This is a genomic window from Salifodinibacter halophilus (assembly GCA_012999515.1).
Taxonomy (GTDB): Bacteria; Pseudomonadota; Gammaproteobacteria; order Nevskiales; family Salinisphaeraceae; genus Salifodinibacter; species Salifodinibacter halophilus.
Map to the genome: position 1 here is coordinate 1,901,157 of JABEEB010000001.1, position 56,350 is coordinate 1,957,506.

The following is a 56,350-nucleotide window of genomic DNA, read 5'->3' on the forward strand; positions in this document are numbered from 1 at the left end:
TCAGGGGAAACGCTCACAGGGCGTCACAGACGCCGCGCAGGCCAACGTCGCCGTTCGAAGACCACGGATTAGGAGTCGAATCCAAACAGCGGGCGCCACAGCGCACGCCGTCATCGAAACGGCCACCGCCGCCGAACGAGCGCCAGCCGCTTTGACCCTCGTTGCCCTCTACCCTGCCGCTGTTGCCGGCATCGTTAAAAGTATGCGTCTTGCCGCGGCTTTTGTCTGAATCCTTGCCGACATCGACAACGTCATCGCGAAAACCGCGCGAATTCGATGTCGTTCGGGCGGCGTCATAATGCGCGTCGAGCCAATCCCATAAATTGCCGGCCGCATCGACGATATTGTATTGACTGAGCGCCTTGGCGACCGTCCCGGTGCTGGTTGGTCCGCTATTGCTGTCATCGGACCAGGCTGTGTCGTTGTTGCTGTCAGCGCCCTGTGGGCATCCCTCAGCATACCGCAGAAACTCGGGCACGCTCGGCACGCGCTTGCCGGCGTTAGCGATCAGTTGGTGAAAATCCGCGCGCGCGTAGCTGTCATCTTTGATCGGCGTCGCGTCGTAGCGACTCACCGGCACATTTTCCGGCCACGTGCCGGCGCCTTCGCTATTGAGGTAAATATCCGCCCAGAGCACGCTGGGGATGATTTCGACCATGCCGGACGGGTCGCATTTCGGCCGGTGCTGCAGATCCCAGCAGCTGTTGGGCACGATATGTACGGCCGGCTCGAATGATGCGTCGTAGCGCTTTTCCATAGGCCGCACACGGCCGATGTGGAAGCCGCCGATTTTGCGGCTATCGTTGGTGTCGTGGCCCATCGGCACGGTGCTGTTTTTGCTCGCAATCCAGTCAGCGTAGCCGCCGCTGGTGGGCGTGACAGCGTAGATATAGACGTCTGTGCCGAGCATGGCGCCGACGTCGGCCTCGGTGATAGTGCCGTCGTTGTCGGCCAGCGGGTCGAACCCAGTTTGCTTGCTAAGCAAAAAACCGTGGCCGTTGCCGCCGATGTTGGCCATGCCTTCGGGGAGGGTCAACGTATCGCCCGCCTCTTTTTGAATGCGACCGAACAAACTGGAAAATCCGGCCGCGTAGCCGGGCTGCATTGCGATCGCCATTATTGGGCCTCCTGGATCTGGGTGATCATGTCCTGCGCGTCGGCCTCGGTCAGGCCGATCTGATGAATCAGTGCGCCGGAGTCAGACTGAAGCTTGAGCTGCCGGCGTTGCCCGCTGTCGTCGTCGGTCAGCACGATATACGCAGGGGCGCTGCCGTCCGGGCTCTCGTTATCCGCCAGGACACGGTCGAAAAAATACGCCTGCTGGCTGTCGATCAGCCCCTGCAGCATATTCACGCCGCGCGCTTTGTGGTCGGATGTTGCCCAATCGGTGTTGAGATAGTTCATCAGCAGATCCACGTCATTGCGTGTCGCGATGTGCTTGGGGAATCCGTACATTAGGTCACCTCCTCGAGTCCGATCGCCCCGTCTACGATGACGACGCGATATTGCTGATTCGTGGCGCGGTCGACAGGGTCGATGCGCTGGTCGGTATAGGTCTCCGCATGCGTTTTGGCGTCGGCGACTTCAGTGTCGACGTAGCTGCGCGGCGCCAGCACAACACCGGGGTCGATGTCGAGCGTGACGGCGCCGGCATTACCCCACTCGGTAATCGATCGGATGACCAGGTCCTGGGCAGCGCCGTCGGATAGATCGGGTTTGTAGGTCGGGGGGAATCGCCCGACGGCGATGAGATCGCCGGCGCTATCCTTGATGCCGACCTCGCGGATCATCCAGCCACCGTCGCTGGTCGGGATCACACCCTCCGCGATCAGCCAGTTGGGGTTTTGCGGGTCGGTGGATAATGTGTTGATACCGCTCGACCAGACTTCGGCGACCAGATCGGTCAGCCCTTCCAGACTGGCGCGGTCATAGTCGTCGTAGTATGTCGCGCCGCCGCCAGTGCCGACGTGGACGGTGGCCAGCTCGATCTTGGGCGCCTCGCCGGCGAGATACGCAGCCTGTTTGTTCAGGCCCATGTTCGTCAGCACGGTATAGTATTCATTGGCCATGGGGTGACTCCTACGCGGGTCGGACGGTGGTCCGGCAAATGGATTGCAAGCCGCGCGCGATCGGCGCGGGGTGTGACTGCGCGGCCCGGCGCTGCAGCAGCGGGCGCACCGTCATAGCGACCACTGCATGGGCGGCGCGCGCGATGCGGGCGGCGTGGATCTGGACAGCGCGGGTGTTGACCGCGGGCTGAACGGTCGTCGTGTCCGCGCTCTGCACGGTAGCGGCGGTCAATGCCGGGCCATGCTGGTCGCGCCGTGTTTCCAGATATGGGCGGATTTCTGTTTGCTGGCCGGCTAATGTGGCGCTGGCGGGTGACGGCGTGCCGCGGCCCTGCAGCGTAAATCCCACCGGGTCCATATGGGCCGACAAGCGCTTGGCGCGCTCGATGACGCGGATCAGCTGGTTGTATTCGGCCTGCGACATGCCGCGGTTTTCCAACGTCGCCGTGAGGCGATAGGTGCCGGGCTCGCCGCCGTATTCGTGCCATTCGCGGTAGCTAATGCCCTCGATAGACTGCGCCTCGACCGCTCGACGTACGGCCGCGACCGTGCCGGCGTGGTGACGGATCTCGAGGATCGACGCCACGGCCTCGCGCCGTCGCTTCACGGGCCAGTCCGCCGACCACTCGGTCACGCCCAGCGCCCAGGCGAGCCACGGCAAGATCTCGGCCGGGCAGGTCCACGGATCCCAGAGCGTGCCGAACGACGCGTCGATGGACGTGGCGCGCTCAGTGACCGCCTCGAGATCGCGCTCCAGTGACGTGCTATTGGGCGGCAGCAGGGACTGATCGCCACTCATGCCACTGTCACCTCGATTGACGTGCAGTACGGCGCTTCGGTTTCGTCGCACACGATGTCGGTCGACAAATCCAGGTGCACGCGCGTGACGCCATCGACGTACAGCTCGGCCAGAGCGGCATCGCGCACCACGCTGACGCCCAGCATGTGATGCGTCTCAGCGAATTGGCGCACCTGATGCTCGGCGGTATCGCGCACCACCTGCGGGCTCGGCCCATGGGCTATTTCGAGCGAGGCTACAATCTGATAGGTCTGGATCGCCGCGCTTTGCACGGTGACCAGATCGGTCTGCGGGCGCGTTTTTTCGGCGCTCAGCGCCGCTTCCACTGTGTCGAGCAATGCCTGATTGGCGGTGCCGTCACCATGGCGCGATAGCACCGGCACGGTGACCTCGGTCGGCGCTGGCGATATCGGGTAGGCGTCTTTCACGTCGCCGTCGGCACTCAGCGCGTAGTATCGATACGCCGCGCGCGGGCCGGCGGTACTCCAGCTATCGTGGGCGAGCAGGAGGCGGCGCAGATAGTCCTCATCCGATTCTTTCGTCGGCGCGACGGGCGGGCTCGCATCCGGGTCACCGGGGTTAATGACCTGCCGCTGGGTGCTGTAGTACGTCACACCAATGTGGTCCAGATCCGAGCCGGATGCGTAGGCCGTCAGCAGACTGCGGATGCGCTCGTTCGCCCGCTGGCGCCGGATCATTTCACGGTAGGCAGCTACCTCTAGAATTTTTGACGCCGGGCTAGACTCATACAGCGACAGATCCGGATCGCGGCTCAGCAAGTCGCTCCGCATCTCCGCAAGGATCGACTCGTAATCGAATTCGTCGATGACGGCCGGCGGGGGGAATTTCGATAGATCGATGACGCTGGCCATCACAGCTCCGCCGTCAATTCGACGTCGTCCCCCGTATCGGCGACTGCGTCCATTTTTAGCGCCAGCCGACCAGGGGACTCGGTTGCCACGGTCTGCGTGATCGAGCGGATGTTTTGGATGCGTGGCTCCCACGTCGTGAGCGCGATGACGGTGGCGTTATACGCCCGCAACACGGTGGCGTTGTCGAGCGGCTGATCGACCAGCAGCGGTAGCACGGAGCCGTAATCACGGCGCATGACACGCGACCCCACCGGTGTGGTCAGGATGTCGGCCACCGATTGGCGAATATGGTCGAAATCGGCTAGAGGCGCGCCGGTGGTGCGATTCATGCCGGCCATCAGACGACCTCGTCGGTGGTGCTGCCGCCGGATTCGACGCCGCTGTGACGGTGACTCGACGAAATGTCGTGGCCGTTCGATTCGACGCCGGCCGCAAACTGGATGTCGGCGTCGACTGTGGCTGTATAGCCGCCGGCGATGCCGAAATTGCCATTGACCTGCACGTCGCCGTTGAAAATGCTCTGCGGGGCGGTGACCACAACCTGGGTCGGCGTGTCGACAGTGACATCATCGCCGGCATCGACGGCGGCTGATGCGTCGGTATGGATCTGGGCGCTGCCCGGGATGGTCGCGCGTAGATGATGCGCGGCGTGGTCGTATTCGATGACCGCGCCGTCGGGGTAGACACGGCGGTGCGTGGCCGGATCATCGTCGGGCGCTGGGTGCGCGTCGCGGTAGATGCCGGTCACGAGGATGCCCAGCCGAGTTTCGCCGCTGGGGGCCAATAGCAGCGCCTGCTCGCCGGTTGTCGGTGGATCCCAGTCGCGCGTGGTGCCGGCGCGCGGACTCAGCCACGGCAGCCAGTCGGTCAGCAGATCGCCATCAGCGAACCGCGCACGTGCGGCGGCATGATCCACCTCGGCGATCGTGCCGATGCGGATGAGATTGGCGAGTTGGCGACGTATTTCAGCAGTGGCGTCCATGGCGCTATGTTCGCGCGGGCAAGCGCGGGGTGGGTATGCGTCGCGGTGTCGCGTCGGCGCGCGACACGTTAGCCATCGATGTGGTCCAGGTGACGGATGACGTCGGCGCGAATGGCTTCGACGTCGGTCGGTGCGAAGCCGATCAGTACGCGGGTCGGGTAGTCGTGGCGTGGGCCGTTTTTTTCGACTTTGGCGGTTTGGCCGTATTCGTGCGTGCGCGCGATGCGAGCGACGCGGCCCGTGAAGCCAACCGTGGCTGTGTGGCCATCGCCCTTGGCCTTGAGATAGCGCGCGGTGCGGATTTTGTTGAACATCGCCTTGCGTTGGCGCGCGCCGGATTGGGTGCGGTGGCGCGACTTGCGCGGTTTGAACGGCGTGCCGTCAGGGTTGCGCTGGGATTTGATGCGCTCGCGCTGGCGGCGGCGCAAATCCTGGGCGACTTTTCGGGTCAGGTGTCGGCGCTGGGCGGGTGCGAGGCGGTCGAGAATGGGCTGCACCCAGTCCTCGAGCGCCTGTAGGTCGTCACTAGCCATCGGTATCGGGCCATTGGCTGCCGGCGTCGGCCCGTGGCCAGTGGCCCAGCTCGCGCGGGCCAGCGTCCTCCCGAGTGTCATCGGCGTACAGGGTCCAGTGACCGGCATTGGCGTCGATATCGTGGCCCGGGTACGCGGGCATGCGGTGGTCGATGGTGATAGCACCGGTCTCGGCATCGACGCGTGTGACCACGCGCTCGGCCAGTGACACGGTCAGCGCGATATCCAGGCGATCGTTGGCCAGAATTTCGGCCTCGATGCGCACCGCTTGGGCCGGGTCGATATCCGGATTATAGGTCGTTAGCCACTCCAGCAGCGGCACGGTGATCGCGTCCAGGTCGCCGGCGTAGTCGGTGATCACGACATTGGCGGTTAGCTGGTAGCCGTGGGTCAGATTCGGCCCCGAGTAAAACTCAATGGTGCCGTCGTTGACATAGGTCAGCAAGTGCTCGGGATTGGCTGCCAGCCCTGGCACTGCCGCGAGCATGTGTGCCCGGAGTGCGGCGAGTTTTTTCATCGTTTTTTGGCGCGCTGGCGTTCGACATGGTCGACGCGGTTTTTCAGCACGCTGATCGATTGGCTGTTTTGCTCGGCCCGCTGACGATTGGCGTCGATGTGGTCGCCCTGGGTTTGCTGATCGCGCTCGAGGCGCTTGAGCTTGCTGTCGACCACCTGGGCACGCACTTTGATGGCCTGGGTGGTGGCCGACTGGCGTGCCGCGAATGCGTGCATTTGGCCGTTTAAGTTCCAGAGCATGCCCACGGCGCCGGTTGTCCCGGCCAGGACCAATGCAATCGCCAGCTTTTCGACCTTACTACCGTGGCGCTCGCCGAGCGCGCGGGCTTTTTCGACCATGCTCATCGGGACAACTCGGTGAATGGGTCAGTCAGCGCGCCTTGATGACGCGCTCGAGCTGCTGGATATAGACGCCGAGCTGGGTGGCGTCTTGCTGGCTGAAACACACCATGCCGTCATGCGTCGTCGCGTCGAGCGTCGGTTTTGTTGGCTTGGCCGGACGCGTCGTCGTCGCGCACGCCGTCAAAATGATGATCGAACCAATCAGCAGGATCATCGTCGACGTGATCGCGCTCGGCCTGCGCCTGGCGATTCGCGCGGCGGCGGGCCAGCCGCCGAAGACAGGCGACGGCCAGCCGAACGATGGCAGCGATGGCACGTGCCACATTCAAGTCTGCTTGGCAGCCTGGCGGCTGGTGTCGCCGCTGATTTTGGACAGCACGGTCTGCAGCGTCTTGATGACCGACTGCGCCCGGCTGACGATGCGGTCGTCGGTTGTGGTCGGCGTGATGTCAGTGATTGTCGCGATGCTCTTGACGATAGCAGCGGCCGCGCCGATGACAGTCAATGCAATCTGTCCGTAATCGCCGAGGTTGCTAACAAAATCCATAGGTCCTCCAGTGCTTTCGGTTGCTAGGCGACGTTGCCCGCTGTCTGGCCGCCGTGGCGACGCCAGGCGGCGGCAAGATTGTGGTCGTAGTCGTTTTGCGCGTAGTTCGGTCCGTTGTAGGTGGCGGCGAACGTGGCCCAGTCGTGGCTGGCCAATGCCTGGGCCAGAGTGTCGTCCGTCTGGATGAATGCGACGAAGGCGGAGAGTTGGGCGGCTTCGCTGTCGCGCATGTGCGCGGCGTAGTCGTCAGCAGAGTCGTAGCCCAGCCGTTGCCAGTGTTGGCCGAGGATCTGGAAAAGACCCCAGCTCGTGGCCTCGATCGCGCTGGCGCGGTCGATGGCCGCGGCGCGGTTGAAGCGCATCCATTCGGCTGCGCCGCCGGCGTAGCCGCCGGGTTGTTTGTTGACCAGCTTCGGGTGGTCGGTGGCGGCGCCCCGGGCGTCGAGGCTGTGGGCGGCCAGCCGCCGGCGCATAATATGGCGCTCGTACAGGATAACCGGCCGGTGGCCATCGAAACCGGCGCCCCGCGATTCGACCTCATTGACGGCCAGCACGGCGGGCACGTCGACGTCGAGTTTTTTGGCCGCGGCGCGGATGTCGGCGTGGGTCAGCGTGGCGGGAGCCGGGGCGTCGTTAAACGCGGCCTCGGTTTTGGGGCCGAAAATGCCGTCGGCGACCAGGTCGTGCTGGCGCTGATAGCGACGCAGGGCTTTGTCAGTTTTGGGGCCGAAAACGCCGTCGTCGGCGAGTGTGGCGCCCGCACTTTTCAGCCGGCGCTGCAGCGTGGCCACGGCGGGGCCCTTGGCGCCGATACTCAGTCCCATAGCGATACCGTTCGGTGGACAGGCTGGGACGCTGGCGCGGGCGGCAGTTCGACCGGGGTGCCATGGGCCAGCACCGGGCCCTGGGCGGCCAGGCCGGGGTTGCGTTCGAGCGTATCCTCAACGACACCGGCGGTGGCCCCCAATGCGCGGAAGCACAGGGCGTCGACGGTTTCGCGTTGTTGCGCGCGGACGATGCGGCTCATTAAATCAGCTCCACGGTGCTGTGGGTGCGGTCCGTTATCTCGGCGATCGCCCAGCGTGCGGCGCGGCGGTAGTCGTCGGCCGCATCGGTCTTGGCCTGGCCCATATCATCACCGGCCTGTGTGGCGCTGATCTCGCGGTAGCGCTCGAGCAGGTCGGCATGGGCCGCGGCTGCGACCGCGCGGCGGTAGAGCGTGGTGTGGTGGCCGGTGGTCTGCCAGGGGGCGACCGGCACGCTGTCGATGGTGGCGTGGCCGGCAGCGACTTGGTCTGCCTGCCAGTCGGCGAGCTGGCGGTTGGTATCGGCGATCGCGGCCGTTAGTGCGGCGACTAGCCGTGCGCCCGTGACGGCTTCGCTCAGCCGCTCGGTGGCGCGCACGTCGGCCGGGTCGATCGACGGCCAAAAGCCGTTGTTGTCGATCGGGCTGGCGGTGCCGGCTGTGTTGTCGGCGGCGACCAGGCTCATGCTGTGCACCGAGGAACGGGGGTGGGCGCTCGGCCGGACGGGCAGGAGATGGACCCGATGGCCGTGCGCGCCCCCGTGGTGTCGCGGTGCGACTCGGTTGCGGCGGCGCGCTGGATCGTCCGATCAGTCACGGTCGCCGTCGCTTTTGTTGATCCGGCGCGTGAGCTGCTCGATGGCTTTCTTCACGCCGGCGTGTTCGTTGAGCTCGCGGGCGCGTTCGAGATGCTCGAGCGCGGCGTCGTCTTCGCCGAGCGCGCGGCGCGCGGTGCCGCGGGCTTTTTCTAGCTTGGCGCGGATGGGGTCGTGGATGTCGGCACCCGCGGTTAGCGTGTGGGCCGTGTCGGCGTTGTGGGCCAGGGTGGCCGTCGCCTGTTGGTCGTCGCCGTCGGGGTCAATGCGCTGCAGTACTTCATCGGCCGTTTGTTCGGCGATGATGGCGGGCGCGTCGCGCTGGTACTGGTCCGGCGCTTCGATACCGTGGCGGATGATGTAGGCCGCGATGGCCAGGGCGTAGTCGAGTTGGCCGACGTCGAATGCCCAGACCATGATGTTGGCGATGACGTCGTCCTGCCCGCCGGCGTCAGCCTCCAGCACGCCCGCCACGTAGGTGGTGAATTCGGGCAGGATTTCGTCGCGCTTGGCCGCCACTTTGGATTCGACCGATTTGATCCGTTTCAGCCGTTGGCGGGCTTGCCAGAGGGCGTGTTGCATCAGCTGGTATTGGTCCGAGGCGGCACTCGCCGCCGGACCGGTGTCGGCCGACTGGGCGGCGAGGGCGCGTTGTTTGTGACGTCGGGCCGGGGTGCTCATGGCTTCATGCGCTGCTGGACGAGCCGCTGGCATCGATGTTTTCGATCAGGCAACCGAACCCATAGTCCTCGACCACGTAGGCGTCGTTGGACGATTCGTAATTCTCGATGCGGCTGCGCTTCGGCTCGTCGACCACGCGCCGGCGGCGCGAGCCGAGCTGGTAGTACAGCGACAGGTTCTCCATCGAGGTGATCATGATGCTGTTCGCCGGGAAGTACGGCACGCCCATGGCCGGGTAGCCACCGAGCCGCTTGGTGGACATGATGATGTCCAGGGCGTTGCGCTCGGTCGGTTGATTCGTGCTGTCGATGAGCTGGAAATATTTGTCATCGAGCAATGTGCGGCTGCACATCACGACCAGGTCCGGCGATTCACGGAACCAGGGGTCGATCAAGTTGTGGGCTGCATCAAATACCAGGGCGTCGAGGTTGGCGTAGTCGGCGTCACTGTCCCCGACGGTGATCGTGCCGGCCGTGGCGCCGCCGGTCATGACGTTATCGGGCCGGTTGCTGCGGTATTGCTGCAACCAGCCGATGTTGACGTCCTCCAATAGCGGGCTTGAAACACGATCGGTCTCGGTGGCGGCCGAAGTGCCGTTCAACCCGATCATGATGCGGTCCAGCGCCTGTTGGCGAACAATGGCGTCGCGGATCATTGTCTGAAAATTGGGGAATTTGGCCCAGGCGTCGAGCTTGGCCCACGGGATGAAGGTGTCGAACTCGGTGGGCCGAGCTTCGTATTCGCTGCCGTCCATCGACGTCATATCGCGCGGTGTGCGGTCGTTGGCGGTGACGTCGGTTCGACCGGCGATGGGCCCGGTCGACGACAGCATCAACTTTTGCCCCTTGAGCTCATCGACGCCCATGACGTTGACCATCTGCAGCAGCGCCGAGGATTCCTGGATTTTTTGTTCGAGCGTCTGCTGCACGCTCGGCGTGACGCTAAATTGGTCGGCGGCGTTGGTCACGTCCGACAGGCGGGCGATCTGGTGGAGGTAGCGATTGAAGGCGGTGCGGGTGTCGTTACGCATGATTCTCTCGGTCTGTCGGGCGTGGGCGGTCGCGTGGCGGCTATTGGGCTAGCAGTCGGTCTCGGCGGCGCCGTTAGCGCTGCCCGTGCCGATGCGGTTGGGTTGGTCCGGGGCGTTGTCGAGCACGGCGTAGACCTCGTCGAGCTTGGTCTCGACCTGCGTGAGGCGGTCGGCATCGGGCATTTGCGCGACGCGGTCGGCGAGTTGGCGGTGTTCCTGCGCGAGTAGCGTGACGGTGGCCTCGACGTCGTCGCGAAGCTTCGATTGACCGGCCGCTTGGTCTTCGCCGCGCTTGAATAGACTGCGGACCTTCTCGGTCAGTGATGTTTTACTCTCGGCGGCGGCTGTGCCGGCCGTGTCGCCGAAATCAGCATCGGGTGTTTCGAAATCGCCGTCGGTTTCGGCGGCTGCGCTAAAGCTGTTGTCGGCTTTCTGCTTGCGGCCAGATAGTGGCGAGGAATCGCATTGGCCGGCCGAGAATTTGAGCATTTCGGTGCCGAGGCTGGCCGGCGTGTCGGTCACGCCGACGCCTACTAGGTATGCCCGGCCGCTGCCGGCGAAGTCGTGGTCGAGCTCCATCGACGTGAAAATTTTCTGGCGATTTTTGTTCATCGCCTTGAGTTGGTCGGTGGGATCGAGGTCGGCGTAGAGCTCGAGTTTGCCGTCGGCGTTGTCGCGCGTTTTTAGCGCGTTGACGTCGCCGAGTGCGGGGAACGGGCCGTCGGCGAACATACCGCGCATGTGCTCCATCCAGATCCGTGCGCTGTAAACGCTCGGGTCATAGTCCTCGGCGGCCTGGGTCAGCCAGTCGCGGGTGATGGTGCGGCCGTCGGTGGTGTTGCCTTCGGTGGCGATGCGCTTGTAGGCCATGGCGGTTCCGTGTCGATGTGCGAGCGTATGTCGGGCGCTTGTTGCCAGATTCGGCTGTCGCGCGCGGTGTCTCAATGGGTGCGTGGTGTCGCGTCGGGGTGCGACACGCCGGGCGTGAATGCACGCACGCGCCGGGGCTGGATCATGGCCGCATGAAGATGCCGGACCATGTCAGCTCGCCGCGCGTATTTGCTCGCCATTTGTATTGGCAGGGCTGGCGCGTGGCGCGTATTGCTGAGGTGGTCGAGACGAATTACCAGACGATCAATAGCTGGAAAAAGCGCGATAAATGGGACGACGCGAACCCGCTCGAGCGCGTCGAGGGCGCGCTCGAGGCACGCTATGTGCAATTGATCGTCAAAGAGGCCAAAGAGGGCCGTGACTTCAAAGAGCTCGATCTGCTGGGCCGCCAACTCGAACGCGTAGCGCGGATCGAGAAATATCAGGCCAGTGGCCGCGAGGCGGATTTAAACCCGGCGCAGGCCAATGGCGCCCAGGCGTCGGCGCGATCCAAATCGAAAAAGGTCAAAAACGCGCTGACCGACGAGCAGATCCGTGCGGTGTCGGAGGCGTTCTGGCACTCGCTATTCGAGTACCAGCGGACGTGGTATCGCGCCGGGATCGAGCAGCGCATCCGCAATATTCTGAAATCACGCCAAATCGGGGCGACCTGGTATTTCGCGCGTGAGGCGATCGTCGATGCGCTGGAGACTGGGCGCAATAAGATTTTCGTGTCGGCCTCCAAAGCACAGGCGCATATTTTTCGCGCGTATATCGTGGCGTTTGTGCACGAGGTGACCGGCGTGGAGCTGACCGGCGAGCCGATGATCCTGGCTAATGGGGCCGAGCTGCATTTCCTGGGCACGAACTCGAAGACCGCACAGGGGTATCACGGCGACGTCTATGTCGATGAGTATTTTTGGATCGGCCGGTTTCAAGAGTTTCGCAAGGTCGTGTCCGGCATGGCGATGCACAAGCAATGGCGCCAGACCTATTTTTCGACGCCATCGTCGATCGCGCACGAGGCCTATCCATTCTGGTCCGGCGAGCTTTTTAACCGCCGGCGGCCGGCTGATGAGCGCACCACGATAGACACGTCGCACGAGGCATTAGCCGGCGGCCAATTGTGTGCGGACGGCCATTGGCGCCAAATCGTCAACGTTTACGACGCGGTGGCTGGTGGCTGCGACCTTTTCGATATCGAGCAGCTCAAGCTCGAGTATTCGGCCGACGAATTCGACAACTTATTGATGTGCCAGTTTGTCGACGATTCGCAGAGCGCGTTCCCGCTGTCCGAGATGGAACGCTGTCTGGTCGATAGCTGGGTGGCCTGGGACGATTTCAAGCCGTTCGCACCGCGGCCGCTGGGCGATGAACCGGTCTGGTTCGGCTACGACCCGGGCGGCGAATCCGAAGACGGCGACGGCGCGGGCCTGGCGATCGTCGCACCGGCGGCCGAGGCCGGGGGCGTCCACCGAGTAGTCGAGCGCCATCGGCTCAAGGGCCGCGACTACGAGAGCCAGGCTGAATTCATCCGCGAATGCACACGCCGCTATGACGTTACGCATATCGGTATCGACAACAACGGTATGGGCGAAGGCGTGGCACAGATCGTCGAGAAATGGTTCCCGACGTTGACACGCTATCGCTACACGCCGGAGACGAAATCGCAGATGGTGATGCAGGCGCAGCAAATGATGCGCCGTGGCCGGCTCGCCTTCGATGCGGGCTGGTCGGATCTAGCTGGGTCGTTTATGGCGATCAAACGAGTGCCGACGGCCAGCGGTCGGCAATTGACCTATCAAGCCTCCCGCGCGGGCGATACCGGCCATGCCGAGTTGGCGTGGGCGGTGATGCACGCACTACATAACGAACCGATCGACGGCTCGCCGGCACATACCGGCAGCGTAATGGAGATTACCGAATGACCGAATTAGCCGACACGTCCACGTCGCAGAGCATGGACGCATTCTCGTTTGGCGACCCAGAGCCCGTGACCAGCCTGCGTGACATTGTCTACGAGGGCGTCTGGATGACCGGCAGCGAGTGGTATGAGCCGCCGGTGCCGTTTTCGGTGCTGGCTCAGAGCTATCGCGCGACTGCCCATCATGGCTCGGCGATCCAGGTAAAGCGCAACATCCTATCCTCGACATTCCGGCCGCACCCGAAGCTCTCGCGCCAGACATTCCGCGGGCTCGCGCTGGACTATCTGATGTTCGGGAACGCCTACCTGGAGAACATCGTCAGCCGCACCGGCCGAAATCTCGGCTATCGGCGTCTGATGGCTAAATATGTCCGCCGCGGCGGTCTGTATGCCGATCGCTACTGGTGGCTGCCGACCTACTGGGACCGCAGCGAATTGCCGTATGGACGTGTCGTGCATTTCCTCGAGCCAGATGTCGACCAAGATATCTACGGGGTGCCCGATTACCTCGGCTCGCTGCAGTCGGTCTGGCTGAACGAATCAGCGACGCTGTTCCGGCGCCGCTATTACCTCAATGGCTCACACGCCGGCTTCATTCTCTATGTCAACGATCCCTCGCAGGACAGCAAGGACATTGACGCGATGCGGGATGCGCTGAAAAACAGCAAAGGGCCGGGGAATTTCCGCAACCTGTTTTTGTACAGCCCCAATGGCAAAAAAGACGGGGTGCAGGTGATTCCGATCAGCGAAGTCGCCGCCAAAGACGAGTTCTACAACATCAAAAACATCACCCGTGACGACCAGCTCGCTGGCCATCGCGTGCCCCCGGCCCTAATGGGCATCGTGCCCCAGAATACCGCCGGATTCGGCGACGTCGAAAAAGCCGCGCGCGCATTCGTGGTCAACGAGCTTCAGCCACTGCAAGAAGTCTTTTACCAGCTCAACGACATCGCCGGCGAGCAAATCGTCGAGTTCGACCCCTACGAGCTCGGGCGCCTGGCCGACCAGGCTGGCTAGGCCGCCGACAACCACCCCGCAACACGCACCCCAAAGGCTAACGCGCGCGACACAAGCCCCGTCGCGCCAGCCAACAGGCGGCTACCAACCCCAGAGCAGCGCAGTCGACACCTCGCCCCGCCTGCGACACACAGAAGGTTATTTTTTTGCAGCGCCACTCCTAGCCGCAGTCAGCCGTGCCAACAAACAGCTACGGCGATTAATTCGCTGTTTTTTATTCGAGTTGGCTATATAAGCTGAACGGGGGATCGGCTCAGCGCCAGCTATGACAAAGGCAGCTAGCCAGAATTCGCTTTAGTCGCGGAAACAAGTAACAAAAGTGATGGATTGGCCAAATGGTAGACAACTTGTTGTTTTTGAATTGATTATAGGTTTTTTAAAAAGGTAACAAAAAAGTGACAAAGAGTGATGCGAAAAGTAACAATCGTGTAACTATCTGATTATAGGAAATAATATGTTTCTTATAAAAAAAGTAATGTTGTTACTTCCATGTTACTTTTTTGTCACTTTTGAATCATCATTAAAATGACATCCAAATCAGGGGCTTATGATTGAATATAGATAGTCATCACTTTTGTTACTGATTAGCCGTGGGTGAAGATATTCTGAACTTCGCGTGCGCTCTCCCGAGCGCGTGCGCCGATCAGTCTCGACTCTTGGCCAGACTCAGAAGGCCAAATGATGCCGCGTATGAGTCCCAATCGAGTCCCAGATGCAGTGGCTCAGCTGTTGGCGCTGCGTAAGTTATTGATTTTGGTGGGCGGTGCTGGGCTCGAACCAGCGACTCCTGCCGTGTGAAGGCAGTGCTCTACCGCTGAGCTAACCGCCCGCGCCGCATCAAGTTTAGGGCCGGCCCCGAGCTGGGTCAATTATGTAGCGAACGTGTTTGCCGGAACTGCTAAGCTCCCTGACACTAAAAAATAAGCGTTTAACAATGCAGTTTATCGACTTGACGGCGCAGAAAGCGCGTATCCAGGACGAGCTTAATGAGCGGCTAGCGCAGGTGTTCGACCACCAGCGGTTCATTATGGGCCCGGAGGTTGCTGAGCTGGAAACGCGGTTGGCGGCGTATGTCGGGGTCGATCACTGTGTTAGTGCATCGAGTGGTACCGACGCATTGCAGCTGGCGTTGATGGCTCTCGAACTCGGGCCGGGTGATGAAGTCATAACAACGCCTTTTACGTTCGTAGCGACGGCCGAGGCGATCCGGTTGACGGGCGCAACGCCTGTGTTTGTCGACGTTGATGTCGAGACATTCAATATCGATCCGGCGCAAGTCGAAGCACATATCACCGAGCGAACGCGCGCGGTTTTGCCGGTTGGCCTGTTCGGTCAGACGCCGGCGATGGACGCGATCAACGAGATCGCGGCGCGCTTTCGGTTGTCGGTGATCGAGGATGCGGCGCAAAGTTTCGGTGCACGCCATGGCGGTAACGCGTCCTGTGGTCTATCGTCCCTCGGGGTAACGTCATTCTTCCCGGCCAAGCCACTCGGATGCTACGGCGACGGTGGCGCAGTGTTTACGCAGGATCCCGATCTGGCACAGCGACTTCAGGCGCTGCGCAATCATGGCCAGGAGCGCCCCTATCATTATGATCGAGTCGGTATGAATGCGCGACTCGATACTGTGCAGGCCGCCGTGCTGCTGGCCAAGCTATCGGTGTTCGATGACGAAGTTGCAGCGCGACAGCGTGTTGCTCGTCGCTACGACGAGCGCCTGGGCGATATCGTGTCGGTACCAACGCTTGCCACGCGCTGTGAGTCGGTCTTTGCGCAGTACACCGTCAAACTTGCCGAGCGCGACAGGGTCGCGCATGAATTAAAGCAAGCGGATATTCCCACCGCTGTCTATTATCCGGTTCCGCTCAATCGTCAGCTGCCTTATCTGTCTGATGATGCGACGCCGAATTCCGATTATCTCGCGGCGCGGGTGCTGTCGTTACCGATGCATCCCTATCTGACCGAGTCCGAGCAGGATCGTGTTTGCAGCGCATTACGTGCGACTGTTGTTTGAATCGATGGTTTTAAATCTGATGTAAAACCGCTATAATAGACGTTTATCGGGGCCATAGCTCAGTCGGGAGAGCGCAACACTGGCAGTGTTGAGGTCGGCGGTTCGAGTCCGCCTGGCTCCACCAGACAACGTCCCCATCGTCTAGAGGCCTAGGACACTGCCCTTTCACGGCAGCGACAGGGGTTCGAATCCCCTTGGGGACGCCATCTTACGCAACGGCTTAGCCGAAACGCCGCAAAACGCCTTGCGTTCAAGGGTTTCGGGGTCAGTTGCATCTGTCTGCACGGATGCCCGCAGTTTTCGTTGGGGAGTTTTCCTGTGCGCCTAACCGTTTTTGGCACTGGTTACGTCGGTTTAGTGACGGGTGGTTGTCTCGCCGAGAATGGCAACGACGTCCTGTGTGTGGATGTCGACGCGGATAAGATCGCTAGACTGAACGAGGGCGAGCTGCCCATCTACGAGCCCGGGTTGGAGAGCATCGTCGCTGATAATACGGCGGCCGGGCGGTTGTCGTTTACCACCGATGTGGACAGGGCCGTCGAGCACGGCAAGCTGCAGTTTGTTGCTGTTGGCACGCCGCCGGACGATGATGGGTCGGCAGACCTGGGCAATGTGCGGGCAGTCGCACGTTCGATCGCCGAAAAAATGACCGACTATCGGCTGATCGTAACCAAATCCACCGTGCCAGTAGGCACAGCGGCGATGATTCGTGCCGACGTTGAGGCCGTGTTGGCCGAACGTGGTGCGGATGTGGATTTCGACGTGGCGGCCAATCCGGAGTTTTTGAAGGAAGGCGCAGCGGTCGAGGACTTCATGAAGCCGGATCGGGTCATCGTTGGTGCCGAAACCGAGCGCGCCGCCGATCACCTCCGCATGCTCTACGCGCCGTTCAACCGGCAGCGCGATCGCACCATGATCATGGATTGCAGCTCGGCGGAGCTGACCAAATATGCGGCCAACGTTTTTTTGGCCACCAAGATCAGCTTGATGAATGAGTTGTCTCAGGTTGCCGAACGGCTGGGCGCCGATATCGAGCCGGTGCGGCAAGCGATCGGTGCCGATCATCGGATCGGCTATGAGTTCATCTATCCGGGCTGTGGTTTTGGTGGCTCATGCTTTCCCAAGGATATCCGCGCGCTGGCGCAAACCGCCGCGGCGAGTGGCTACGAAACCGAGCTCGTCAATGCCGTCGAGCATGTTAATGATCGGCAGAAGTTCGCGCTTTTCGACAAACTAGCGGCACATTTCGGTGACCTATCGGGCCGCGTCATTGCGCTTTGGGGGCTGGCATTCAAGCCGGAAACTGATGACATGCGTGAGGCCCCGTCGCGGCGGCTCATGGAAGCGCTGTGGTCGGCCGGTGCGACGGTGCGTGCCTTCGACCCCGAGGCCGCCGACGAAGCGCGTCGAATCTATGGGGAACGTTCAGATCTCATCTTGTGTGACGGGGGTGAGTCCGCAGTTGACGGCGCGGAAGCGCTGGTGCTGCTGACTGAGTGGCACGTTTTCCGTACGCCTGATTTTGAAAGTTTGGCTGCCCATATGAAAACACCGGTGCTGGTCGATGGGCGTAATCTATATACACCGAGTGTTGTCCGGCGTGCGGGCTTTACCTATTACGGCATAGGGCGGCCGGACGCGAACTAATTTTAAGTTGGTGCTGCTTCGCGTTCGCGCGGATACACAACTAGCACATAGCTGTTTATAATTCGCAGCTTAATTCTCGTTTTGTCGTTTCCGGAATAGCCATGCCGATTCGCGAGTACGTTTGCCAAGCCTGCGGCGAAAGACTCGAGCGACTTCAGCGATTGTCCGAAGACCCGCTGACCGACTGTCCGCACTGCGGCGAAGCCGGGCTCGAGAAAAAAATTTCCGCAGTCGGTTTCCGGCTAGCCGGCGGTGGCTGGTATGAAACCGATTTCAAGTCGGATAATCGCCGCAACGTCAGCAGTGACAATGATCAGTCGAATGGCGCCACATCTGATCAGTCAGATTCTGGTGGCGGAGATAACGGTGGTGCTAAAACTGGCAGCGATGATAAATCGGCCAGTGGCGGGTCGGGCAAATCGAATGACTCGAGCGGTTCGAGCAGTAGTCCGTCGCCTGAGAAAGGCAGTGCCAGCAAGTCTGAGCAGTCTACATCGCAGTCCAGCTCGACCGCCGATTCGAACTAAGCAGTCCGGGATAGCCGTCGCGTGCTTTGGCGCTGACCGACATCCTTTATTAAAAACCGGCGACTGATCCGCAGTCGCACCCAGCAAAAGTAAGCGAGTGGCCATGATGCGCTCCCACTACAACAGCGACGTCGACCGCGGCGCGCTCGATCAGACTATAACTGCCTGCGGCTGGGTGCATCGCCGCCGCGACCACGGTGGCGTCATCTTTATCGATCTGCGGGACCGAAGCGGGCTGTTACAGGTCGTTTTCGATCCAGATCAGCCAGAGATGTTCGCGACCGCCGAGCGTCTCCGGAGCGAATATGTGCTGCGGATTACCGGCAATGTGCGGAGTCGCCCCGAAGGCACCGTTAACTCCGATCTTGCGTCGGGTGCGATCGAAGTGGCCGCGACCGAGCTTGAGGTGTTAAACACGGCCCAAACACCGCCGATCCAGCTTGATGACACCGATGGCGTGGGGGATGCGGCACGGCTTCGTTATCGCTATATCGAGCTGCGCAAGCCGCATATGCAGGCCAACCTCCAGCTACGAGCACAGGTGACGCGAGCCGTGCGCGATGCGCTCGAATCGCGCGGTTTCATGGATCTGGAAACGCCGATCCTGACGCGCGCCACGCCTGAAGGTGCGCGCGATTATCTGGTGCCGAGTCGTACCCAGCCTGGCCATTTTTTCGCACTGCCGCAGTCGCCGCAGCTTTTTAAACAACTTCTGATGACCGCGGGCGTGGACCGTTACTATCAAGTCGCGCGTTGTTTTCGTGATGAGGATCTCCGCGCCGATCGCCAGCCCGAATTTACGCAGATCGACATCGAGGCTTCGTTCGTCGATAGCGAAGACATCATGGCCATCAATGAGGCCATGGTCCGTGAAGTTTTCGAAGCCGTGCGCAGTGGGTCATTGCCCGAGCCATTCCCGCGCATGACCTATGCCGAAGCGATGCGGCGTTTTGGCTCGGATAAGCCAGACCTGCGTATCGATTTAGAGCTGGTCGACGTTGCCGATCTGGTCGCAGATGCGGAATTCAAGGTTTTTGCCGGCCCGGCCAACCGGAGCGATGGCCGTGTCGCCGCCCTGAATGTGCCGGGTGGCGCTGAGCTGACGCGCAAACAGATCGACGACTACACGGCCTTTGTGGGTAACTTTGGTGCCAAAGGGCTGGCTTATATTCGCGTCGACGACGTCGACGCCGGTCGTGATGGCCTGGTTTCACCGATTCTTAAATTTATCTCCGATGCCGCCGTCGACGGTATCCTGTCGCGAACCGGCGCCGGTAACGGTGATCTGATCTTTTTCGGCGCCGACCGAGCCGATGTGGTCAATGATGCCCTCGGCGCACTTCGGGTGCGGCTTGGTCATGATCTGGGGCGTGTGGCTGACGGCTGGGCACCGCTGTGGGTGGTCGATTGGCCGATGTTCGAACGCGATCCCGACAGCGGGCGGTTCGAGCCACTCCATCATCCGTTCACGGCACCGGCGGTTGATGACCTGGAAGCGCTGAAAGCTGCACCGGAACAGGCGCTGTCCAAGGCTTACGACATGGTCCTGAACGGCAACGAGATTGGCGGTGGTTCCATCCGTATCCACGACCCAGCGTTGCAACAGGCTGCGTTCGAAGTGCTGGGCGTGGGCAAGGACGAAGCCGAAGAAAAGTTCGGCTTCCTGCTTGAAGCATTGGCTTGCGGCGCACCACCGCACGGCGGTATTGCATTTGGCTTGGACCGGATTGTGATGTTGCTGGCTGGCGCTGATTCGATCCGCGATGTCATTCCGTTCCCCAAAACACAGACCGCGACCGACCCGTTGACTGGCGCGCCGAGTCTGGCGGAGCCAGCGCATCTGCGCGAATTGGGGCTGCGAGCGCGGGGTTCTGGTACGGGAGCGACGGGCGATACTGGCGGCGGTAGCTGAGCTCGGTTGTCGCGGGTCACTGGATGGGCAGTGGCATGGGGCGTGCCCGCCGATGACGCGTCGGTAGGAGTGGGTGACGCATTTAGGCTATACTGACCCGCTTGGCTTCCATACGCTCATGGTTGATTCGCGTGCCTAACGCTGAGCGCCAGGGGTGTAGAAAACCAGAAGGAGTTCCGCCATGTTCAATCAATCGGATTCTATCCGTGAATTCGACCCGGACCTGCAGGTGGCGATTGACGACGAAAATCGCCGCCAAGAAGATCACGTCGAACTGATTGCGTCGGAGAATTATGTGAGTCCGCGCGTTCTCGAAGCGCAGGGCTCAGTGCTGACGAATAAATACGCCGAAGGCTACCCGGGGAAACGGTTCTACGGTGGCTGTGAGCATGTCGACGTGGCCGAGCAACTGGCCATCGATCGCGCCTGCGAACTATTCGATTGCGACTTTGCCAACGTGCAGCCGCATTCGGGGGCGCAGGCCAACGCCGCCGTATTCCTCGCGCTCGTGAATCCGGGAGACACCGTCCTCGGTATGAGCCTGGACGCCGGTGGACATCTGACCCATGGCGCGGCGCCCAACTTCTCGGGCCGGCAATACAACGCTGTCCAGTACGGCATTGATGAACAAACCGGCCAGCTCGATTACGACGAGATTCAGCGTCTGGCCGACGAGCACCAGCCGAAAATGCTGATCGGCGGTTTCTCGGCATATTCCCGGCAGATCGACTGGGCGCGCATGCGCCGGATCGCGGATTCGGTCGGCGCCTGGTTCCTGGTCGATATGGCGCACGTCGCGGGATTGGTCGCCGCGGGCGAGTATCCGAGCCCACTACAACACGCCCACGTCGTGACGACCACTACGCACAAGACCTTGGGCGGCCCGCGTGCTGGACTGATTTTGTCGGCAGCTGGCGATAACAAGCTCTACAAGAAACTGAATAGCGCGGTTTTCCCGGGCATTCAGGGCGGTCCGTTGATGCACGTGATTGCCGGTAAGGCGGTCGCCTTCAAGGAAGCGCTGGCACCCGAGTTCAAAACCTACGCCAAGCAAGTCGTGACCAACGCCCGTGCCATGGCCGAGGTGTTCGTCGAGCGTGGCTTGCATGTGGTCTCTGGTGGTACCGACAACCACTTGATGTTGGTCAGCCTAATTCCCAAGGCCGAAGTTACCGGCAAAGACGCCGAAGCGTTGCTTGGTCAGGCGCACATTACCGCCAACAAGAACGCCGTGCCCGGCGACCCACGTTCGCCGTTTGTTACTTCGGGGCTGCGGATCGGCACGTCGGCGGCGACCACGCGCGGCTTCGACGAAGACGACGTGCGCCAGGTTGCGACTTGGATCTGTGACATCCTGGACGCGCTGGCCGAAGGTGGCGACACCGAGTCGGTGGTCAGCCGCGTCCGCAGTGGTGTTAGCGAGCTATGCCAGCGCAAGCCGGTCTATCAGGCACCGGCGGCCCGAGGCGCGGCCTGATGTAAGGGCCGTCGGCGGCGAGGCTCGGCGTTATGCAGTGCCCGCAGTGTGCTCGGCGTACCACGCGTGTGGTGGATTCGCGGTTAGCTGCGGATGGCACGCAGGTGCGTCGGCGCCGGGCCTGCGGTGGCTGTGGTGCGCGTTTCACGACGTTTGAGACGGCCGAACTGGTGTTGCCGCGGATCGTGAAACGCGACGGCACGCCGGAGCCATTCGACGAAACGAAACTCCGCCGCGGCATGACTCAGGCGCTGTACAAACGCCCGGTGGCGACCGAGGCCGTCGACGCGGCTATCGGTCGTCTCCAACAGCGACTGCAAGGCGATGTCGACCGTGATGTGCCGGCTGATCGGCTTGGCGAGTGGGTCATGGCCGAGCTGCGTGATTTGGATCAAGTCGCCTACGTACGCTTTGCCTCGATCTATCGGCGTTTCCAGGACGTCAACGCGTTCCGTGAAGAGATCGCGCAACTGGAGGCCACGTCGACACCGACGCCGGGGCAGTTGTCGCTGATCGATAATCCTGCTACCGATGATGACGATACCGAAACCGATGGCGATGCCAACACGCAATCGTGACCGATAAACCGCACCGGCAAGCATCGGATGCGTACTGGATGGGGTATGCCGTCGAGCTAGCCAACCAAGGCTGGTATTCGTCGCCGCCCAATCCACGCGTTGGTTGCGTGTTGGTCAGGAAAAACCGCGTGATCGGTGAAGGCTGGCATGCGGTGACTGGCCATGATCACGCCGAACGCGCCGCACTTGCCGATGCCCGAAATCGGGGCGCATCAACCCAAGGTGCGACCGCGTATGTCACGCTCGAACCGTGCTCAATCCAGGGGCGCACGCCGGCATGTACCGACGCTTTGATCGAGGCCAGGGTGTCCCGGGTGGTCGTCGGTGCGCTCGACCCAAATCCAGCGGTCCACGGTGGTGGCCTCCAAGCGCTTGAGGATGCCGGTGTCGAGACCGTGGCCGGCGTCGACGACGTCGCCTGCAGGGCGTTGAATCCCGGCTTCGAGCAGCGGATGCGAACCGGCCGTCCGCGGGTGCGGATCAAGCTAGCCTTGACCTTGGATGGCCGTACTGCGGCGGTCAATGGCGAGAGTCAGTGGTTGACCGGTCGCACGGCTCGAGCCGATGGCCATCGGCTGCGCGCCGAGTCCGGCGCTGTGCTGGTCGGGCGAGGTACTCAGGTCGCCGATGACCCGACGCTGTCGGTGCGTCTGCCCGGCGATGGATGGCGTCAGCCGCACCCGGTGGTTGTTGATCGTGATCTGTTGGTCAAATCCGATGCGCGGCTGCTCGACCCCGAGCGCATACCGATTATTTTCACTGCCACCGACGATGTGGCGCGTGTCGCCGAACTCGAGCGCGCGGGTGCACACGTGCATCGTGTCGCACATCAGGCTGATGGTGTGGATCTTGATGCTATGTTGCGTGCGTTGGCGACCGATTACGCGATCAATGACGTGCTGGTCGAAGCAGGGCCGACGCTGTCCGGCGCGCTGGCCGAAGCCGGGCTGGTGGATGGTTATGTCTTTTACATGGCGCCGAAGTTACTCGGCAGCGCAGCACGCGGTGCGCTCGACCTGCCCGGTGTCGGAGGCTTGGCCGCGGCTCACGACTTGGTAATCGAACGCGTCGATCCCGTCGGGTCGGATTGGCGTATCACTGCATCCCCTCAATAACGGCAACGATTTATGTTCACAGGCATTATCACCGCTGTCGGCCGAATCGCCGAGATCGAGAAGCATGCCGCCGAGCGTCGATTATGGATAGAGACCGGCGATCTGCCGTTAGATGATGCCGTGATCGGCCAGAGCATTGCTGTCGACGGCGTTTGTTTGACCGTGATCGAATTTGGCGAGGCCGCATTTGCGGCGGATGTGTCGAACGAGACTGCATCGTTAACGACGCTGGGCGACCGAGACGTCGGCGCGCGCGTCAACCTCGAACATGCGCTGGCTGTAGGTGACACGCTCGGTGGCCATCTAGTCGCCGGCCACGTCGACGGATTGGGCCGTGTCCACTCGTGGTCGCGTGATGGCGACTCGTGGCGCTTGGTTATCACCGGCGACCCATCGCTGGCGGCCTACTGGGCGCCGAAAGGATCGGTCTGTGTCGATGGCATCAGTCTGACCGTCAACGAAATCGGCGACGATTGGTTCGGTGTCAACATCGTGCCGCATACGCTGGCCGAGACGGCGTTGGGCGATCGTGAGGCCGGCGCCGACGTGAATCTGGAGGTTGATCTGATCGCGCGTTATGTCGCGCGGCAGCTTGCGTACCGCCGATAATGTCGCCGGAGTGCTAACATTTACGGGTTAGCACAATGAATTGATTCCTGGCGGCGGTAGAAAATCATGGCAATTAGCCCAATCGAAGATGTGATTGCCGACATGCGCGACGGGCGCATGGTCGTAATGCTTGATGATGCCAATCGCGAGAACGAAGGCGATCTGATCCTGCCGGCCGACTGCGTCGACGCCAACGATATCAACTTCATGGCGCACTACGGGCGCGGACTGATTTGCCTGACGCTGACGCGCGAACGCTGCCGCCAATTAAACCTTCCGTTGATGGTCGCGGAGAGCGAGTCGGGGGATAGCACCAATTTCACGCTATCGATCGAAGCCGCCGAGGGTGTGACCACGGGTATTTCCGCGCATGATCGGGCGCAAACTGTGCGCGCGGCGGTCGCGCCCGGCGCCCAACCATCTGATCTCGTGCAGCCGGGGCATATTTTTCCGCTGATGTCAGAACCCGGTGGCGTGCTGTCCCGAGCCGGCCACACCGAAGCTGGTTGTGATATGGCGCGGCTTGCCGGCCACGACCATTCGTCGGTGATCGTCGAGATCCTGAATGAAGACGGCAGCATGGCACGGCGCGCCGACCTCGAGCAGTTTGCCGAAGACCACGACATCAAACTCGGCACGATCGCCGATTTGATCCGCTATCGCGTCGAAAATGAGGGCACTGTCGAGCGGATCGTCGAAACCGACGTAGAAACTGAATTCGGACCGTTCACACTTTATTCGTTCGAAGACGAAGTCGACCAGGTTGTGCATTTCGCCATGGTGCGCGGCACGATCGATGCTGAGACACCGACGCTTGTGCGCGTGCATGTCCGCAACACGCTTGCCGATATGCTCGGTGTTCGCCACGGCGATTTTGGATGGCCGCTGCGCGATACGCTGGCGCGAGTCGCGGACGAAGGCACGGGTGTGGTCGTGATCCTTAGAAAGCCTGAGACCGAGCGCGAATTGATAGCTGGCATTCAGTCGTTGAATAATGAAGACGGCCAGCAGGCGGGTAATGACGAGGCCGTTGACGCCGGTGATTCGAGTATCCTGCGAACCTATGGAGCAGGCGCCCAGATTCTGATCGATCTCGGCGTACGCCGGATGCGTGTTTTGTCCGCGCCCAAGCGTCTGCAAGCGATTTCAGGGTTCGGGCTCGAAGTGGTCGAGTATATCCAGGGCGACTCGCGGGCGTAGCGGATCGGTTACGATACCCCCGATAGCAGTACGAGACTGAATATGCGCGAGCTTCAAGGTGATTTCGATGCGACGGGCCAACGCTATGCCATTGTGGCTACGCGTTGGAACGAGGCCCTGGTCGATCGACTGGTCAGCGGTGCCGCCTCGGTTCTTGCCGACTGCGGCGTCGCCGATGGCGATATAACCGTGGTACGTGTGCCGGGTGCGTTCGAGATTCCGCTGGCGGCAGATCGATTGGCCGATGGTGGCGGGCTCGATGGCATTGTCGCCGTCGGCACGGTCATCCGCGGCGAAACGCCGCACTTCGATTACGTTGCTGGTGAGTGCGCGCGGGGTTTGTCGACCACCACGCTGGAATACGGTATCCCGGTTGGTTTCGGCGTCATCACCGCGGAAAATCCAGCTCAGGCCGAGGCGCGCGCGGGTGATGATGAAGACAGTAACAAGGGTGCCGAAGGCGCAAGTGCAGCTGTGGAAATGGCAACGCTATTGGCTCGAATCGACGCGCGCTGACTGTGACTATACGTGACCAACCGCTAACTGTGCCGGGCGGCGAAAAGCGGCCCGACGAAGATGAAATCGACCAGTCTGTGCCGGCCGGCGGCGCACGCAGTGCCGCGCGGCGAGTGGCTGTTCAGGCACTCTATCAATGGCGAGTGGGCGGCGGAGAGGCCGACGCTATTATTCGCGAATTTGCCGCCGCTGGGCGATTGGTCGACATCGAGAAGGCCTATTTCGACGTGCTCGTGCGCGGCGTAAGCGACCAAGCACCTGAGCTGGTGCGGATTTTTGATCAATTTCTCGATCGTCCGGCGACACAACTCGACCCAATCGAGTACACCATCTTGCTGGTGGCGGCGTTCGAATTGAAACATCGCGTCGAAATTCCCTATCCGGCGATTATCGATCAGGCGACGCAGTTGGCGCGGATCTTCGGTGCGACCGATGGCCATCGTTTCGTCAATGCGGTCGCTGACCGGCTGGTGCGCGAACTGCGCCCGCACGATCCGGCGGCGCGGGGACGACGTGCGTGAACTGGCATTTGTCCGGCACCTGACAGGACAACTCACTCCTACACGCGCCGACACCCGCCTTGCACTGGGCGATGACGCCGCTATTATCCAACCCGGTAATCAAGCGCTGGCGGTCACCACCGACACATTGATCGAAGGTCGCCATTTCCCGCATGGCACCGCAGCCTTTGATGTCGGCTACAAAGCATTGGCCGTCAACTGTTCGGATTTGGCCGCGATGGCCGCGGAACCGGCCTGGGTGACTGTTGCACTGACTGTGCCGACACTCGACTCGCATTGGTGCGATGAATTCGTTGCGGGTGCGCGAGCCGCTGGTGGAGGTGCCGCAGTCGATTTAATCGGCGGCGATACCACGCGTGGTGCGCTTAGCGTCACGGTAACGGCTGTCGGTACGGTCGATGCCGGCTGTGCGACTTATCGCCACGCCGCATGTGCCGGCGATATGGTCGCGGTGACGGGGACGCTCGGCGATGCCGCGGCTGGATTGTCCTGTCTCGACGCCGACACTCGGGCGTTGACGCGTGACCAAGCCGAACTCGTGTCGCGCCTGAATCGGCCGAGCTGGCGTCGCGGCGCCGCGTTGGCCGGTGTGGCGAACGCCGCGGTCGATGTATCCGATGGCTTGCTCGCCGACCTTGGGCATATCCTGGCTGCGAGCGATGTTGGTGCCCGCATCGATCTGGACGCGTTGCCACTTTCGATGGCACTGGCCAACTGGGTTGGTGGTGATATCGATGCCCGTCGCCGCTTGCAGGCAACTGGCGGCGACGATTACGAGCTGTGTTTGACATTGCCGCCCGCGTGTTTCGAACAGGCACAGGCGGCACTCGGCTGTGCCTTGACACCAATCGGTGAAATCGTCGCAGATACCGGCTTGCAGCTATGCGCTGGCGATGGCACTCCGTTCGATCCGGCTGCGCTTGGTAGCGTCGGCTGGGATCATTTCGCAGCGGCGGATGCTGCCGACAAATCCAGTTGAACGAACTTACACGCAGAAACAAACAACCGGCACGCCATGGACGCTACAGCGCCGACTCTCTATCTACACAATAGCCTGACTGGCTCACGTCAGCCGCTGACGCCGCGTACGCCCGGACACGTCGGACTCTACGTATGTGGCGTGACCGTCTATGATTATTGCCATATCGGGCATGCGCGGGCCATGATCGTGTTCGATGCACTGACACGATTTCTGCAGGCGTGCGGACTCAGTGTTCGCTACGTTCGAAATGTCACTGATATCGACGACAAGATTATCGCCCGCGCCAGCGAATCGGGTGAGTCGGCCGAAGCGATTGCAACTTATTTCACGGCTGCCATGCGTGCCGATGAGGCCGCGCTTGGACTCGGATCACCGGATGTCGAGCCGGCGGCGACGGGTTTTTTAGCTGAGATAATCGCGCTCATCGAACGATTGATCGAAACGGGTAATGCCTACGTCGGCGACAACGGCGATGTTTACTACGACGTCAGCCAGTTCGAAGCCTATGGCCAGCTCTCGGGGCGTGACCCCGCCGAGCTGCGCGCTGGCGCGCGAGTCGAAGTCAACGAATCCAAGGCCGATCCACTGGATTTCACGCTTTGGAAAGCCGCCAAGGCTGGCGAGCCGGCGTGGGCGTCGCCCTGGGGCGAGGGGCGACCGGGGTGGCATATCGAATGCTCGGCGATGTCGACGTCATGCCTGGGTACACAATTCGATATCCATGGCGGTGGATTGGATCTGAAGTTCCCACATCACGAAAACGAAATTGCCCAAAGCGAGGGTGCATTCGGGCCCGGCTATGCCGGCATCTGGATGCACAATGGTTTTGTCACGGTCGATGACGAGAAGATGTCGAAATCGCTTGGCAACTTCTGGACCATCCGCGATGTTTTGGCTGAGTTCGACGCTGAGACGATCCGTTACTTCGTGCTCGCCACCCATTATCGCTCGCCGCTGGCCTATAGCCGGGAGGCGCTCTCCGCAGCCAGCGAAGCTCTCGGTCGGCTTTATACCGCGCTGCGCGACGCGCCATCCGGCGGTGATGACAACAGTAACAACGCCATGTCATTCGTTAGCGCGTTCGACCGTGCGCTTGCTGACGACTTCAATACGCCGGCTGCGCTCAGTGTGTGTTTCGAATTGGCGCGCGCCTGCAACCGCGCTGGTGCCGACGCCGAAACTGGAAACGCAGCCGATTATGCGGCGGCACTTGCGGCGTGTGGCGCCCGGATCGGGCTATTGCAGCACCCGCCGACGGCCTTTTTCCAAGATGAGCGTCATATCGGCGCTGACGGCCCGAGTGCTGCTGAAGTCGAGTCGAAGCTCGCCGACCGTGAAGCCGCACGGGCCGCGCGTGATTTCCAGACCGCCGACGCGATCCGTGATGAACTGGCTGCGGCTGGTATCGCCATCGAAGACAGCGCCGATGGCCCGCGCTGGCGACGGCGCTAACCAGTCGGATCCGATTTACGAGGCGTCAGCCGCGGCGGGATCCTGTTGTTCGCGTAATTCGGTTGCGCGTAACGTGTTGTCCAACAACATGGCGACGGTCATTGGCCCGACACCGCCTGGTACCGGCGTGATCCAGGCGGCGCGCTCGGCTGCGGTTTCGAATTCGACATCGCCGACCAGGCGGCCGTCGTCCAGTCGGTTCATGCCGACGTCGATCACCGTCGCCCCTGGCTGGATCCAGTCGCCGCGAATCAGATTCGGTTTGCCGACACCGACGACCAGGATTTCGGCGCGCGCGACTTCGTCAGCGAGATCGCGGGTAAACCGGTGACACACCGTGATGGTCGCGCCTTTTAGCAACAGCTCCATCGCCATGGGGCGGCCGATGATGTTGGAAGCGCCGATCATAACCGCGCGTCGGCCGTAAAACGGCTCGTCGACGGCTTCCAGCAGCCGGGTTATACCCAGCGGTGTGCAAGCGCTAAGCGTGGGTGTGCGCTGGGCGAGTCGGCCGGCGTTGTAAGGATGAAAACCATCGACGTCCTTGTCCGGCCGGATACGCTCTAGCACCGTGTTGCTATCGATGTCGTCCGGCAGTGGCAGTTGAACGAGAATGCCGTCGATGGTTGGGTCGTCGTTGAGAGCGTCGATTTCCGCGAGTAACTGGGGCTGGGAAGTGGCTGCGTCTAGATAGCGTTCGCGCGAGACCACGTCGGCTTTCCGGCAAGCTTCAAGCTTTTTGCCGACGTAGATTTCCGAGGCCGGATCGCTACCAACCAGGATGACGGCCAATCCCGGCCGGCGTTTGCCCGCAGCGACACGTGCTCGAACCTGGTCGCGAACGCGTCGCCGATAGTCACGGGCGATTGCCTTGCCGTCGATGATTTGCGCAGCCATGGGGCGCAGAGCTTTAGGTTCTGGATGAGGGAATTTTCGCACGCCCCTTGCCAGCCCACAATTCAAAGCGCGACACCGCATAGCTTGTAAGGGACCGCGTGCGGGGCGCTGCCCAGTGCCATTGCTTTGTTATCATTACGCTACTATCGGTTCGGGTATGACATAATTTAATGGCGCGTCTGCTTTAGGGCAGCGCATGGCAACGGATACCCGATGCGATGCGTACAATCGCATTCGTTCGTGCGGTTGCGTCTGAGCTTACCAATAGGCGGGCGGTTAGTGGTTCGCCGACTTGGCGATAGCGACGAGATAGAACGGGGTATAGCGCAGTTTGGTAGCGCGTCTGCTTTGGGAGCAGAAGGTCGCAGGTTCAAATCCTGCTACCCCGACCACAAAATCAGGGACTCACGGAACACCGCCGCGGTCCTGCAGCAAAAATTAGCAAAACTACGCGGTTCCGGCCGGCGTCCACGGCGCTTCATGGCCTTCCGCTATGCTGATGTCATCCTGCGCCACCGGTGATCAGTGCTCCGGGCCTGTACTGGCTAAATCTCGGTTTCGATCCACAAACGCTCAAACCCAATAAGAGACCGCAAATCCCATGAGCTCAGTGGTTTGGGCGCCGCGTGGATGATAGGGCCATCAGTGGCACTGTCCACATGGTGGGTAAAGCTCGTACGAGTGAGTAGACCTCAAGACATAGAGTGCTGTGATGCGGCATGTTGTGCTGCCGCGCACCAAGGCTGGCGGGCGCCAGCCTTGTGATTGTTAAACCGAGAACGCCTACTTGTTCTTTTTCGGCATATAGAGATCCGTCAATGTGCCGGCGTCTGCTTCGGCCGCCATACCGACGGTCTCGGCCAGTGTCGGGTGCGGATGAACGGTCAGGCCGATGTCGTGGGCGTCACAGCCCATTTCGATAGCCAGGCCCAGCTCGGCGATGAGATCGCCGGCGCCGGTGCCGACCGCGCCAGCACCGATGGCGATGCCGGTTTCGGCGTCGAACAGGATTTTGGTGTTGCCGTCGGTGGCGTCCAAGCCGATGGCGCGGCCGTTGGCGGCCCACGGGAAGGCACCTTTGGTGTATTCGATGCCTTGTTCCTTGGCCTGGGTTTCGGTTATGCCGGTCCAGGCGACTTCCGGGTCGGTGTAGATCACCGATGGAATCACTTTGGCGTCGAACGCCGCTTTTTCACCCGCGCAGCATTCCGCAGCGACCTTGCCTTGATGGCTGGCGCGGTGGGCGAGTTGGGGTTCGCCGGACACGTCGCCGATGGCGAAGATGTTGTCGATATTGGTACGACACTGTTTATCGACGGGCACAAAGCCTTTATCGCTGATTTCAACGCCCGCGGCTTCGGCGCCGATTTTGGCTCCGTTGGGCTTGCGGCCGGCCGCGACCAGCACGCGGTCGTAATCCTTGGTTGCCGGCGCGTCCTGGCCGTCGAAACTGACTTTGAGCGCGTTCTTGTTGGCCTTGACGCCGCTAACGCTGGTCGATAGCCAGATGTTGTCACAGCGGTCTTGCATGCGGTTGTGCAACGGTTTGACCAGGTCGCGGTCGGCGCCGGGCAGCAGGCCGTCTGTCATTTCGACGATGTCGACGGTGGTGCCATGGGCGGCATAGACGTTGGCGATTTCTACGCCGATGATGCCGCCGCCGATCAGCAGCATCGAGTCCGGGATTTCGTCCGGTGACAGGGCGGCTTCGGAATCCCAGATGCGAGCATCGTCGGGCAGATTCGGCAGCATGACCGGCTCCGAACCCGCGGCGATGATCGCGTTATTAAAGCTCAGCTCGCTGGTTTGGTCGCCACCCTCGATCGCCAGTGTGTGCGCGTCGGTGAATGTCGCCGTGCCGGTGACGACGTTGACCTTGCGCTTGGAGGCCATGGATTTCAGGCCGCCGGTGAGTTGATCGATCACCGATTGCTTGTATTCCATCAGTTTGGTGAGATCGATGCTCGGGGCGCCAAAGGTTACGCCGTGGTTGGCCATATTGGCGGCATCTTCGATGACTTTCGCCGAATGCAGCAAGGCTTTCGACGGAATGCAGCCGACATTTAAGCAGACGCCGCCGAGCGTGCTGTGGCGTTCGACCAGCGTGACATTGAGGCCGAGATCGGCCGCCCGGAACGCTGCCGAGTAGCCGCCCGGGCCAGAGCCGATGACAACCACGTCGCAGTCGTACGTATGGGCGCCGGCTTGCGCGGGCTGTGCTGGTTCGGGTGTTGATTCTTTCTCGCCGCCTTGAGTTGTACTTGCTCCGCTACTTGGTGTCTCTTCCGAGCCGTCGGAATCCGTGGATCCCGAGTCGCCGTCGGCTGCCTCCAGCGTCGCGATCACGTCGCCTTCAGAGACCGTGTCGCCCTCGCTGATTTTTATCTCGGTAAGTTTGCCGGCGGCGGTGGACGGGACTTCCAGCGTGGCCTTGTCCGACTCCAGCGTGATCAGCGGCTGTTCAGCCTCGATCGTGTCGCCGGCGCTGACCAGGACTTCGATGACTTCGACCGACTCGGCATCGCCGATGTCGGGGACTTTGATTGTGTCTGCCATAGTTATGTCTCGATCGGCCGCGGGGCGCTTATAGCAGTAATGTGCGCAGATCGCCCAGTGCGCGGCTGAGGAAGTTGGTGATGCGCGCCGCCTCGGCGCCGTCGATCACGCGATGGTCGTAGGAAAACGATAACGGCAGCATGAGCCGCGGGACGAATTCACCGTTTTGCCAAACTGGTTGCCAGCTATGCTTGGACACGCCGAGGATGCCGACTTCCGGGCTGTTCACGATTGGTGTGAACGCCTGGCCACCGACGCCGCCGAGGCTGGAGATCGAAAAGCACGCGCCTTTCATATCGTCACCACGGATTTTGCCGTCGCGGGCTCGGGTGGAGACATCATCCAGATCGCGGGCGATGTCGTAGATGCCTTTCTTATCGACATCTTTGATGACCGGCATCAGCAGGCCGTTTGGTGTGTCCACGGCCACGGCGATGTTCACGTATTTTTTGTGGACTAGATGCTCGCCGTCGGCGGTTAGCGAGCTGTTCAGGTCCGGGAAAGCTTTCAGCGCAGCGGCTGCAGCTTTCAGCAGGAAAGTCAGCGGGGTAAGTTTGACGCCTTCAGCCTTGGCGGCGTCCTTATTAGCCTGCCGGAACGCTTCCATATCGGTGATGTCGGCCGACTCGAACTGCGTGACGTGCGGGATCATCAGCCAGTTGTCGTGGACGGCTTTCGCCGAAATCTTGCGAATGCGCGACAGCTCGGTGGTTTCGGTTTCGCCGAATTGATTGAAATCGATGTCCGGCTGTGTGGGCAGGCCTGCACCGGCCGCAACACCCGTGCTGCCACCGCTTTGTACTTTTTCGAGGGTCTGCTTGACGAAGCTTTCGACGTCTTCCTGCAGGATTCGCCCTTTGCGGCCGCTTCCCGCAATTTGGCCAAGGTCGGCGCCTAGCTGACGTGCGAAGCGACGCACACTCGGCGAGGCGTGGGCTGCCAAAAAGCCGTTTTCGTCGACGGCTTTCACTTTGCCCGAATCCATATCGCGCGATGCCCCGGCTTGTTGGGCACTGTTGGCGTCGGATTTGTCGGTAGTGGCCTGGTTTTCTGTCGGCTGGCTTGGTGTCGCTTCTTGTTTTGTTTGCGCTGTGCTGCCGCTCTGACTCGAACTGGCCGAATTGCTGCTCGATTGCTCGAGGGTGCCGATCGCGTCGCCTGCCGAAACCGTATCGCCTTCGGCGACCGTCATCGCCACAATTGAGCCCGCGGTCGGCGCCGGGACTTCCAATGTGGCCTTGTCCGACTCGAGTGTGATCAGCGGTTGTTCAGCTGCGACCGTATCCCCGGTCGCAACCAGCACCTCAATGACTTCGACCGACTCGGCGTCGCCGATATCGGGCACTTGGATCGGAGCTTGGCCGCCGCTGGCATCGCCGCCACCGCCTGCGCCGTTATCGCGATCAGCGCCGTCCGTGGTGTTATCGGTCGATGCTTGTGGGCCTGACTTACTGTCGTCGGCCGGCTGGGCGTTTTCGCTGTCGGTATTTGGAGCGTCATGGTCGCCGGCACTGTCACTTTCGGCCGGTGTCATTTCGGCGATGACGTCTCCCTCGGAAACGGTGCTACCCTCGCTGACTTTTAGTTCAGCAATGGTGCCGGCTTCAGGCGCCGGAACTTCCAGCGTAGCCTTGTCAGACTCGAGCGTGATCAGTGATTGTTCGGCTGCGACGGTATCGCCGACTGAGACCAGTACTTCGATGATCTCGACTGAGTCGGACTCACCAATGTCCGGTACCTTGACGGGTTTGGTTGCCATAACGGCGTATCCTTGCTCGCGGCGCCACCGGCTCGGTGGCGCGTGCATGGCTGTAGGTTAGTGCGTGACCGGTTCGGGTTTTTCCGGATCGATCTTATATTCCTTGATGGCTCTGGCCACGTAACTGCGGTCGAGTTGGCCTTCATCGGCGAGCGATTTGAGGGCGGTGACCGTGATCCAGCGCCGATCGACTTCGAAAAACTCTCTAAGCGCTGCGCGCGTATCCGAACGGCCGAAGCCGTCGGTACCGAGCGTGTGATAAGGCACCGGCATGAACGGCCGGATCAGATCCGAGTAGGCGCGGATGTAATCCGTCGCCGCGACTGCGGGGGCGTCGGAGTCGGCTAGTTTGCGGTGGACGAAACTCTGACGTGGCTCGGATTCCGGATGCAATCTGTTCCAGCGTTCCACTTCGAGGCCCTCACGCCGGAGCTGCGGGAAGCTGGGTACGCTCCAGATCGTGGCGCCCACGTTGTGTTCGGATGCCAGCATTTCGGCGGCTGCGATGACTTCGTTCAGGATGGTGCCTGAGCCGAGCAGGTTGACCTGCTTCTTGTAGCGCTTGTCGCTTTCGGCGTAGCAGTACATGCCGGCCACGATGTCGTCTTCTACGCCTTCCGGCATCGGCGGGTGGGCATAGTTTTCGTTCATCATCGTGAGATAGTAGTAGACGTCGTTATGTTCGACGTACATCTCCTGCAGACCACGGTGGATGATGACCGCCATCTCGTACGAAAACGTCGGGTCATAGACACGGCAGTTCGGCACGCAATCGTACATCAGCGGGTTATGGCCGTCTTCATGCTGTAAGCCTTCGCCGTTAATCGTGGTGCGGCCGGCGGTGCCGCCCATCAGAAAGCCGCGCGCACGCATATCGCCAGCGGCCCAGCATAAATCGCCGGCTCGCTGGAAGCCGAACATAGCGTAGTAGCTGTAGAACGGAATCATCGTCGTGGCGTGATTCGTATAGCTGGTCGCGGCAGCGATAAACGACGCCATCGAACCGGATTCGGTAATGCCTTCTTCCAGAATCTGGCCATCGATGGCTTCTTTGTAAAAAGCGAGCTTGTCTGAGTCTTCGGGCGAGAAGACCTGGCCGACCGAAGAATAAATGCCCAACGATCGGAATAGGCCTTCCATGCCGAATGTCCGCGCTTCGTCGGGCACGATCGGCACGACCCGCTGGCCGATGTTCTTGTCGCGCGCCAGAATCTGAAGCAGGCGGACGTAGACCATGGTCGTGGACATTGTCCGGTCGCCCGAGCCCTGTAGCAGTTTATCGAAGGCCGACAGATCGGGAATGGTCAGCGTCTCGTAGTCTCGACGCCGCTGTGGCAGATAGCCACCCAGCTCTTGTCGCCGGGCGTGCATATACTGCATTTCTGCCGAGTCTTCCGGCGGCTTATAGAACGGCGCCTCGGCGATTTTGTCGTCGCCGATCGGGATATCGAAGCGGTCTCGGAATGTTTTGAGCGCTTCTTCGCGCATCTCGGTCTGCTGATGCGTGATGTTTTGCGCTTCGCCGGCTTCGCCCATGCCGTAGCCTTTTACGGTCTGGGTCAGGATGACCGTCGGCCGGCCGTTTTTGTGGTTTACAGCTTGATGGTAAGCGGCGTATACCTTGTGCGGATCGTGTCCACCACGATTCAGGCGAGAAATATCCTCATCGGATAGCGAAGCCACCATTTCTTTTAGTTCGGGGTATTTGCCGAAGAAATGTTCGCGTGTGTACTCGCCGCCGTTGGCCTTGAACGCCTGATATTCGCCGTCGACTGTTTCATTCATCAGTTCCACGAGCTTGCCGTCGTGATCCTGGGCGAACAGGCCATCCCAGAGTGAGCCCCAGAGCACCTTGATGACGTTCCAGCCAGAGCCGCGGAAGGTGCCTTCCAATTCGTTGACGATTTTGTCGTTGCCGCGCACCGGGCCATCGAGGCGCTGCAAGTTGCAGTTGACGACGAATATCAGGTTGTCCAGAGATTCGCGTGCCGCAATGCCGATCGCACCAGTGGACTCGGGTTCGTCTGTCTCGCCGTCGCCGAGGAAACACCAGACATTGCGATCGTCGTTGTTCTGGATGCCGCGATTATGCAGATAGCGCATGAACCGCGCTTGATAGATTGCGTTCATCGGGCCAAGGCCCATCGACACCGTGGCGAATTGCCAGTAATCCGGCATCAGCCACGGGTGCGGATAGCTCGACAGGCCTTTGCCGGTGGATTCAGTGCGGAAGTAATAAAGCTGATCGTCGGTCAGCCGGCCCTCGAGATAGGAGCGCGCGTAGAAGCCTTCGGCTGAGTGGCCCTGGAAGAAGACCAGGTCGCCTGCATGGTCCTCGGTCGGCGCACGAAAGAAATGGTTGAAGCCGACCTCGTAGAGCGTAGCCGCCGAGGCGAAGCTGGCGATATGGCCTTCGACGCCGGGGTGGCGTTGGCCGGCCTGAACCACCATTGCCATCGCATTCCAGCGAATGATCGAGCGGATACGCCATTCCAGATGCTGGTCACCCGGCGAGCGCGCTTCCATATGGCGCGGAATCGTGTTGACGTAGGCTGTGTTGGCGGAATAAGGGATGAACGCGCCTGAGCGGCGTGCCCGGTCGATTAACGTTTCCATCACGAAACGCGCACGCTCCGATCCTTCACGCTCCAGAATAGAATCCAGCGAGGCGCGCCATTCGGCGGTCTCTTGCGGATCGACGTCTCCTCCGACCGTGTTAGCGTGCTGCGGATGGGCACTGGCTGATGCCATGCTCGGCTCCTGATCGTTAACTTGAATCGATCCAGATAATACGCCTGTGGTTCAAGGTGCGGCAACGGTTCTCGAGTCGCCTCCGGGTGACACGATGCTTGGCAAGCCTGAAACCGCCGATAAAACAAGGTGCTAGCAATGTGTGGTCGATTTGGGCGTACGACGACTGCCGATTGGTTCGCCGGTACGATTGGCGCGGCTGTTTCCGCTTGGCTTGGTTCGGATGGTGCGGGTTACAACCGAGCCCCGGGCACGTGGCAGGCTATTGCAATCCGCGCGTCGGCTGGGGCGGAACGCGTCACGCGGCTGGGTCCGGCGAAGTGGGGATTCATATCCCCCCGCGCGCCCGATGCAACATTTGCTCCCATCAATGCACGCCTGGAAACGGCTGACACTAAACCGCTATTTGCCCAAGCGTTTGCCAACAAACGCTGTGTTATTCCCGCCGATTGGTGGTACGAGTGGCAGACAACCGAAGCTGGTACCAAGCAACCCTGGCTGATCCGGCCTGCGGACGGTGAGCCATTCTTTTTAGCAGGGCTCTGGAGTTCAGCTAAACAGCTCGACCACGGCCAAACGGCGGCCAGTCAGGCAACATTCGCTGTCGTTACCACCCAGGCGCAGGCCGATATCGCCACTATTCATCCGCGCCAGCCGGTCGTCCTCGATACCAAAGGTGCCTGCAAGTGGCTCGATGGGCAGCATGGTCCCAGCGAGCTGAAGCAACTAGCTAGCACCAGCTCGAATCGAGCCTACCGTAGTCAACCGATCTCGACCGCCGTTAACAACGTGCGCAATGACGAGTCCAGCCTCGTCGAACCGCTTAGCGAGAATAGGTGAATGGATCTCGATGTGCGCTACGCGCTGACTTTTGGTCACGGCGATGTCGGCGTATGAGCGCATCAGTAGAACTTACGCGGGACGCTTGATAAGCAGCGCCAGCGGGATCAATACAACGACTAGCATGCCCAACAGCCAGTAATCGTCCAGGTACGACAGGATTGCCGCTTGTTGCTGGACCTGTTGATAAATGGCGGCATAGGCTTGCTCGGTCGCGTGGTGTGTAGATGATCCCAGTTGTTGGAAGTGGCGGCTCAGGCCGTCTACTGTTTGCTGTGTCGCGTGGTCGTAGGGCGTTACGTGTGCGCTTAGTACTTCCTGATGGGATTGCTGGTGCCGGGCGAGCCAGGTGGTGACTAGCGAGATACCAACACTGCCGCCGATATTTCGCGATAGGTTGATCATCGCCGAGACTTCGTCGGTCTTGTTGGATGGCACGCCGATATAGGCGCCATCGGTAATGGGGATGAATAAAAACGCGAGGCCGAGCGTCTGATAAATCCGCGCCAGCATGATCTGGTTAAAGGTTACGTCCAGAGTAAAGCCGGCCAAGTGAAAAAGGGACACGGACGTGGTTGCCAGGCCGATCATGATCAGCCAGCGAGCCTGTATTTTGCCGGTCAGATAGCCAACCAGCGGCATGAACAGGACAATGGCTATGCCGCCGGGGGACAGGACCAGGCCGGCCAGCGTGGCCGTATAACCGAAAAGTTGCTGGACGAACTGCGGTATCAAAAGGGTCGAACCGAACAGCACGAAGCCCAACATGAACATGAGTATGTTGGCGAGCGCGAAGTTCTTGTAGCGAAACAGTGTCAGATCGACCATGGGGTTTCGCTGAAACGGCTCCCATAGCACCAGCGCGGTCAAGCTCGAGGCCGTGATTACGCCCATCGAGACAATAAAGCTGGATGCGAACCAATTGTCCTGTTGGCCCTGGTCGAGCATGATCTGCAGACAGCCGAGCCCCGCAGCGAGCAGAAAAAGCCCGACAAAATCCACCCGGAAACCTTGCCCAATTTTGGCTTTGCGCGCTTTCTGGTAAGTGGCCGAATCGTGGATAAGCGGCACCGCCAACGCCAGTAGCATGATGCCGACCGGCACGTTCAGCAAAAAGATCCAATGCCAACTGGCATTGTCGGTGATGTAACCACCGAGCGTCGGGCCTATCGCGGGTGCGAACACCACTGCAATGCCGTAGATCGCGAAGGCCATGCCACGCTGACGCGGCGGGAAAGAGTCGGCCAGAATCGCCTGTGAAACTGGTTGCAGGCCGCCGCCGCCAATGCCTTGCAAGACGCGGAAAAAGATCAGCCAGCCCAGCGACGGTGCGAGTCCACAGGCCAGCGAAGCGATCGAAAACACCACGATCGACAATAGGAAGAAGCGTCGCCGACCGAGCACCTGCGAAAACCAGCCGGAAATCGGCAGGACGACGGCGTTAGAAACCAGATACGATGTCAGCACCCATGTTGCTTCGTCCTGGCTCGCCGACAGGCTGCCGGCGATGTGGGTCAGCGAGACGTTGGCGATGGAAATGTCGAGCACTTCCATGAACGCCGCCAAACCGACGACGAACGCGATGACCCAGCGATTGGCCGGGTAGTTCGCCTCGGCCGCCGCTGTACTCATTGCTTATTGTCGGTCGTCGGTCTGCTTTGGTGCGAGTGGTTGTTATCGCGATCCGACGGTAGATGCACGGTTGGCACCACGGACATGCCCGGCGCCAGATTTGCCTTAATCTGTTGCGGCTGGTCGAACACGATTTTGACCGGCACGCGTTTGACCACTTTAACGTAGTTACCGGTCGCGTTTTCCGGTGGCAGCAAGCTAAAGGTCGGCCCCGTGCCGGCTTGGATCGACTGGATGTGCGCGTCGTATTCACGCTCCGGGAAGGCATCGATGTGCACTGACACGGGTTGGCCGACGCGCATCTGCGTGAGCTGGGTTTCCTTGAAGTTGGCGATCACCCAGCGCCCGGTCTGGACCAGCGCCATTGCCGACTGGCCACCGCCTAATTGACTGCCTGGCTGGATGGATTTTTTGGCGATCTGGCCGGCGTGCGGGGCTTTAACGGTCGTATAGGACAGATTCAGTTTGGCTTGGCGTATCGTTGATTTGGCTTTTTGTATCCGGGCCTTGGCGCTGGCGATCTTGGCCTTTTTAAGCGCGATTTGTTTGGGCGCGGCCTTGGCTTTAGCAAGCTTGGCCTGGGCCTGATCGACCTCGTGACGAGCAACTTTGGCGGCCGTTGTCGCTTTATCTCGACGTTGGGCCGAGGCCTGATTCGATTGATAGAGCGAGCGATAGCGATGCGCGTTTTTCTGGGCGCGCTTGGCCTTGGCTCGGGCGGCAGCAAGTCTGGCCTTGGCAGCGTCGATATCGGTTTGGCTCGTCGCCTGGATCAGGGCCAGATCGCGCTGGGCCGCTGTGCGGTCGACTTTGGCCGCGGCGAGCGCTGATTTCGCTTTGTCCAGCCGGGTTTGGAAGGGCTCGCGGTCGAGCTTGAAAAGCGGCTGGCCTTTTTCGACGTGTTCGTTGTCTTGGACTAGGACTTGGGTGACGTGGCCGTTGATGCGGGGCGCAATCTGAACGATGTGGGCTTTGATGAAGGCGTTATCGGTGGATATCTCATTGCGCGTCAGATACCAGTAAGCGGCTGCGACAAGCATGGTGCCCACGGCCAGCACGACCGCAAATAAGGCGGCTCGCTTGCCTTTGCCATTCGACTGTGCCGTGGTCGCTGGCTCGTCATCCGGGGCGTGGTTGTTGTCGGCCTGATTACTGGCCATGGGTGAGTGCCTCGTCGAGTCGGAAACGTTGTGCGAGGCCGAGCGCGGCGGTGCGCTTGATGCGCGCGCGCGTGTAATCGGCAAGTGCGCTTATGCGTTGCTGTCGGGCGCTAGCCAAAGCGCTCTGGGCATCGACCACGGCGATATTATTGCGCGTGCCGTTTTTGAAACGGCGGCGCGCTTGTCCCAGCTCAGCATTAGCCTGGCTGAGATTGGCACGCGCGGCGCGCACTTCGGTGGCCAGGGTTTGTAGTGTACGGCGTGCGACGCGCACGTTTTGCGCCACGGCGCGCTGTTTGTCGTGCAGCTCAACCCGATCTTGGCTTAGCTGGCCGGCTGCACTGTCGATGTGTCCCGAGATTGCGCCGCCATTGAACAGTGGCACGCTGATTTGGGCGCCGATACGATAGGTTGTGTCTTCATTGCGTGTCGGTGTGTTGCCAGCCGTGCCAAAGGCGCCCTTGACCGATAACGTCGGCAGCCGGCGGGCGCGTGCCGCGCTCAAATTTTTCTTGCCTTTGGCGACTTGGTCTTTGGCCACTGTGATGTCGCTACGGTTGGCGAGTGCACGTTGCACGGCGCCGTCCGCAGTTGCCAGCGGCACGGGCAAAAATGTTAGCTGGTTGGCCAGGGCGAGGGGCTGGCTGAGATCCATGCCAATTGTCCGTTTCAGCTTGATGGCCGCGCGCGTTCGGTTCGTGCGCGCCCGAGCTAGACGTGTCTCGGCTCGAGCCTTGCGGGTTTTAGCGCGTGCGACGTCGACCGCCGTTGCCACGCCCACGCGTTTTTGCCCTTGGGCCAGCGAGAGCAGTTTTTGGGCTAGTTTGGCATCCGCCTGCGCTGCCGTGATTTTCTGCTTCGCGGCCAGCACATCGACATACTGGCGTGCGGTTTGGGCCGCGACTTTCGTGCGCGCGGCACGCAGACGGGCGGAGGCGGCGTGTGCGCCTTTTTGGGCGGCGTGATAGCGCTGCCAGGCGCTATAGTCGAAGATTTTCTGTTCCAACGACAGATTGGCCTGAAAGCGGTCATAGGTGATAGTCGAAGGAAACGAGGGTTGTTGTCCGGGCGGCAGTGGCAATGACGAAAAAGCCGAGCCGAAATCAAGGCCGCGCGCCTTGAGATTGTTGCGCTGGCGACTCTGTGTGATGTGTCCGGATAGATGCGGCAAAAGCGCCGAGCGCGCCTGCGTGCGCTGACCCGCAGCCGCCTGGCGTCCGGCTGCAGCCGATCGGGTGCGGGGGTTGGTCGCCAGAGCGTCGTTTATGGCTGACTGTAGACTAAGTTCTGGCTGTTTGCCGGTATGCGTCTGCTTGGGTGGCGTTTGACCCGATGACGCGGCGAGAACGCTGCTGCTCGCCGCGAGTAATCCGGCGCCGGCACAGGCCGCCATAAGCGTGTTTTTACGCCGAACGCGGATGTTGTCCGCGCGGCTCGCGAACCGAGAGTGGCCGGATCGGTGTAGACGGAGAGCAGACACGGCGCGGAGCCTAGCATTTGGCTAACGTACGGTCGAGTATGGAGGTGTGTCGCTGGTTGCGCTAGATGCGCCTCGAACGCCGGCGCAAGGAGCCGGCTGGCTGGCGATGTCGTGGGGCGCGCGGGCGGCGCGGCATCGTGGCGATCGGTGCGGCTTTCGTGCTTAGGTATGCGCCCCGAGGGTTAGCGGGCGTTGACCGCGTTTGGGTCGATCCGTTTGACCGGCGCGAATGAGCCGACCAGGCTTATTTCGGGCTCCAGCCAGTATCCGGTGTGGCTATATACAGTCTGTTGGATGTGCATGATCAATGCGCAGACGTCGGCGGCCGTGGCGCCGTCGTGGTTAATGAGAATGTTGGCATGGCGTTCGGAGATTGCGGCGCCGCCGTGGGTGAAGCCTTTCAGGTTGCATTCGTCGATCAGGCGGCCGGCGCCGATGCCTTCGATCTTTTGGAAAATTGAGCCGGCCGACGGCTGGCTGTCCAGTGGTGGATGGCGCGCTGCGCGCCAGGCCAGGTTTTGCTCCATGATGCGCGTCAGCGAATGGGCGGGCGCGGGTTCTAGTTCGAAGCAGGCGCTCAGGACGATGTCGTCGCGGCGGTGCAGAATTGAGTGGTCGTAGCCGAACTCGAAGTAATCCGGGCCCACGATGAGGCGTTGGTTATCGGCGGTTAGCAGCGCGGCTGACTGTAGAATTTCGCCGATGTACAAAGTTCGGTCGCGTTCGGGCGCGGGCGAGAGAAAGTGAAGGTTTTGCCAGAGTGCGCCACCGATAGTCGACGGGATGCCCACATAATGCTCGAGGCCTGAAAGCCCGCGTTCAACGGCGGCTTCGATCACGTCGGGATAGACTGCTGCGCCCGAAGCGGCGCTTAGCGTCGTACCACGCACTGAGATTTCGTTGGCTCTGTTGGCGATAACTAGCCCGTCGAAACCGCGGTCACCGATCAGAATATTGGCGCCTTTGCCGAGTACGAAATAATCGACACCGAGCTCGCGCGCAACACGCACGCACTGGGCCAGTGCCTCGGGCGTCTGGGGTTCGGCGAAAAAGTTCGCTGGACCGCCGATGCCGAAACTCGTATGCGGCGCAAGCGGTACGTTGCGAGTCAGTATGTCACCGAGACGCTTGGTGAGGGCGCGCTGTTGGATCGGGGTGGGCTGGTTGGGGTCGCGCATCAGCTTTTGGTTAGTGGAACGTCGACAGCATGTCGGCGGATTATAATTGGCACGATGGTTTCAGCGGGCGAAGCATGATTGAAAGTAGCAATAACCGGTGGTCGGTCGCGGTGTTTGATCTCGACGCCACGTTGACCCGGTTCGACACGCTTTTGCCGTTTGTGGTCGGTTATCTGCGCCATGTCAGAAAGCGTCGGGTTCTGGCTCTTTTGCGGCTGCTGCCGTGTTTATTCTGCGTCTGGCGCTGGCGGGATTTGACGTGGTGGAAACATCAAACGCTTGCTGTGTTGCTAGGCGGTGAGCCGCGCACACGGATCGAGGCGTGGGCCGAGACGTTCGCCCAGCGTGTCGTGGCGAATGGCCTGCGTGCCGAAGGTTTGGCAACGCTGCGCCGCCATCAGGCCGCTGGTGCGCGCGTGGTGCTGGCTTCGGCCAGTGTGGATATTTATGTCGAACCGATCGCGCGCGCGCTCGGTATCCACGAAGTGCTCGCAACGCGCTCGTGTTGGGATGCACACGGGCGGCTGCATGGCCTGGCCGGCGCCAATTGTCGTGATGCCGAAAAACTCGAACGCGTGCGTGTGTTATCGGGTATGCCGGCCGACGGCTCCGGTGTGATTGCTTACTCAGATTCCCACGCCGATTTGCCGCTTCTTGGCTGGGCGGAGCGCGGTGTCGCTGTTTGCCCGTCCCGGCGCCTTTTACGTCGAGTCGCCGGGCTCGAACTCGAGATCGCGCGGTGGTAATGCGTTTCCGGCGAGCGGCGGGGACTGGGCGTATGAGCAGGTTTTAACCGCCGAAGCCGAGCCGAAGTGCCCAGAAATAGGCCGCGCTGAAAAGCGCAGCCCCTGGTAGCGTTAACACCCAACCCAGCGCGACCGTGCCGAGCACACTGAGGTCCAGCGCCCGCATACCGCGCGCCAGGCCGACACCGAGCACAGCGCCGACTAGCGTCTGGGTCGTGGAGATCGGGATGCCGAACCAGGTCGCCAGAATAATGGTGATGGCCGTGGCCAGCTCGGCGCAGAAGCCGCGCGTGGGCGTCAGTTGGGTGATGCGGCGCCCGATGGTGTGCATGACGCGGTAGCCATAGGTCGCCAAGCCGAAAACGATGCCGAGGCCGCCGAGCACCAACACCCAGCCGGCCAGATCGGTTTGCGCGGTGAGCGCGCCCGGATGCGCTATGACGCTGGCAACAGCGGCGACGGGGCCGATGGCGTTTGCGACGTCATTGGAACCGTGGGCGAAAGCCATGACCGTGGCCGTAAAGATCTGCGCATAGCCGAATATGCGCTCGACGTTGCGAAAGCGATCGGTGGCTGAGGTTTTGGCGCTGAGCAGGAACCGCCGTAGACCGATTTTGCTGAGGGCGGCAAAAATGAAGGCGATGCCGGCGGCGCTCGCGATTCCAACGGGAAGCGATGGTGCGACGGCGACGTGGGCAAGGCCTTTGACCAATGTCACCAGCGCGACGACGAATGCCGCCAGAAATAGATAATAGGGAGCAAACCGTCGCGCGCCCTCGGACGGGTCTCGATGGTTGAGCACCAGAGTGCGCAGCGACTCGAAAAGGACGAATGCGACACTGCCGGCGATTATGGGGGAAGCGACCCAACTGAGCGCGATCTTGCCGACCGTGGACCAATCGACGTGGCTTGATCCCACTGCCGCCAGTGCGAACCCGAGGATACCGCCGACGATGGATTGGCCCGTGGATACCGGCAGGCCGCGCAGTGAAGTGACAAGCAGTAGCGTGCCGGCGCCCAGCAGCGAGGCGAGCATACCGAGGACCAGCACCCCGGGCTGCTCGGTGAATACCGACGACTTGACCAGCCCGCTGCTAATGGTCTGGGTGACTTGCCCTCCGGCCAGCCAAGCGCCGAGAAATTCGAATATGCCGGCAATGAGCACGGCTTGCCAGATCCGGATCGCACCGGAACCGACGGAGGTGCCCATGGCATTGGCAACGTCGTTGGCGCCAATGCCCCAAGCCATGAAAAAACCGAAGATGCACGCCAGGATCAGCAGTAGATCGGCGTGCTGGGCGATTAGATTCACGCGGTACGCACGTTTACGTGGGTTCGATTATGCTGCAAAGCGGGTACGCTACGGCCGATTTCGTTCAACGAAAGCCCCAAGCGCCTCGGCCTTCAAGTTGGTGTCGACGGCCGGGCAGTATGTATCGTCCGTGACAGTCTAGCCCAATAAGCAATGCACGCCTATAGTGAATTCGGCTACTTGAAGCGGATCGGCTCGCGCGTGGTGCCTGCTTGCTCGATGCGTCGCAGATAGTCGGCCCAATTGGCGTCGAAGTTGTCGCCCAGCGAGCGGAGCTCGTCCCAGGTATAGATCCCGGTATTATGGCCATCATCGAAGTTGATCTGGATGGCGTAATTGCCTACTGCTTCGATCGAATTGGCGCCGACCTCGCGCTTGTTGGTGACCAATTCCATTGGCCCGCCGTGGCCGCGGACTTCGGCCGACGGCGAATAAACCCGCAGATATTCCAGCGGCAACTCGAAGTGGGCGCCGTCGGGGTAAGCGACAACCAGCGTTTTCGATTGGCGCTTGAGCGTAATGTTGTCGGGTGCTTCAGCCATGGTGACGCGATCCTGCGCGCTACAGGATGTAGCGCGACAGGTCCTCGTCGGCGGCCAGGTCGGACAAGCGCGTGTCGACATAATTGGCATCGATGCGCACGGTCTCGCCCGTCCGTTCCGAGCCGTCGAACGAGATCTCGTCCATCAATCGCTCCATGACCGTGTGTAGCCGGCGTGCGCCGATATTCTCGGTGCCTTCGTTGACCGTGAACGCGATTTCGGCGATGCGCTGAACGCCGTCGTCGGCAAATGCTACGTCCACATTTTCTACGCCGAGCAGAGCGGTGTACTGATCCGTCAGGGAGTAATCCGGCTCGGTCAGGATGCGCACGAAGTCTTCGGCCTGTAGCGCGCTCAATTCGACTCGGATAGGCAAACGGCCCTGCAGTTCGGGGATTAGATCCGATGGAGTGGCGACATGGAATGCGCCCGAGGCGATGAATAGGATGTGGTCGGTGCGAACTGAGCCGTATTTGGTCGAGATCGTCGAGCCTTCGACCAACGGCAGCAGGTCGCGCTGGACGCCTTCGCGCGAAACGTCGCCACCGGAGCCGCCTGCTTCACTGCTGCGACAGACCTTGTCGAGCTCGTCGATGAACACGATGCCCGCGTTTTCGACGAGCTGAATCGCATCGGCCTTGATCTGTTCTTCGTCAATCAGGTTGGCCGCTTCTTCGTCGACCAGCGCGTCATAGGCATCCTTGATACGCATTTTCTTGCGTTCGGACTTCTGATTGGCGTTGTTCTGGAACATGGATTGGAGTTGATTGGTCATCTCCTCCATGCCCGGCGGTGCCATGATCTCGAAGCTCTGCCCGGATTGGCGCAACTCGATTTCGATCTCGTTGTCGTCGAGTTTGCCTTCGCGTAGGCGCTTACGGAAAACCTGGCGTGTCGCCGTGGATTCGGTGGCCTGTTGATCGCTTTCGGACCAATTGCTGTTGTCGGCGCTCGGCAGCAGTGCGTCGAGGATGCGCTCTTCGGCGGCTTCTCTTGCTTGAGATTCGACACGCTCTTTGGCCGATTCACGCGTCATCTTGATGCCATTTTCCACCAAGTCGCGGATGATCGAGTCGACTTCGCGCCCAACGTAACCGACCTCGGTGAATTTGCTGGCCTCGATTTTCATGAACGGCGCGTTCGCCAGCCGTGCCAGACGGCGCGCGACCTCGGTTTTACCGACGCCGGTCGGGCCGATCATCAGGATGTTTTTGGGCGTGATCTCGGCGCGGATGTTTTCATCCAGCTGCATCCGCCGCCAGCGGTTTCTGAGGGCGATCGCGACCGCGCGCTTGGCCTCGCTCTGGCCGACGATGTGCCGATCTAGCTCGGCGACGATCTGCGACGGCGTCAGTTCGGTGTCAGCCGGCAGGATCGGTGTCTGATTGTCTTCGCTGTCGCTAGCGACGAGCTCGTTTGATGCTTGCTCAGCCATTGTCGAGAACCTCGACGGTGATGTGGTGATTGGTGTAAACGCAGGTATCGGCGGCGATATTCATCGCGCGGTCGGCGATAGTGGGCGCGTCCAGCTCGGTATTCTCGGCCAGCGCACGGCCCGCCGACTGCGCGAACGGTCCGCCCGAGCCGATTGCCAGGCATGCATGCTCGGGCTCGATCACGTCGCCGTTACCGGAGATCATCAGGGTGGTTTCCGCGTCGGCTACCAGCAGCAAGGCTTCGAGTCGCCGTAAAGCGCGGTCGGTGCGCCAGTCCTTGGCAATCTCAACAGCGGCCTTGGTGAGTTGGCCGTTATGGGATTTGAGTTTGCCTTCGAAGCGCTCGAACAGGGTGAAGGCGTCGGCGGTGCCACCGGCGAAACCGGCGAGGACTTTGTCATGATAAAGCCGCCGCACCTTCCGAGCGTTGCCTTTGAGCATGGTGTCGCCCAGCGAGACTTGGCCATCGCCCGCTACGGCGATCTGCCCGGCCTGGCGCACGGCGAGAATGGTTGTGCCGTCGAATTGATTCACGTCGATGTCTGTGATTCGAAATGTCGATACAACCGAGGTGGGGCCGTCGACGCGGGTTTCAACGTCCTCGGGGTTCTGGGAGCGTGTTATCTGGGCACGCGTTAAGTGTTATCACTCTGATCTTTTTCTGCTGTGTGTGCGCGTGGATGGGCCTGATCGTAGACCGTGGCCAGGCGTGAAAAATCCAGATGTGTATAGACCTGCGTGGTCGCGATTTGGGCGTGGCCGAGCAGATCTTGCACGGCGCGTAGGTCGCCGGCGGATTCCAGCAGGTGTGTGGCAAACGAATGCCGTAGTTTGTGCGGATATAGGTGCACCGGCAGGCCATGGCGCGTGGCCCAGCTCGTCAAACGTTTTGCGATGCTTGACCGCGATAGCCGGGAGCCACGCATGGAAACGAACAACGCCGGCTCGTCGGCGTCACGCCAGCCGGCTCGGATTGGCAGCCAGGCCCGTAGCGCGCCACAGGCCCGACCGCCTATGGGCACGATGCGTTCGCGGTTGCCTTTGCCGATGACTCGCGCCTGGCCGTTCGTTAGATCGATGTTGGTCAGGTCCAGGCCAATCGCTTCGGCCAGGCGAATGCCGGTGGAATAGAGCAATTCGATTAGCGCGTGGTCGCGGGTCTCGACATCGCTGCCCGGCGCTTGATCGAGCGCCGCGCTCAGGTCGTCGACATCCACGGTTTCGGGTAGCCGCTCGCCGCGTTTGGGCGCGCGCACGTCGATGGCCGGGTTGTCGTCGGCTTCGCCTCGTCGGATCAGCCAGACGTAAAGGCTGCGCAGGCTGGCTAACAGCCGCGCGATGCCGGCCGGTGCCCGGCCTTGTCGATGGCGGTGGGCGACCAGCGCCCGGACATCGGTTGTAGTGATATCGGTCCAGCGGGCGGCGCCGCGCTCGGCGAAGAATTCAGCGGTCGCGATCAAGTCGCGCTGGTAGGCGGCGCAGGTGTGTTCGGATGCGCGGCGCTCGACGGTTAGTGCCTCGATGAATCCGTCAACCGTTGGTGTCAGCGACTCGGCTGCGTGATCGGCCTCGCGCGCCGCGCCCATGGTGCGCTTACGCCGGTCCGTTCGAGCCCAGCAGCCGCCGCAACGCGGTGGTCGCCAATTGCCCCGTGAGCTCCAGAAACAGCGTGCCCATATCTGGCACGAAGCGCTCAGGATCGGTGCTGCCCAGCACAAGCGCACCGCTGGTCGCGCGTTTGCCGAGTGGGATCATGGCCGCGCTCTCTATGCGGTTCTGGCTGTCGCTATCAGCACCAAATAGGGCGTGGATTTGTTGCTCTTCGAGTGCGCCGACGATTGGTTTGCCACGGCGAAAAACATTGGTCAGCGCGCGACTGGCGTCGGTATCGGGCGGCAGTCGATGGATGTCGTTGGGTAGCACAGCATCCTCGCTGTCGAGGCCGACGAAGATGTGATCGACATTGAGTTCGTCTTTTGCGACCTGGCTAAAATCGGTCACAAACGAATCGATGTCGACCATACCCACGAAAACCTGGGCCAGGCGGTTGATCTGATTCACGCGTTGTTCGTTGTTACGCGCGGTATCGACGAGCTGACTATAGCGTTGCTGGAGCGTGCGGTTGGTTTCGCGCAGTGTGTTGACCTGGCGCTCGATCAACGACGCGGCACTGCCGCTTTGGTGTTGCATCTCCAGTGTTTCGAGCACTTCGGGGTGGCGTTCGAGGAATCGCGGATTCTGCTCGAGGTAAGTCGCGATCTCGTCTTCGTCGAGTTGCTCGGCTACGGCTCGTGTTTCTGCTTGGCTCATCACTTATTATCGTTAACTGACTGGGCAGTGGCCCGCGCCCACCTGCGTAATGTTACTCCAAATTGATTGTGCCATCGAAAACATGGCTGGCGGGGCCGCTCAAATAGACGGGGTGGCCCGGCCCGGACCAGTCCACGGTGACTTGGCCGCCCGGGAGTTTGGCCGTGACGTTGTCGTCGAGTCGGCTGCGGCGAATGCCTGAAACCACCGCCGCCGCAGCCGCGCTGCCGCAGGCCAGCGTTTGGCCGGCACCGCGTTCGAAAACGCGAAGTTTTATATGGTTGCGCGCTACAGTCTCGCAAAAATCGGCGTTGACGCGATGTTCGAACGCGGGGTGGTTCTCCAGCGCTGGGCCGAGTCCAGCGACGTCGGCGCGATTGATGTCGCCGACGTCGATGATGGCGTGCGGGTTGCCGACCGCGACTGCGTCGAATACAACCGTTTGTGTGGCGACGTCGTCCAGTCGATATTGCGTTGCCGCGTTGAAGCCATTCAGCCCGATATTTGCCGGTTCGAAATTCGGCACGCCGAGTGCAGCGCGGTACTGGTTATCGCCGAGTGTTTCGACGTCGATGCGCCCGTTGCGGGTAGCTAAACGGGTCACACCTGCCTGATGCAGGCCGCGCTCGGCGATAAAGCGCGCGAGACAACGCGCACCATTGCCGCACTGCTCGGATTCGCTGCCGTCAGCATTGATGATGCGGTACCCGAAATCCGCGTCGACATGTTCTGTCGGCTCGACCAGAAGGATCTGGTCGCAGCCGATGCCGACATGGCGGTCGGCGATGAAAGCCGCACGCTCGGCGTCGAGCGTGATCGGATTGGTAACGGCATCGAAGACAACAAAATCGTTACCGAGGCCGTGCATTTTGGCGAAATCGAGCATCGGTGGGTTAGACAGGCGGAACGTTGATCCCGAGGCCAGCGGTGCCGAAAAATAGCCAGATAACCAGTGCGGCGATTAACCAGCCGGCGACACAAACAACGATTGCGCGCAAGGTGCTAGCGTAATCAAGTGCCTGTCGCGCCGCGACCACCATGGTTACGATCATCCAGATGGAAGCCAGAAAGGCGACGATGGGCCCGATCAGTGGAATAAAAACGAAAATTCGTAGCACGCCGGGTGAGGCGGCGAAGCCGAGAGTGCGCAATAGTTGGCCGATGTCGGCTTCGGTCGTCGCCTCGGGGGCGAGCTTGGTGCCGATAAACCACAAAAGTGTGGCCCAGAGCGCCCAGTCGATTACTGCGCCGACCGTGGTGAGTATCAGATAAGAGGGGCCAAGCGCGATTGCGACGCCGACACTTGAGAGTAGCGAGGCCACGATGACGACTAACGCGGCCTGGAGTGTGGCGTTGCTATCGTGCTCGACTGCCTCGTAAGTAGCCACATCGAGTTTGGCAGCGCCGATAGCGCGATCGAGTATTTGCATTATGTTTTTCCTGTGTTCCGGTACAGTCAGCGGAAAGTTTCCGGCGGGACTAGTCTCCCTGTAATCAATGCAGTCTGACAATAATTCGAGGTGGCCGCATTGAATATGGCTTGTCCAAATGCGCAGAATTACGGCCCGGCCGAGGCCATGAAATGATACAGGCGCTGTTGCTCATCAATCGCGGATCGCGCGCCGGTGAGCAGAATGCGGCCGAAGTCCGCGATGCGCTGCGCGCCAATGGTGCGTCGGTTGTGGTGCGCGATGCTGATACGCCGGCGCATCTCCATGCCGCACTTGCGGCGCACGCCGGTTCGGTCGACGTGGTCGTAGTCGGCGGCGGCGACGGTACGATAAGTATGGCTGCCGGCGCGTTGATCCAGGTTGCAGTGCCGGTCGCGATCGTGCCGCTGGGCACGGCCAATGACCTCGCGCGCACGTTGATGGTGCCAACCGATATCGCGGGTGCCTGCCGCAACGCGATCCACGGTCGATCGCAGCCAATTGATCTGGGTCAGTGCAACGATGTGTATTTCGTCAACGTCGCCAGCCTTGGGCTGCCGGTGCGCGCGAGCAAGTATCGCTCCACGGCGGCTAAACGCTGGCTCGGCCCGCTTGGTTATGCCGGCAACGTGGTCACGGCGTATCGCCAGACCGAGCCGTTCGACGTAGAGCTTGTTTGGGACGACCATTGCAAGAGCATGCATACCATCCAATTAGTCGTCGGGAACGGGCGCCATTTCGGCGGCGGCCTAGCGGTGGCGCGAGACGCCATGCCCGATGATGGTGCGCTGGATATCTATAGCCTGGCGCCGCAGACGCCTCTGGGCATGTTGGCTAAGTTGCCTGGGCTCGTGCGCGGCCCCGACCAGGAGCTTGCGGGCGTGTCATTGTTCAAGGCGGGCGCGGTGCGTGTTCGAACCAGCCGGCCGATGGCGATCAACACTGATGGCGAGCTGTTGACCGAGACACCGGCCGATTTCCGCGTCATTCCAGGCGCGTTGACGATCAAGGTGCCCGATGCCTATCTGGAGATCGCGACCAGTGGGGCGCAGTCATAATTTGAATCAGTGCGCTTCGCGCGCGCTGGTATCATGGTCGGCAAGCAATAGCCATCCGCTGGAATTGTAATGAGTGAATTCAAAGGAATCCCGGTGACGTCCGGGCAGAAAGTTGAAAAGCCGAACGGTACGCGCGCCATCAAGGATGGAATGAAGGCGCGTGCGCAAAATAGCGCGCCCAACGGCAAAAAACCCGACTGGCTGCGCGCGCCACTGCCGAGTGGTGACAAATACGGCGAAGTCAAAGCCAATGTGCGCAAGCACGGGCTGGCCACGGTCTGTGAGGAGTCGATGTGCCCGAACATCGGCGAGTGTTGGAGCCACGGCACGGCGACCATCATGATCATGGGCGACACGTGCACGCGGGCCTGTAAATTTTGTGCTGTCGACACAGGCAACCCGCGCGGCTGGCTGGATGCCGGCGAGCCCGAGCATTGTGCCGATTCAGTCGAAATCATGGGTCTGAACTACGTCGTGCTGACGTCGGTTGACCGTGATGATTTGCCCGACGGCGGCGCACAGCACTACGCCGATTGTGTGGCAGCGGTTAAAAAACGTTGCCCGGGCACGCGTGTGGAAGCGTTGACTCCGGATTTCGACGGCAAGTATGAGCACGTCGACACGGTCGTGGACTCGGGGCTGGAAGTTTTCGCCCAAAACGTCGAAACGGTCGAGCGCCTGACCCATGTCGTGCGCGATCCACGCGCTGGTTATCGCCAGACGCTGGACGTGCTTGAACACGCCAAGGCACATAAACCGGATGTGCTGACCAAAACCAGTGTGATGCTGGGCCTCGGTGAGACCGAAGATGAGATCGCCGAAGTACTCGACGATCTGGCGGCGGTCGGCGTCGACATCGTCACTTTCGGCCAATATTTGCGGCCGACAGTCAATCATCTGCCGATCGACCGCTATGTGCCGCCGAACGATTTTGCCAAGTATCGGCAGTGGGGTTTGAGCCGCGGTTTCTTAGAAGTCGTCTCCGGGCCACTGGTACGTTCGTCCTATCGTGCCGACCGCGTGTTCGATCAGAACAACGCCGGGCTGGAGCAAACCGCTTAGGGTATCCGGTGGTCGGGTGCCGTCGGGTCGCCGGCCATCAATCGTCCATTAAAAAGCCCCGGCGTCAGCCGGGGCTTTTTTAGGCGCGTTTCGAGCGGTCTGCGATCAACCGTCGAAAATCATGATGCCCCAGGCCAGGTAGCCGGCTTTGCCGCCATCGACCCAGTGACCGAGCCCCTCGCGCATGTTATCGACATAGGTCTGGGAAATGGTTCCGTTCGATACCAGTTCGTCAGCGCGTTTGTTCAACTCTTCGCGCACCCGGCCGTAGTGCATCGAGACCTGTTCGGTATGCACATCGAAGTCGCGCTCGGTGAAGCCGAGACGGTTTAGCTCTTTACGGTAAAAGCCGGGGGAGCCCATGGTGTCGAGTTGGATACGCGCCAGGATCGGCGCGAGGACACCCTCGGGGCATTCATCGTCGGCCATCGGATCGGTGAAGATCAACGTGCCGCCGGGTTTTAGTACACGCCGGGCTTCTTCGAGTACGCGAACCCGGTTGCCGCTGTGCAGCATGGCGTCCTGTGACCAGACGACATCGAAGCTGTTATCCCGGTAGGGGATGTTTTCGAAGTCGCCGTCGACAATCCGGACTTGGTCGGCGAGGCCTTGTTCGAGGTTCTGACGTCGGCCGCGGCGGTTTTGTACTTCGCTTAGGTTTAGCGAGACCACTTTGGCCTGGTATTCACGTGCAATATACCGTGCCGAGCCGCCGTAGCCGCCGCCGATATCCAGGACTTCGGCGCCACGCAGGCTCGGGCCGATCTGTTCGGCCATGTGTTCGACCGTGCGATGGCTGGCATCGATCACCGGCTCGTCGTTGGACTGATAAAGGCCGATGTGGATGTCTTCGCCGCCCCAGAGGCTGGCATAGAAATTCTCGGCGTCGTCGCTATTGTAATAAGCTTGCGCGGTTTTGACGGCGTCCGAGTACTCTTCCACCGGCAGCGGTTCGGCTTTCCAGTCGGCGCTGATAATGTCCTCGTCGGACTCGCGGTATGCCTTTTCGACGACGTGGATGAAAAAGTCCGGCTCACTGTTGTTGTCGTAGGTGCTCTGGAAGTCACCATAAGTATTAACGTGTTGGAAGCCGACGTCGTTCATGAGCTTGTGCACGTAGTCGCGCCGCAGCGGATACATGTTCAGGTAGAACGTGTCATTGCCCGGGAAAGTGTATTTGAACCGGGCCAGTCCGTTATCGACGTGGTCGGGCTCGGCCGAGACATGCTCGCCACAGTAATAATACTTATGGCCTGGTCCCGAGGTGCCGTCGAGTAGCGCATCATAGTTGCGCTGGTCGAGGATTAGGATGCCGTTATGGTTGAGCATCGAATAGAACTCGGCCAACGCTCGGCGACGATCGTGTTCGTCGAAAATGTGTGTGAACGAGTTGCCGAGACAGATCAAAGCGTCATAGCGCCCCGCGATGTCGCGCGATAGCCAGCGCCAGTCACTGCGGACTGTAGATAGGATCAGGCCACGCTCGTGTGCGTTGTTGAATGCCTGAATCAACATTTGTGGGCTGCCGTCGACGGTCGTGACGTCGAATCCGGCTTTTAAGAGTTGCACCGAATGGAAACCGGTGCCGGCGGCTGCATCGAGAACGGTTTTGCAGCCGTAGCGCTTGAGGGTGTCGATGAAAAAGCGGCCTTCGCTGGCGGCGCGGCCGTCCCAGTCGATCAGTTCGTCCCAGCGCTCTACGAATCCGTGGACGTATTCGTCCTGATAATGGTTGGTCTGGCGGACTTCGGTTGGTTTTTCGCCGAAATCCTGTGTTCGTTTGAATGCGGCTTGTGTGTCCGATTCACTACTCATACACGATACTCCTGTTTCCAGCGCGCAGCCGGTTGGTGCGCGGGGGAAAGCCTGCAAGTGAACTAGCGATCCTAAGCCCGGGTGCGCAATCGTTTCAACGTGGCGTGCTTCTGTCGGCGCACTCATCGAGCGATGCACGGCCGAAGCCAATCGTGCGTCAGCGTTGGTCTAGATTGACTTGGGGCGAAATAAGCCTGCCGCTAGCGCACGCGGTCTTCGCGTAGAACACAGCACGGTTTCGGTGCGCCTAATGCGCCCGAATACGCTTGTGCGTGCCCCTCGATGCCGATGCCCGAGGTGGTTGTCACGACCGTGATCAACGTCACAGCCGCGGCCGAGCGTGAATATATCGCTGCCGCGTCGTTCGAACACATGGTCTCGGGCGTATTATCGATACAGCTCTGCTATGCGGAGCGTGTCACGCCGAGGCGGTTTGTACGGTCATGCGGGTCGACGTGTTGCAACGGCACTTCGAGGCGGCTCAGGTGTCAAACTATGGCAAGTCCGGCATCGTGGTGCTGGTTCTCGCGCATCGCACGCTGAGGCGACGACAAGCTATGCGATGTGTGTTGGTTGCGCGCAATAAATCGAACTGATGACTCGATCGGATCGCGATAGTACAAAGAATGCTCGCTGCGTGCGCCAGCCTGGCAAGCCCACCCGGCCGCGCCGGCGCATCCGTTGGGCTGAAATGGGGTGGCGCGATCACCTGCGAGTTGGTGCTGGTGTGTTTTTCGTCATGCTCGGTATCGCCGGGGTGATTTTGCCTATTCTCCAGGGTGTCCTTTTCCTGGTCGTGGCCATGCTACTGCTAGCCCCTTACTCGGTTTTCGTGCAGCGCCAACAAGCGCGCTTCGAAGCACGCTTCCCGGGGCTGTCAGCGCGTGCACGTGGCGTCGTCGAACGCATCCGGAAATGCTTTGGTGCCCGTGGCTAATGCCACGGCGCTGATACGAGCCCGCCACACCGGTCAGTCGGTCGGCTTGAGGTCGACGACCACAGCGAGCGCGTTTATATGGGCGGCCCGAGCTTGCTGCATCTTCGCTCAAACTTGGCTGCGATCGATGTTTCTCTGGCTATATAGCGCTGCTTGTCGAATACGTCACTAGCCGTTCGGGCAGACATTCCATCCTCTGGCCGACGGTATTCGCTGATCTACGACTAAAGTTGTTGAACAATCTAATGTAATTGTTGTTCAACAACTGCTAGCTTGTGGCGGCATTCATTTCTCGTGCGGCCGAACCAGCGGATGACGGCACCCACACGACAGAACCGGGCAGACAATCCATGGTTCCCGTGCCCACGTTGTTGGGCGCGTTGTGGGTGTTGCCGCGCAACGTGTGCCCTGCCGTTCTTATTGTTAAAAGTCATCGCGCAGGTGATGCACTTGGATGCGAGTCGATAACTCGATACAAAGCCTTTGAGAAAATACTTGCGGTGTTAATACCGCTCACCAATATTTTTATAATTTATAAAACAATGTTTTTAATTTGATTTTTCAATTTTAACTTTAATTAGTTTGGTAGTTTCTTGATATCCAAAATAATCACATAACTTATTAAGAGTCTTAACCATGGAATACTGGCCGCTGATCGGTGTCGTCGTCGTTATTATCGGCTTTGCCCTGCGTATCAACGCGCTTGCTGTCGTTACTGTTGCGGGCCTGGTCACTGGCCTGGCAGCTGGCATGAGTCCACATAAAGTGGTGTCTGCGTTAGGTGGTGCTTATCTTGAAAATCGATATTTAGCTGTTATTTGGATAATTTTGCCCGTAATCGGCTTGCTGGAGCGCAATGGGCTGCGTGAGCAGGCTCAGAGGCTGATTGCGCGAGTTCGTCAGGCCACCACGGGGCGCTTATTGACGTTCTATCTGCTATTTCGCCAGATTACATCGGCATTGGGGTTGCTATCGCTATGCGGCCACCCCCAAATGGTAAGGCCGCTGATTGCGCCTATGGCTGAAGCTTCAACTGAGACGCGCTACGGCTCGGTCGAGCCGGCATTACGCCACCGCATTCGCGCCCATGCGGCGGC

58 protein-coding genes and 4 tRNA genes (2 of these 62 only partly in view) are annotated in these 56,350 nt (G+C 60.9%); 25 read left to right on the top strand and 37 right to left on the bottom strand.

Translation table 11 applies throughout. The features are described 5' to 3' along the window. The 19 genes from avd to HKX41_08895 all read right to left on the bottom strand — a co-directional run. Nucleotides 1-17, bottom strand: the beginning of a protein-coding gene (gene avd / locus HKX41_08805) for a diversity-generating retroelement protein Avd (GenBank protein ID NNC24254.1). Its footprint begins 346 nt before the window's first position; 17 of the gene's 363 nt are visible here — the first part of the coding sequence; it begins with the start codon at nt 15-17; the stop codon falls past the left edge of the window. Then, nucleotides 14-1,117: a hypothetical protein gene (locus tag HKX41_08810; GenBank protein ID NNC24255.1), complete on the bottom strand. Its 1,104-nt coding sequence runs from the start codon at nt 1,115-1,117 to the stop codon at nt 14-16. The genes avd and HKX41_08810 overlap by 4 nt, the downstream gene beginning before the upstream one ends. Continuing rightward, a complete protein-coding gene (locus HKX41_08815) occupies nt 1,117-1,455 on the bottom strand; it encodes a hypothetical protein (GenBank protein NNC24256.1) in 339 nt (112 codons plus the stop codon). Before HKX41_08815 ends, HKX41_08810 begins: the two co-directional genes overlap by 1 nt. Then, entirely contained in the window at nt 1,455-2,069 is a 615-nt protein-coding gene (locus HKX41_08820) for a phage tail protein (GenBank protein NNC24257.1), read from the bottom strand. Before HKX41_08820 ends, HKX41_08815 begins: the two co-directional genes overlap by 1 nt. Nucleotides 2,070-2,079: 10 nt before the next feature. Further along, a complete protein-coding gene (locus tag HKX41_08825) occupies nt 2,080-2,868 on the bottom strand; it encodes a phage tail protein I (GenBank protein ID NNC24258.1) in 789 nt (262 codons plus the stop codon). Continuing rightward, nucleotides 2,865-3,740, bottom strand: coding sequence for a baseplate assembly protein (locus tag HKX41_08830; GenBank protein NNC24259.1), 876 nt, complete (start codon nt 3,738-3,740; stop codon nt 2,865-2,867). The genes HKX41_08825 and HKX41_08830 overlap by 4 nt, the downstream gene beginning before the upstream one ends. Further along, the gene (locus tag HKX41_08835) at nt 3,740-4,078 is read right to left on the bottom strand and encodes a baseplate assembly protein (GenBank protein ID NNC24260.1); all 339 of its coding nucleotides are present in this window, start codon (nt 4,076-4,078) and stop codon (nt 3,740-3,742) included. Before HKX41_08835 ends, HKX41_08830 begins: the two co-directional genes overlap by 1 nt. After that, nucleotides 4,078-4,722 (bottom strand): phage baseplate assembly protein V, encoded by a 645-nt coding sequence (locus HKX41_08840; protein NNC24261.1) that lies wholly within the window; start codon nt 4,720-4,722, stop codon nt 4,078-4,080. Before HKX41_08840 ends, HKX41_08835 begins: the two co-directional genes overlap by 1 nt. Nucleotides 4,723-4,790: 68 nt before the next feature. After that, nucleotides 4,791-5,255 carry a phage virion morphogenesis protein gene (locus HKX41_08845; protein NNC24262.1) on the bottom strand — a complete coding sequence of 155 codons (465 nt, stop codon included), beginning with the start codon at nt 5,253-5,255 and terminating at the stop codon, nt 4,791-4,793. Next, nucleotides 5,248-5,772, bottom strand: a complete 525-nt coding sequence (locus tag HKX41_08850; GenBank protein NNC24263.1) for a phage tail protein — start codon at nt 5,770-5,772, stop codon at nt 5,248-5,250. Before HKX41_08850 ends, HKX41_08845 begins: the two co-directional genes overlap by 8 nt. Next, the gene (locus HKX41_08855) at nt 5,769-6,116 is read right to left on the bottom strand and encodes a hypothetical protein (GenBank protein NNC24264.1); all 348 of its coding nucleotides are present in this window, start codon (nt 6,114-6,116) and stop codon (nt 5,769-5,771) included. The genes HKX41_08850 and HKX41_08855 overlap by 4 nt, the downstream gene beginning before the upstream one ends. Nucleotides 6,117-6,141: 25 nt before the next feature. Continuing rightward, nucleotides 6,142-6,327 (bottom strand): hypothetical protein, encoded by a 186-nt coding sequence (locus HKX41_08860; GenBank protein ID NNC24265.1) that lies wholly within the window; start codon nt 6,325-6,327, stop codon nt 6,142-6,144. A 111-nt stretch (nt 6,328-6,438) separates the two neighbouring features. Continuing rightward, nucleotides 6,439-6,660, bottom strand: a complete 222-nt coding sequence (locus HKX41_08865; GenBank protein NNC24266.1) for a hypothetical protein — start codon at nt 6,658-6,660, stop codon at nt 6,439-6,441. 23 nt (nt 6,661-6,683) lie between these two features. Continuing rightward, nucleotides 6,684-7,484 carry a DUF3380 domain-containing protein gene (locus HKX41_08870; GenBank protein ID NNC24267.1) on the bottom strand — a complete coding sequence of 267 codons (801 nt, stop codon included), beginning with the start codon at nt 7,482-7,484 and terminating at the stop codon, nt 6,684-6,686. Next, on the bottom strand, nt 7,475-7,687 hold the full coding sequence (locus HKX41_08875) for a phage tail protein (protein NNC24268.1): 213 nt from the start codon (nt 7,685-7,687) through the stop codon (nt 7,475-7,477). The genes HKX41_08870 and HKX41_08875 overlap by 10 nt, the downstream gene beginning before the upstream one ends. Then, nucleotides 7,687-8,151, bottom strand: coding sequence for a head completion/stabilization protein (locus HKX41_08880; GenBank protein NNC24269.1), 465 nt, complete (start codon nt 8,149-8,151; stop codon nt 7,687-7,689). The genes HKX41_08875 and HKX41_08880 overlap by 1 nt, the downstream gene beginning before the upstream one ends. A gap of 123 nt (nt 8,152-8,274) precedes the next feature. Continuing rightward, the gene (locus tag HKX41_08885) at nt 8,275-8,961 is read right to left on the bottom strand and encodes a terminase (GenBank protein NNC24270.1); all 687 of its coding nucleotides are present in this window, start codon (nt 8,959-8,961) and stop codon (nt 8,275-8,277) included. A gap of 4 nt (nt 8,962-8,965) precedes the next feature. After that, complete coding sequence (locus HKX41_08890; protein ID NNC24271.1) at nt 8,966-9,991, bottom strand: phage major capsid protein, P2 family; 1,026 nt, start codon at nt 9,989-9,991, stop codon at nt 8,966-8,968. A 48-nt stretch (nt 9,992-10,039) separates the two neighbouring features. After that, the gene (locus HKX41_08895; GenBank protein NNC24272.1) at nt 10,040-10,861 is read right to left on the bottom strand and encodes a GPO family capsid scaffolding protein; all 822 of its coding nucleotides are present in this window, start codon (nt 10,859-10,861) and stop codon (nt 10,040-10,042) included. Between the two features lie 152 nt (nt 10,862-11,013). Here HKX41_08895 and HKX41_08900 point away from each other — a divergent pair, with 152 nt between their 5' ends. Both HKX41_08900 and HKX41_08905 read left to right on the top strand, forming a co-directional pair. Next, nucleotides 11,014-12,789 carry a terminase gene (locus HKX41_08900; protein NNC24273.1) on the top strand — a complete coding sequence of 592 codons (1,776 nt, stop codon included), beginning with the start codon at nt 11,014-11,016 and terminating at the stop codon, nt 12,787-12,789. Continuing rightward, the gene (locus HKX41_08905; GenBank protein NNC24274.1) at nt 12,786-13,802 is read left to right on the top strand and encodes a phage portal protein; all 1,017 of its coding nucleotides are present in this window, start codon (nt 12,786-12,788) and stop codon (nt 13,800-13,802) included. Before HKX41_08900 ends, HKX41_08905 begins: the two co-directional genes overlap by 4 nt. A 754-nt stretch (nt 13,803-14,556) precedes the next feature. On the opposite strand, the gene HKX41_08910 is transcribed toward HKX41_08905, so the two are convergent. Beyond that, nucleotides 14,557-14,631: transfer RNA gene (locus tag HKX41_08910), tRNA-Val, on the bottom strand. 105 nt (nt 14,632-14,736) lie between these two features. On the opposite strand from HKX41_08910, the gene HKX41_08915 reads away from it, so the two are divergent. The 15 genes from HKX41_08915 (at nt 14,737) to HKX41_08985 (ending at nt 28,352) form a co-directional block, all read left to right on the top strand. After that, complete coding sequence (locus tag HKX41_08915) at nt 14,737-15,816, top strand: DegT/DnrJ/EryC1/StrS family aminotransferase (GenBank protein NNC24275.1); 1,080 nt, start codon at nt 14,737-14,739, stop codon at nt 15,814-15,816. A gap of 48 nt (nt 15,817-15,864) precedes the next feature. Then, nucleotides 15,865-15,940, top strand: a tRNA-Ala gene (locus HKX41_08920). 6 nt (nt 15,941-15,946) lie between these two features. Then, nucleotides 15,947-16,022 (top strand) — tRNA-Glu (locus tag HKX41_08925). A 112-nt stretch (nt 16,023-16,134) separates the two neighbouring features. Then, nucleotides 16,135-17,463, top strand: coding sequence for a UDP-glucose/GDP-mannose dehydrogenase family protein (locus HKX41_08930; GenBank protein NNC24276.1), 1,329 nt, complete (start codon nt 16,135-16,137; stop codon nt 17,461-17,463). Between the two features lie 101 nt (nt 17,464-17,564). Further along, the gene (locus HKX41_08935) at nt 17,565-17,990 is read left to right on the top strand and encodes a zinc ribbon domain-containing protein (GenBank protein ID NNC24277.1); all 426 of its coding nucleotides are present in this window, start codon (nt 17,565-17,567) and stop codon (nt 17,988-17,990) included. 106 nt (nt 17,991-18,096) lie between these two features. After that, entirely contained in the window at nt 18,097-19,902 is a 1,806-nt protein-coding gene (aspS, locus tag HKX41_08940) for an aspartate--tRNA ligase (GenBank protein NNC24278.1), read from the top strand. A gap of 181 nt (nt 19,903-20,083) precedes the next feature. Then, entirely contained in the window at nt 20,084-21,379 is a 1,296-nt protein-coding gene (locus HKX41_08945; protein ID NNC24279.1) for a serine hydroxymethyltransferase, read from the top strand. Nucleotides 21,380-21,411: 32 nt separating this feature from the next. Beyond that, nucleotides 21,412-21,957, top strand: a complete 546-nt coding sequence (gene nrdR / locus HKX41_08950) for a transcriptional repressor NrdR (protein NNC24280.1) — start codon at nt 21,412-21,414, stop codon at nt 21,955-21,957. A 38-nt stretch (nt 21,958-21,995) separates the two neighbouring features. Beyond that, nucleotides 21,996-23,072, top strand: a complete 1,077-nt coding sequence (gene ribD, locus HKX41_08955) for a bifunctional diaminohydroxyphosphoribosylaminopyrimidine deaminase/5-amino-6-(5-phosphoribosylamino)uracil reductase RibD (GenBank protein ID NNC24281.1) — start codon at nt 21,996-21,998, stop codon at nt 23,070-23,072. Nucleotides 23,073-23,084: 12 nt separating this feature from the next. Then, nucleotides 23,085-23,681 carry a riboflavin synthase gene (locus HKX41_08960; GenBank protein NNC24282.1) on the top strand — a complete coding sequence of 199 codons (597 nt, stop codon included), beginning with the start codon at nt 23,085-23,087 and terminating at the stop codon, nt 23,679-23,681. A 66-nt stretch (nt 23,682-23,747) separates the two neighbouring features. Beyond that, nucleotides 23,748-24,881, top strand: a complete 1,134-nt coding sequence (gene ribB, locus HKX41_08965; protein ID NNC24283.1) for a 3,4-dihydroxy-2-butanone-4-phosphate synthase — start codon at nt 23,748-23,750, stop codon at nt 24,879-24,881. A 42-nt stretch (nt 24,882-24,923) separates the two neighbouring features. After that, a complete protein-coding gene (locus tag HKX41_08970) occupies nt 24,924-25,397 on the top strand; it encodes a 6,7-dimethyl-8-ribityllumazine synthase (GenBank protein NNC24284.1) in 474 nt (157 codons plus the stop codon). A gap of 2 nt (nt 25,398-25,399) precedes the next feature. Beyond that, on the top strand, nt 25,400-25,918 hold the full coding sequence (gene nusB, locus HKX41_08975; GenBank protein NNC24285.1) for a transcription antitermination factor NusB: 519 nt from the start codon (nt 25,400-25,402) through the stop codon (nt 25,916-25,918). After that, nucleotides 25,848-26,897: a thiamine-phosphate kinase gene (thiL, locus tag HKX41_08980; protein ID NNC24286.1), complete on the top strand. Its 1,050-nt coding sequence runs from the start codon at nt 25,848-25,850 to the stop codon at nt 26,895-26,897. Before nusB ends, thiL begins: the two co-directional genes overlap by 71 nt. A gap of 36 nt (nt 26,898-26,933) precedes the next feature. Then, on the top strand, nt 26,934-28,352 hold the full coding sequence (locus HKX41_08985; GenBank protein ID NNC24287.1) for a cysteine--tRNA ligase: 1,419 nt from the start codon (nt 26,934-26,936) through the stop codon (nt 28,350-28,352). A 15-nt stretch (nt 28,353-28,367) separates the two neighbouring features. Here HKX41_08985 and folD read toward each other — a convergent pair whose 3' ends face one another. Next, nucleotides 28,368-29,249 carry a bifunctional methylenetetrahydrofolate dehydrogenase/methenyltetrahydrofolate cyclohydrolase FolD gene (gene folD, locus HKX41_08990; protein NNC24288.1) on the bottom strand — a complete coding sequence of 294 codons (882 nt, stop codon included), beginning with the start codon at nt 29,247-29,249 and terminating at the stop codon, nt 28,368-28,370. A gap of 315 nt (nt 29,250-29,564) precedes the next feature. On the opposite strand from folD, the gene HKX41_08995 reads away from it, so the two are divergent. Further along, nucleotides 29,565-29,641, top strand: a tRNA-Pro gene (locus HKX41_08995). 391 nt (nt 29,642-30,032) lie between these two features. On the opposite strand, the gene lpdA is transcribed toward HKX41_08995, so the two are convergent. Genes lpdA through aceE form a run of 3 tightly spaced genes read right to left on the bottom strand, consistent with a single transcriptional unit; the run spans nt 30,033 to nt 36,315 of the window. Then, nucleotides 30,033-31,805, bottom strand: coding sequence for a dihydrolipoyl dehydrogenase (gene lpdA / locus HKX41_09000; GenBank protein NNC24289.1), 1,773 nt, complete (start codon nt 31,803-31,805; stop codon nt 30,033-30,035). A gap of 28 nt (nt 31,806-31,833) precedes the next feature. After that, nucleotides 31,834-33,564: a dihydrolipoyllysine-residue acetyltransferase gene (aceF, locus tag HKX41_09005; protein NNC24290.1), complete on the bottom strand. Its 1,731-nt coding sequence runs from the start codon at nt 33,562-33,564 to the stop codon at nt 31,834-31,836. A 57-nt stretch (nt 33,565-33,621) separates the two neighbouring features. After that, nucleotides 33,622-36,315 (bottom strand): pyruvate dehydrogenase (acetyl-transferring), homodimeric type, encoded by a 2,694-nt coding sequence (gene aceE / locus HKX41_09010; protein NNC24291.1) that lies wholly within the window; start codon nt 36,313-36,315, stop codon nt 33,622-33,624. Between the two features lie 138 nt (nt 36,316-36,453). Between aceE and HKX41_09015 the strand changes: the two genes are divergently transcribed. Then, entirely contained in the window at nt 36,454-37,155 is a 702-nt protein-coding gene (locus tag HKX41_09015) for an SOS response-associated peptidase (protein NNC24292.1), read from the top strand. Between the two features lie 72 nt (nt 37,156-37,227). Here HKX41_09015 and HKX41_09020 read toward each other — a convergent pair whose 3' ends face one another. The 4 genes from HKX41_09020 to murB form a co-directional block, all read right to left on the bottom strand. Further along, on the bottom strand, nt 37,228-38,787 hold the full coding sequence (locus tag HKX41_09020; protein NNC24293.1) for a DHA2 family efflux MFS transporter permease subunit: 1,560 nt from the start codon (nt 38,785-38,787) through the stop codon (nt 37,228-37,230). Next, entirely contained in the window at nt 38,784-39,947 is a 1,164-nt protein-coding gene (locus HKX41_09025) for an HlyD family secretion protein (protein ID NNC24294.1), read from the bottom strand. The genes HKX41_09020 and HKX41_09025 overlap by 4 nt, the downstream gene beginning before the upstream one ends. After that, the gene (locus HKX41_09030; protein ID NNC24295.1) at nt 39,937-41,340 is read right to left on the bottom strand and encodes a TolC family protein; all 1,404 of its coding nucleotides are present in this window, start codon (nt 41,338-41,340) and stop codon (nt 39,937-39,939) included. Before HKX41_09030 ends, HKX41_09025 begins: the two co-directional genes overlap by 11 nt. A gap of 269 nt (nt 41,341-41,609) precedes the next feature. Then, nucleotides 41,610-42,605: a UDP-N-acetylmuramate dehydrogenase gene (gene murB / locus HKX41_09035; GenBank protein NNC24296.1), complete on the bottom strand. Its 996-nt coding sequence runs from the start codon at nt 42,603-42,605 to the stop codon at nt 41,610-41,612. A 74-nt stretch (nt 42,606-42,679) separates the two neighbouring features. Between murB and HKX41_09040 the strand changes: the two genes are divergently transcribed. Beyond that, on the top strand, nt 42,680-43,351 hold the full coding sequence (locus HKX41_09040; GenBank protein NNC24297.1) for an HAD-IB family hydrolase: 672 nt from the start codon (nt 42,680-42,682) through the stop codon (nt 43,349-43,351). Nucleotides 43,352-43,394: 43 nt separating this feature from the next. Here the strand turns inward: HKX41_09040 and HKX41_09045 are convergent, their stop codons facing one another. The 8 genes from HKX41_09045 to HKX41_09080 form a co-directional block, all read right to left on the bottom strand. Then, nucleotides 43,395-44,663 carry an inorganic phosphate transporter gene (locus HKX41_09045; GenBank protein NNC24298.1) on the bottom strand — a complete coding sequence of 423 codons (1,269 nt, stop codon included), beginning with the start codon at nt 44,661-44,663 and terminating at the stop codon, nt 43,395-43,397. 176 nt (nt 44,664-44,839) lie between these two features. Beyond that, nucleotides 44,840-45,205 carry a DUF971 domain-containing protein gene (locus tag HKX41_09050; protein ID NNC24299.1) on the bottom strand — a complete coding sequence of 122 codons (366 nt, stop codon included), beginning with the start codon at nt 45,203-45,205 and terminating at the stop codon, nt 44,840-44,842. A 19-nt stretch (nt 45,206-45,224) separates the two neighbouring features. After that, nucleotides 45,225-46,640: an ATP-dependent protease ATPase subunit HslU gene (hslU, locus tag HKX41_09055; protein ID NNC24300.1), complete on the bottom strand. Its 1,416-nt coding sequence runs from the start codon at nt 46,638-46,640 to the stop codon at nt 45,225-45,227. Continuing rightward, a complete protein-coding gene (gene hslV, locus HKX41_09060) occupies nt 46,633-47,175 on the bottom strand; it encodes an ATP-dependent protease subunit HslV (protein ID NNC24301.1) in 543 nt (180 codons plus the stop codon). Before hslV ends, hslU begins: the two co-directional genes overlap by 8 nt. 101 nt (nt 47,176-47,276) lie before the next feature. Beyond that, nucleotides 47,277-48,227, bottom strand: a complete 951-nt coding sequence (locus HKX41_09065; protein ID NNC24302.1) for a tyrosine recombinase XerC — start codon at nt 48,225-48,227, stop codon at nt 47,277-47,279. Nucleotides 48,228-48,234: 7 nt separating this feature from the next. Beyond that, nucleotides 48,235-48,951 carry a DUF484 family protein gene (locus HKX41_09070; GenBank protein ID NNC24303.1) on the bottom strand — a complete coding sequence of 239 codons (717 nt, stop codon included), beginning with the start codon at nt 48,949-48,951 and terminating at the stop codon, nt 48,235-48,237. A 52-nt stretch (nt 48,952-49,003) separates the two neighbouring features. Next, the gene (dapF, locus tag HKX41_09075; protein ID NNC24304.1) at nt 49,004-49,837 is read right to left on the bottom strand and encodes a diaminopimelate epimerase; all 834 of its coding nucleotides are present in this window, start codon (nt 49,835-49,837) and stop codon (nt 49,004-49,006) included. Nucleotides 49,838-49,844: 7 nt separating this feature from the next. Then, nucleotides 49,845-50,384 (bottom strand): hypothetical protein, encoded by a 540-nt coding sequence (locus tag HKX41_09080; protein ID NNC24305.1) that lies wholly within the window; start codon nt 50,382-50,384, stop codon nt 49,845-49,847. Between the two features lie 149 nt (nt 50,385-50,533). Here HKX41_09080 and HKX41_09085 point away from each other — a divergent pair, with 149 nt between their 5' ends. After that, on the top strand, nt 50,534-51,439 hold the full coding sequence (locus HKX41_09085) for a lipid kinase (protein NNC24306.1): 906 nt from the start codon (nt 50,534-50,536) through the stop codon (nt 51,437-51,439). 69 nt (nt 51,440-51,508) lie between these two features. Further along, on the top strand, nt 51,509-52,501 hold the full coding sequence (gene lipA / locus HKX41_09090; GenBank protein ID NNC24307.1) for a lipoyl synthase: 993 nt from the start codon (nt 51,509-51,511) through the stop codon (nt 52,499-52,501). 105 nt (nt 52,502-52,606) lie between these two features. On the opposite strand, the gene HKX41_09095 is transcribed toward lipA, so the two are convergent. Next, nucleotides 52,607-54,316, bottom strand: coding sequence for a class I SAM-dependent methyltransferase (locus HKX41_09095; protein ID NNC24308.1), 1,710 nt, complete (start codon nt 54,314-54,316; stop codon nt 52,607-52,609). Between the two features lie 637 nt (nt 54,317-54,953). Here HKX41_09095 and HKX41_09100 point away from each other — a divergent pair. The 3 genes from HKX41_09100 to HKX41_09110 all read left to right on the top strand — a co-directional run. Then, the gene (locus HKX41_09100; GenBank protein ID NNC24309.1) at nt 54,954-55,253 is read left to right on the top strand and encodes a hypothetical protein; all 300 of its coding nucleotides are present in this window, start codon (nt 54,954-54,956) and stop codon (nt 55,251-55,253) included. A 275-nt stretch (nt 55,254-55,528) separates the two neighbouring features. Further along, nucleotides 55,529-55,810 carry a hypothetical protein gene (locus tag HKX41_09105; GenBank protein ID NNC24310.1) on the top strand — a complete coding sequence of 94 codons (282 nt, stop codon included), beginning with the start codon at nt 55,529-55,531 and terminating at the stop codon, nt 55,808-55,810. Between the two features lie 79 nt (nt 55,811-55,889). After that, nucleotides 55,890-56,350: the 5' portion of a DUF969 domain-containing protein gene (locus tag HKX41_09110; protein ID NNC24311.1), read on the top strand. Its footprint extends 247 nt past the window's final position; only the first 461 of its 708 coding nucleotides appear in the window; the start codon lies at nt 55,890-55,892; its stop codon lies off the right edge, out of view.

Coding starts and splice junctions, on each gene's coding strand:
- HKX41_08810 (NNC24255.1), bottom strand. CDS start 1,117: ATGGCGATCGCAATGCAGCCCGGCTACGCGGCCGGATTTTCCAGTTTG.
- HKX41_08815 (NNC24256.1), bottom strand. CDS start 1,455: ATGTACGGATTCCCCAAGCACATCGCGACACGCAATGACGTGGATCTG.
- HKX41_08820 (NNC24257.1), bottom strand. CDS start 2,069: ATGGCCAATGAATACTATACCGTGCTGACGAACATGGGCCTGAACAAA.
- HKX41_08825 (NNC24258.1), bottom strand. CDS start 2,868: ATGAGTGGCGATCAGTCCCTGCTGCCGCCCAATAGCACGTCACTGGAG.
- HKX41_08830 (NNC24259.1), bottom strand. CDS start 3,740: ATGGCCAGCGTCATCGATCTATCGAAATTCCCCCCGCCGGCCGTCATC.
- HKX41_08835 (NNC24260.1), bottom strand. CDS start 4,078: ATGGCCGGCATGAATCGCACCACCGGCGCGCCTCTAGCCGATTTCGAC.
- HKX41_08840 (NNC24261.1), bottom strand. CDS start 4,722: ATGGACGCCACTGCTGAAATACGTCGCCAACTCGCCAATCTCATCCGC.
- HKX41_08845 (NNC24262.1), bottom strand. CDS start 5,255: ATGGCTAGTGACGACCTACAGGCGCTCGAGGACTGGGTGCAGCCCATT.
- HKX41_08850 (NNC24263.1), bottom strand. CDS start 5,772: ATGAAAAAACTCGCCGCACTCCGGGCACACATGCTCGCGGCAGTGCCA.
- HKX41_08855 (NNC24264.1), bottom strand. CDS start 6,116: ATGAGCATGGTCGAAAAAGCCCGCGCGCTCGGCGAGCGCCACGGTAGT.
- HKX41_08860 (NNC24265.1), bottom strand. CDS start 6,327: ATGATCCTGCTGATTGGTTCGATCATCATTTTGACGGCGTGCGCGACG.
- HKX41_08865 (NNC24266.1), bottom strand. CDS start 6,660: ATGGATTTTGTTAGCAACCTCGGCGATTACGGACAGATTGCATTGACT.
- HKX41_08870 (NNC24267.1), bottom strand. CDS start 7,484: ATGGGACTGAGTATCGGCGCCAAGGGCCCCGCCGTGGCCACGCTGCAG.
- HKX41_08875 (NNC24268.1), bottom strand. CDS start 7,687: ATGAGCCGCATCGTCCGCGCGCAACAACGCGAAACCGTCGACGCCCTG.
- HKX41_08880 (NNC24269.1), bottom strand. CDS start 8,151: ATGAGCCTGGTCGCCGCCGACAACACAGCCGGCACCGCCAGCCCGATC.
- HKX41_08885 (NNC24270.1), bottom strand. CDS start 8,961: ATGAGCACCCCGGCCCGACGTCACAAACAACGCGCCCTCGCCGCCCAG.
- HKX41_08890 (NNC24271.1), bottom strand. CDS start 9,991: ATGCGTAACGACACCCGCACCGCCTTCAATCGCTACCTCCACCAGATC.
- HKX41_08895 (NNC24272.1), bottom strand. CDS start 10,861: ATGGCCTACAAGCGCATCGCCACCGAAGGCAACACCACCGACGGCCGC.
- HKX41_08900 (NNC24273.1), top strand. CDS start 11,014: ATGAAGATGCCGGACCATGTCAGCTCGCCGCGCGTATTTGCTCGCCAT.
- HKX41_08905 (NNC24274.1), top strand. CDS start 12,786: ATGACCGAATTAGCCGACACGTCCACGTCGCAGAGCATGGACGCATTC.
- HKX41_08915 (NNC24275.1), top strand. CDS start 14,737: ATGCAGTTTATCGACTTGACGGCGCAGAAAGCGCGTATCCAGGACGAG.
- HKX41_08935 (NNC24277.1), top strand. CDS start 17,565: ATGCCGATTCGCGAGTACGTTTGCCAAGCCTGCGGCGAAAGACTCGAG.
- aspS (NNC24278.1), top strand. CDS start 18,097: ATGCGCTCCCACTACAACAGCGACGTCGACCGCGGCGCGCTCGATCAG.
- HKX41_08945 (NNC24279.1), top strand. CDS start 20,084: ATGTTCAATCAATCGGATTCTATCCGTGAATTCGACCCGGACCTGCAG.
- nrdR (NNC24280.1), top strand. CDS start 21,412: ATGCAGTGCCCGCAGTGTGCTCGGCGTACCACGCGTGTGGTGGATTCG.
- ribD (NNC24281.1), top strand. CDS start 21,996: ATGGGGTATGCCGTCGAGCTAGCCAACCAAGGCTGGTATTCGTCGCCG.
- HKX41_08960 (NNC24282.1), top strand. CDS start 23,085: ATGTTCACAGGCATTATCACCGCTGTCGGCCGAATCGCCGAGATCGAG.
- ribB (NNC24283.1), top strand. CDS start 23,748: ATGGCAATTAGCCCAATCGAAGATGTGATTGCCGACATGCGCGACGGG.
- HKX41_08970 (NNC24284.1), top strand. CDS start 24,924: ATGCGCGAGCTTCAAGGTGATTTCGATGCGACGGGCCAACGCTATGCC.
- thiL (NNC24286.1), top strand. CDS start 25,848: ATGCGGTCGCTGACCGGCTGGTGCGCGAACTGCGCCCGCACGATCCGG.
- HKX41_08985 (NNC24287.1), top strand. CDS start 26,934: ATGGACGCTACAGCGCCGACTCTCTATCTACACAATAGCCTGACTGGC.
- folD (NNC24288.1), bottom strand. CDS start 29,249: ATGGCTGCGCAAATCATCGACGGCAAGGCAATCGCCCGTGACTATCGG.
- lpdA (NNC24289.1), bottom strand. CDS start 31,805: ATGGCAGACACAATCAAAGTCCCCGACATCGGCGATGCCGAGTCGGTC.
- aceF (NNC24290.1), bottom strand. CDS start 33,564: ATGGCAACCAAACCCGTCAAGGTACCGGACATTGGTGAGTCCGACTCA.
- aceE (NNC24291.1), bottom strand. CDS start 36,315: ATGGCATCAGCCAGTGCCCATCCGCAGCACGCTAACACGGTCGGAGGA.
- HKX41_09015 (NNC24292.1), top strand. CDS start 36,454: ATGTGTGGTCGATTTGGGCGTACGACGACTGCCGATTGGTTCGCCGGT.
- HKX41_09020 (NNC24293.1), bottom strand. CDS start 38,787: ATGAGTACAGCGGCGGCCGAGGCGAACTACCCGGCCAATCGCTGGGTC.
- HKX41_09025 (NNC24294.1), bottom strand. CDS start 39,947: ATGGCCAGTAATCAGGCCGACAACAACCACGCCCCGGATGACGAGCCA.
- HKX41_09030 (NNC24295.1), bottom strand. CDS start 41,340: ATGGCGGCCTGTGCCGGCGCCGGATTACTCGCGGCGAGCAGCAGCGTT.
- murB (NNC24296.1), bottom strand. CDS start 42,605: ATGCGCGACCCCAACCAGCCCACCCCGATCCAACAGCGCGCCCTCACC.
- HKX41_09040 (NNC24297.1), top strand. CDS start 42,680: ATGATTGAAAGTAGCAATAACCGGTGGTCGGTCGCGGTGTTTGATCTC.
- HKX41_09050 (NNC24299.1), bottom strand. CDS start 45,205: ATGGCTGAAGCACCCGACAACATTACGCTCAAGCGCCAATCGAAAACG.
- hslU (NNC24300.1), bottom strand. CDS start 46,640: ATGGCTGAGCAAGCATCAAACGAGCTCGTCGCTAGCGACAGCGAAGAC.
- HKX41_09065 (NNC24302.1), bottom strand. CDS start 48,227: ATGGGCGCGGCGCGCGAGGCCGATCACGCAGCCGAGTCGCTGACACCA.
- HKX41_09070 (NNC24303.1), bottom strand. CDS start 48,951: ATGAGCCAAGCAGAAACACGAGCCGTAGCCGAGCAACTCGACGAAGAC.
- dapF (NNC24304.1), bottom strand. CDS start 49,837: ATGCTCGATTTCGCCAAAATGCACGGCCTCGGTAACGATTTTGTTGTC.
- HKX41_09085 (NNC24306.1), top strand. CDS start 50,534: ATGATACAGGCGCTGTTGCTCATCAATCGCGGATCGCGCGCCGGTGAG.
- lipA (NNC24307.1), top strand. CDS start 51,509: ATGAGTGAATTCAAAGGAATCCCGGTGACGTCCGGGCAGAAAGTTGAA.
- HKX41_09095 (NNC24308.1), bottom strand. CDS start 54,316: ATGAGTAGTGAATCGGACACACAAGCCGCATTCAAACGAACACAGGAT.